We start from the raw sequence: 57,671 nt of genomic DNA on the forward strand, positions 1-57,671 counted from the left end.
GCTCTAGCATCTTTGTCCTTACTGCTTTTTCTATACTCTCAAAGCTTGTCAACTCTTCTGTTGGCGTATTCCGATAAAGAATTTCTGCTGCTTCCTGCAAACAGGTTTCCAAACGTTTGAAGTCTTCAGGGTTCATAGTAATTGCACTTGCCGCTCTTGTTGCCAGTGTAACTTTTTTCCCAAAATTATACCTGTATTTGCAAAGGTGAGATGCTCCCCAAACTATCGGGTCTATTGTTGCTTTCATGCCTATATCTCGAACATGAAGTGAGTCTGGAAAAAGATCGCTCAATCGGGTGGGTAATTTAGGGGATAAGTTTTCATCAAACAGTAATTTCATGCTGATAATGGAGAAATCATAAGCCGACGTTCACGGTCAGCCGCATAAGCAATACAAGCTTTTAAATCTTCTCGCGTTAGATCGGGAAAATCATCAAGAATTTCTGCTTCGGTCATCTCGGAAGCTAGGTATTCAAGCACCTCATAAACTGTAATTCGCAAGCCACGCACACAAGGCTTACCACCGCGTTTATTCGCTTCAATTGTGATATAGTTTCTGTAATTCATTATGTGGCTAGTGCATTTTTGCCAATTCGTCTGATCGTACCATGTATTTCTGCTAAAAACTCAATAATTTCACCATTAAACATCTTTGAGAAAAGCGATCGCTCAATATCCAAACAAATCAATACTTATATACATAAGCTGACCTGTAATTGTTTAAACTCAGATATTACTATTTACGTATTTATATTGAGAAAAATCCCGCTTTATACTTCAATATAAAGAAAATAATTATACTTAACTACTTGCCTTGGACTTCCTTAATTGCGATCGCTAATCTAGGGTTAGGGAAAAATTAGGTAATACCTGAGAAAAGCAAATAACTTTTAGCAGAGAAAAATAAATGGATTTACTGCTTGCTATCTTTGCTTATGGTGTAGCTGACCGTGGGTTTATCGCCTAATTTAAGGAAAAACCAGGGAATCATTACACATATCCTAGCAAATCCTTACTATATAAGCAATTCCCCAACTTCTTTCCATATAACTGCTGTGGGGCCATTGTCCGCCCAATAGTGCATAAATTTCTACGGGTTTAGCGGAAATTGTTATGCCGAGTTCGTAAGATTTGCCAGTGAAAGCGGCAAAGCGTCTAACAGCTTCGTCATAATAGCGACTATTGCGGTATTTTTTATTGGTTAAGTCAATGGCAAACAAACCATAAAAATAGCGGGGGATGCTTTGAATTGTCTCGACAATTTGACCAAGATTTCTAGCTAAAATTGCATTGCGGGGAACTTCTGTTTCCCAAGCTGTATCCAATGCCCAAGATGCAGATGTCAGGTGAGAACCGCCGCAAATTCCGCAAATGCGAGGCGTGACAATTAATCCGGCTTGGGGGTCTTTACCGCGTAGGATAACTTCAAATCCTCGGAAAAGTTCGGCATGTGTCCAGGCGTTGACTACCCGTCCATGTTCAATATCGACTCGAACATCTAAATCGCCTTCAACTCTACCGACGGGCGAAATGTCTAATGATTGAATTGTCATTTGTCATTTGTCCTTTGTCATTTGTTATTTGTCATTTGTCCTTTGTCATTGGGAATTATTCACTCGCCCCCCCTGTTAAATAGTCGAAATACTTGATTTATCCTAGAGGAAAGTATCAAAAGTTATAGTCATTGGTCAAATTACAAAGGACAAATGACCAATGACTAATGACCAATGACTAAACTGTAAAAAAGTCTTCTTCTGCCCAAGGTGGTGCTGCATCTTTAGCCACCATTGTGAGTAAGGCATAGTCTTTTTTGTTCACCCCTGGCGGTAATTCTTTGGGAACTCCCATTACTGTTTGGGTTTTAAATACGGTTCCTGGTTTGAGGTCAAAGAAGGGAAATTCTGGTTCTGTGCAACCTAAACAAGGCATCCCAGCGCGAGTTTTAGATGAGACGCGGTTCCATAAGATTCGGTTGCAGGAAGAATGAGTCATGGGGCCGCGACAACCCAAGTCATAAAATAGACAGCCTTTACGCTGACCAAATTCGGCGGTTGATGCTTTGTAGGCGAAGTGGATGTTGCGGGTACAACCTGTTTGAGTATAGGTGTTGAAGAAGGTTTGGGGACGATTTAGTTCATCGAAAGCAATGTCTGCTATGCGTCCAGTAGCGATCGCAACTAATATCTGCGTAATCCAGTCGGGATGGGCGGGACATCCAGGTATATTAATTACAGGTAATCCGGCTTGCGATACAAAATCTTTCCCTAAAAAGCCGCCTTCTTGACGTTTGAGAAATTGCAAACCTTCCGATTCGCTGGGATTGGGTGACATGGCGGGAATTCCTCCCCAGGTTGCACAGTCTCCCACAGCAACGATAAATTTAGCAACTTTGGCAAGGTCTGCTAACCAATCTTTCATGGCGCGATCGGCAAACCGATTCCATTCGCCAGTACCGTTGGGGGCATTAACAACACTGCCTTCAAATACCAAGATATCTAAAGGAATTGTGCCAGAAATACAATTCCGTAGCAGTGTTTGTAAATCGTTGCCTAATTCCAGCCCCAAGGAAGGATGCCAAAGTATATTGATACCAAAGTCGGCAATTAAATCGCAGACTGTCGGTTCTTCAGCGTTGAGAAATGACATGGTGTTGCCTGAACAAGCACCACCTTGTAGCCATAGTACGTTAGTCATGGGCTAGGTGTTTTTGTATTGTTTACCATGCATGATTTAGGTGATAATGCTTGTAAAGTCTCACCTGGTTATCAATATTTATTTTTTCATCTTAAGATATTTTTTTATTTAATTCACTTGCATTAAAAAAGAATTAATCATTAACAATAAATTAGATCCTCTCAATATGAGTTTACATGGTTATGTCTGTGATATTTGTAACATCTCTAAAAAATTAAAATAAAAAAAATAAAGTTAACTTTTAGAATGCAACGACAGTTAAGACAGTTAAGACAGTTAAGACAGTTAACAAAATCTTTAATAAATATTTCATAATGCTTTAATTGCTTTATAGGTAAGAGAATCAAGACTCTGACTTTTCCCGTTGAGTCTCTCTAGCAAGATTCCAACCTTCCCTAGGAGACGCTACGCGAACACAGAGGTCGTATAATTTTAACCAGCCTCGCCATAGGATACCAATGAGTGTTTTGCTTTGATGTTCTAGGTAGCCGCCAAGACGAGCGATGCCTAGCCTACGGTGGGCTTTTTACGAGACGCTGCGCGAACGCCAACGCTTCCACAGCCCAACTAACTGTTAGCACCTTGGGGGAATGGCACTAAGAAAAGCTCTAAGCTATGTGGAATAAGGACTAAGGCTTTTAAAGCTATTGAACAGTGTCAGGATGGGTCAGGCAAGTGTCTTTGATGCAGTTTCATGGAAGCGATTGCCGATAAAATTCATTACAAAGAGTGATCGCTGTGCAGAGAGAGTGGAATGAAATCTACGGGAAATATTATATATGTCAACAATTCAATAAAGAATATTGGGATTGTGTCAGGTGATGATACAAAAAGTATTTTAAAAATATTAGGTGTTTAAAGCTGACATTAATATTAGCAATTTCCCCCTAGAATTTTGGAAATAGGGTGTTTTATATTTTAGGGATTGGGAATTGGGTACTGGGCGTTTAGAAAACTTTTCTCCAGTCCCCAGTTACTAATCCCTAGTCTCAGACAAAAAGGGGAATTCCGCCTAAAGGACTCGAAGCCTGCGTAAATCAGTATGGCCCGTGATGAGATGCGTAAATGTGTCTCGTTCATTCATGGGTGTTGGACTCAATTCCCAATTGGCTAGAGTACGGCAGAGTTATGACCCCCAGCATTACAGATTCAGCAGTGAAGGCTGCGATCGCAGCTGTTGCTTCAGAGTCAGCCTCAGCAGAAGAAAAAATCCAGATGCTGATTGAGATAGCACAGGGTTTTCAAAAAAAGCCCAAAGCTGCCCAAGACTTGCGGAATGCAGTTGGCTTATATTACCGGGCCTACGAGATGTGTGGTGAGGAGTATCCCCTACTGAAAGCCAGGGCCAAAGTGGGTATGGCGGGGACGTTACAGGCAATACCGGATGCTGATTACCAACTGTTGATGCAAGCTAAAGTCGGTTATGAAGAGGCGTTACCGATTTTACAACAATTAGCAACGCCAGAGGAAGTGGCAGAAACGCAGATGAATTTTGGGCTGGTGTTGCAGTCGCTAGTGCCATTCAATTTGGCGCGGATAACTGACAGCATCCAGGCTTATCATGAGGCGTTGCGAGTCTTTACTTGGGAGGATTACCCCCAAGAATACGCGATTTTGTATAACAATATTGCGATCGCTTACCTTTCTATGCCCTTAGCATCAGAACGAGAATACTTGCGTCAAGGGTTAGCTGTGCAATCATTTGAGGTGGCGTTAAAGCACATTACTTTGATTGACCATCCTAGAGAATATGCGATGTTGCAAAACAACTTAGGCAACGCTTTGCAATATTTAGTCAGTTCCCATCCTGTAGAGAATAACTTGCGTGCGATCGCAGCTTATAACGAAGCGCTAAAAGTGCGTAATCCCAAAGATACACCTTTAGAGTACGCTAACACAATTTCCAACAAAGCCAACGCCCTATTCAACTTACCAGACGACCCTGAAAAACCAGAAGCTGGTAATCCTCAAAATCTTTTGCAAGCCCGTATCTACTATCAAAGTGCTTTAGAAATATTTACGGAATACCAACAAGTTGCACAAGCAGAGGTAGTAGTCCAAGCATTACAAGATGTAGAAGCAGAAATGAAAGGTTAGGAGTTATGGATCTAAATTGATTCTTAACTCTTTACTTAAACAATGAGGAAAAAACAGCATGAGAGAGATTTTAACAACGCCAAATCTGATAAATTTTCTCACAAGTTTAGCAGATGGCGATCTTAACATAGCAACAGAATTGGTCTGGCTAATTATAGCAACCGCCTTAGCTATGGTTGGCGGTGCAATTGGTGGAATGCTATTAGCTGGTAAAGATATAGGATATCAACTTTCAGCAATGCTTGGTGCATTATTTGCCCCTGCGGGTGTAATTCCTGCCATCTTCTTAGGGCTTGTTGCTTTAAATTTCTTGACAAATTATTAGGAGAAAATATGTTAGAGCTAGGATGGTTATCTGCCAAGTTATTTTTTAAAGGAAAGCTAATACGCAATCCAATATTTTTTGTCAAGCAAACTACTATTGGTATTGCCGTAGGTTTCTTACTGCTAGTGTTACTTGCACAAGCCCCCATTCCCTTCTACCTACCAATCATCTTATCTAGCTTAGTGACGGGCATGATTATGCCGTTTCTCTTCAAAGATTTTAAAATGAAGTGAATTGTCATTGATAAACAACCAATACCCACTTGCCCTGAGTGTTCGCGCAGCGTCTCGTAGAGAAGCCGAAGGGATACCCAATGCCCCATGCCCAATGACAAATGACAAATGACAAATCTTGAAGAATTAATTCAGGAAATTAATCGTTTTGAGGCAATTATATCCGATTGGGATGAAAGCCAACGGTGTGTAGCAGTAGGTCTAAAAAGAGCAATTGAAGCTTTGCATAAAGCTGCATTGACTAATTTGATTAAAAGCCTAAAACAAGAATCAATGCCAGCTTTGCGTCATGCTGTTGCAGATGAATTAGTGTATGCAGTGCTACTGTATCACGAGTTAGTCAAACCACCAAAACCACCATTAGCACAGCGAATTGAAACAGCCCTTGAAGAAGTTCGCCCAGGTTTAAAAAGCCATAATGGGGATGTAGAATTAGTGGCAATTAAGTCACCAGATACAGTAGAAGTTAGATTAATCGGAACTTGCAGCAGTTGTCCGGCTTCTACTTTGACTTTATCTCAGGGAGTAGAACAGGCAATAAAAAACCATTGTCCTGAAATTACTAAAGTTGTCGCAGTCAATAATAGCCCTACTGTTAACAACGCAAATTCTAGTTTAATTAGTCCGTTTTCTTCAAAAATAACTTGTACTTGGATGAAAGTAGCGACCCTTGATGAAGTTCCTGAATTTAGTGTAGTCGCAGTACAACTTGCTGGTACTTCACTAATTTTACATCGTCAAGGCGTTACAGTTAAATGTTACCGTAATGCTTGTACCCATCTAGGATCTCCCTTAGAAAAGGGTAAAGTTGAAAATGGTATTATTACCTGTCCTGCCCACGGATTCCAGTACAAACTAGAGACAGGTAAATGCTTAACCGTGCCTGATGTTTCGCTTCAGTCGTATCTAGTTAAGGTTAAAGAAGATAAGGTTTTTGTGAAACTACAAAAATGATTATGCAAAGGTAAGATTTCAGCAAATCTACTTGGCGACTAGTCAATCACGGCTAATTTGCTTTTTCATTTCAGTAGTTCGCGCATTCATTTTAGCTTTTTGTGCAAGCAAAATGCCCGAATGCTTTCTCAATATCTTTAAATTCATTCTCATTTGTGTAATTCAGGTATTGATTTTAGTGTTTTGAGAAAGTAAAAAAGCATATTACTTTCTCAAAAGCAGCTTTTACTTATTCAAACCCCAGTTTGCTTACTCATTTTGGTGTTTTCCGCAAGCAAAATGAGCTTTTACTTTCTCAAAAGCAGCTTTTACTTATTCATTTTGGTGTTTTCCGCAAGTAAAAGCAGCTTTTACTTACTCATTTTAGTGTTTTCCGCAAGCAAAATAAACTTTTACTTTCTCAAACCCCAGTTTGCTTTCTCATTTCAGTAAATCGCGCACTTATGGCAAAGATTCGCTATGTAGTAAAAGTTACTAAGGATAAGCTGGAGTTTTTTAAGCTTGATTAATATCGAAGGTGATTAAAGGTTTTAATTGAATTTAAAAAAAGCATAATGCAAAACCGTTACTGTTGTTACATGCTAATCAACATTAATGTTTTTAAATAATTATCAGCCTCTATCTGCGGTTCATGGATATCCCAATCATAATTAATCCCATATCACAATTACCGCTAGAAGCAACAGAAATTTCTCAATATTTACCTCTATCACCTCAAGGTGCGGAGGTAATTTTAGGTAACATTATTGAACCAGAACAATTAGTTATACCTGTAGCACCCAATGCCACAACAATGTTTGGCCCTCGTGGTGCTTGTTTGTTATCAGAAACCGGCCCATTATGGGTATCAGATACAGGACATCATCGATTATTAGGATGGAAGAATTTACCCACAAGAGATAGTCAACCGGCTGATTGGGTAATTGGACAGCCTGACTTTTATCATGAAGGACAAAATGCTAAAACTACACCGGGAAAGGCAACCTTAAGTGTACCAACAGGCATTTGTGCTTGCGGCGAAGGGTTAGCTGTCGCAGATGCTTGGAATCATCGAGTTTTAATTTGGAAAAACTTACCAGAAGATAACAATGTTCCAGCAGATTTGGTGTTAGGGCAAGTTAATTTTACTGATAATGAGCCAAATCGAGGTAATCAACAAGCATCTGCTAGTACAATGCACTGGCCTTATGGTGTTTTCTATCATCAAGGACGGCTATTTATTGCTGACACTGGTAATCGAAGACTATTAATTTGGCATCAGTTACCAACAGAAAATGGTCAACCTGCTGATTTAGTTTTAGGACAACCAGATATGATATCTCGCAATGAAAACGGTGGTGATTCTCCAACCGCAGCGAGTATGCGTTGGTGTCACGACATCGCTTTTTGGGGAGAAAATTTGGTTGTCAGCGATGCAGGTAATCACCGAGTGATGATTTGGCAGGGAATGCCAACAGAAAATAATGCTCCTTGTGCTGTGGTTTTAGGGCAAAAAAGCTTTGATTTTGTGGAAATGAATCAAGGAGTTTATTTGCCAAGTGCCAGTAGTTTAAGTATGCCTTATGGTGTGGCGGTGGCTGGAGATTGGTTAGTAGTTGCAGATACTGCTAATTCTCGTTTGGTAGGATGGAGAAAGCCGGAATCAATTTTATCACTGCAAGGGGTAATGGCAGATGGGTTGGCAGGACAAATAAATTTTCAAAGTAAAGGTGAAAATCGTAATTTTGGACTGCCTAAGCGAGATAGTTTAAATTGGTGTTATGGGATAAAAATTTGTGGCAATACGGCGGTGATAGCTGATTCTGGGAATAATCGAATATTGGTGTGGCAGTTTAATAATTTTTAATATGATAAACGAACCGCAAAGTACGCAAAGTACGCAAAGAAAGAAATAAGAAGCTAAGGAAATTTTGCGTAGTCTCATTTCGTAATTTTTGAAAGTCAGATTTATATGGCGACTGAAGAAATTAGAGTTCGCGGTACTGTTCAGGGAGTAGGATTTCGACCTACTGTATATCGTCTTGCTAAAGCTTACGGTTTGTATGGAGATGTTTGTAATGATGGGCAAGGTGTATTAATTCGGGTATCTGGTAGTGAAGAAGCATTAGCAGAATTTGTTGCCAGATTGCAAACAGAATGTCCACCATTAGCAAAAATTAATCAGCTAACTAGAATTCCTTACGAAGGTAAATTTAACTTTAACAATTTTGTGATTTCTAGTAGCGTCAATAATGCCATTAAAACAGAAATTGTCCCTGACGCAGCTACTTGTCCACAATGTCGACAAGAAATATTCGACCCCTTTAGCCGCTTTTATCGCTACCCCTTTACCAATTGCACTCATTGCGGCCCTCGCCTGAGTATTATTCGTGCGATTCCTTATGACAGATGCAATACCAGTATGTCTGCGTTTGTTATATGTCCCGAATGTGCAAAGGAATACCACGATGTTGAAAATCGCCGTTTTCACGCCCAACCTGTAGCTTGTCATGTTTGCGGCCCCACAGCTTGGTTAGAACGCGCTGATGGTAAATCGGTTACTGCGTCCATGTTTTCCATGCTGGATGATGTGGATGCCGTTTGTACCTTGTTGCAAAAGGGTGAGATTGTCGCAATTAAAGGCTTAAGTGGTATTCATTTAGCTTGCGATGCAACTCAGGAAACCGTTGTACAAAAACTGCGGCAGCGTAAAAGGCGCTATCACAAACCATTTGCTTTAATGGCGCGAGATATTGAAATAATTGAACAATATTGTACTGTCAATGCCAAAGAAAAAGAATTATTGACAAGTCCTGCCGCACCAATTGTTTTATTACAAGTAACAGGTAAAAAACTAGTAGCATCATCGGTAGCATCGGGGCAAAATACTCTTGGTTTCATGCTACCTTATACGCCCTTACATCATTTAATTCTGCGGCGGATGAATCGCCCAATTATTTTAACAAGTGGTAATCTTGCCGATGAACCACAATGTATTGATAATGACGAAGCAAGAGAAAAATTAGGGACAATCGCCGATTATTTTCTCTTTCACAATAGAGAGATTATTAATCGGGTAGATGATTCTGTTGTGCGTATTATCGGTGATAAAGTCCAAACAATTCGCCGTGCCAGAGGATATGCACCAGCATCGATTAGTTTACCGCCAGGATTTGACAATGTGCCGCAAATTTTAGCAATGGGTAGTGAGTTAAAAAATACCTTTTGCTTATTACGTGAAGGAGAAGCGATTCTATCTCAACATCTGGGAGATTTAGAAAATGCTGCGGCTTTCAATGCTTACCAAGAGACTTTAAACTTATACTTAAATTTATTTGAACATACACCAGAAGTAATCGCCATTGATAAACATCCTGAATATCTTGCCAGCAAACTTGGTAAAGAACTAGCAGATACAAATCAAATTCCAATTCATCAAATCCAACATCATCACGCCCATATTGCTGCTTGTATGGCAGAAAATGGGATTCCTTTAAATTCACCTCCAGTATTAGGTATTGCTTTAGATGGTTTAGGTTACGGTGATGACGGTACACTCTGGGGCGGAGAATTTCTTTTAGCAGATTATCAGAAATTTCAGCGACTAGCAACATTTAAACCAGTAGCAATGATTGGTGGTGAACAAGCAATTTATCAGCCTTGGCGTAATACCTACGCCCAATTAATAGCTGCTAACCTTTGGGATGATTACCAACAACAGTATGCTGATTTAGAAATCGTAAAATTACTGAATAAAAAACCACTAAAGCTACTAAATCAACTTATAGAGAAAAAAATTAACTCTCCTCCAGCTTCTTCAGTGGGGCGGTTGTTCGATGCAGTAGCGGCGGCTATCGGTATTTGCCCTGAAGAATGTAGCTATGAAGGACAAGCTGCGATCGCAATGGAAGCTATAGTAGATGTTAGCAGCTTAAATAATGATAAAGAAGCGCTAATATATCCTTTTAGTTTTAGCTTTTCAGATAGTATTTACTGTATAGACCCGCGCCCAATGTGGCAAGCCTTACTCTATGACTTGCAACAGCAGATTCCCCAACCAGTTATAGCTGCCAAATTTCACAAAGGTTTAGCTAATGCGATTGTGGAAATGGTTAAGCATCTTTGTGAAGAAAATCTGATTAATCAGGTAGCTTTAACAGGAGGAGTCTTTCAAAATTGTATATTGTTACAGCAAGTTAGCAAACGATTAGAAACATTAGGGATAAAAGTACTAACTCATAGCTTAGTTCCAGCTAATGACGGCGGATTATCTCTAGGACAAGCAGTGATTGCAGCCGCAAAATTAATACACAAGTATTGATATTTAACAACCCTTCTCTGACAAAAAATTCTCTCTGTGTTCTCCGCGCCTCTGCGGTTAGTTTATCTTCAAAATAAAAAAATGTGTTTAGGAATCCCCGGACAAATTATAGAAATTACCAACGTTAACCATAAACTAGCCCTAGTTAACATTGGTGGTGTGAAGCGCGAAGTAAATATTGCCTGCATCGTAGATCAACAACATTCACCCGAAGCTTGTATTGGCGATTGGGTATTAGTCCATGTTGGCTTTGCTATGAATCGAATTAATGAACAAGAAGCAGCAGAAACATTACAACTCCTTCAAGAATTAGCAGCAGCACAAGCAGGAATTAATACTTAAATAATATTTTTTCTCACGCAGAAAACAGTTTCAAACATCTTTCTTCCTTCCTTTGTCTCTCTCTTCCTTCTCTACGAGACGCTGCGCGAACGCGCCCTTCGCGTCCTTTGCGGTTCGTTAAAAAAACTCTCTACCACAAAAACGAAATTAACAGATACATAAAACTCACTACTCCTCACTTCCTATGAAATATGTTGACGAATTCCGCGAACCGGAAAAAGCAGAAGCCATACTCCGCGAAATCACCAAATTAAGCCACCAGCTAGAAAAACCTATCAAAATCATGGAAGTATGCGGGGGACATACTCACTCCATATTTAAATACGGTATCGAAGAAATATTACCCCAAACCATCGAACTGATTCATGGCCCTGGTTGTCCAGTATGCGTTATGCCAAAAGGGAGATTAGATGATGCGATCGCAATCTCTCAAAATCATAACGTCATTTTTGCCACCTTTGGCGACGCAATGCGAGTTCCCGGTTCCAAAACCACTTTACTGCAAGCTAGGGCACAAGGTGCAGACATCCGTATGGTGTACTCTCCCCTAGATAGCCTACAAATTGCCAGAGATAACCCCAACAAAGAAGTAGTTTTCTTCGCATTAGGCTTTGAAACCACAGCCCCCAGCACCGCCTTCACCATTCTGCAAGCAGCAGCCGAAGAAATTCATAACTTTAGTATGTTTAGCAATCACGTCCTCGTGATTCCCGCGCTCAAAGCACTATTAGATAATCCCGACTTACAACTAGATGGATTTGTTGGGCCTGGCCATGTCAGTATGGTAATAGGCAGTGACCCATATCAATTTATTTCCCAACAATATAATAAGCCAATAGTCGTCTCAGGATTTGAACCCTTAGATATTCTCCAATCAATTTGGATGGTGTTGCAACAGCTAATAGAAAATCGTTGTGAAGTTGAAAATCAATATAATCGAATTGTCCAAAAAAGCGGAAACACAGTAGCCCTACAAGCCATAAATAAAGTTTTCACCGTGCGAGATAGTTTTGATTGGCGTGGCTTGGGTGACATCCCCTATTCAGGATTAAAAATTAAACCTGAATATGCTCAATTTGATGCCGAACTTAAATTTCCCATTCCTAATCTCAAAGTAGCCGACCATAAAGCTTGTAAATGTGGAGAAATTCTTAAAGGAGTCTTAAAACCTTGGGAGTGTAAAGTATTCGGTACAGCTTGCACACCAGAAACACCAATCGGTACTTGTATGGTATCTTCCGAAGGTGCTTGTGCAGCCTATTACAAATACGGACGACTCTCCACAATTGCCAAAAGAACAATCGCCCCAAAACCAAAAATAACTCAAGAACCCCTCCCCGCCTGCGGCTTCTCCTCAGACTAATCCTCAGCGTACCTCTGCGCTTCCCTCTGCGTCCCTTTGCGTTTAAAAAAAATTTAATATGAATATTTCCCCCACAAACCCAATACAAAATCCCCTATTCCAAAAAATAGAAAAAGTCCGCCGTCGCCAAAATAAAGTGCAAGACACTCATATAACTCTCGCACATGGTAGCGGTGGTAAAGCCATGCGCGATTTAATAGATGATATCTTTGTCAGCAATTTTGATAATCCAATTCTCTCCCAACTAGAAGACCAAGCCAGCTTCAACTTAGCCAGTCTCATGCAACAAGGAGACAGACTTGCATTTACAACAGATTCTTATGTTGTAGACCCCTTATTTTTTCCTGGTAGTGATATAGGAGAATTAGCCGTAAACGGTACAGTTAATGATTTAGCTGTCAGTGGTGCTAAACCTTTATACCTAACTTGCAGCGTAATTTTAGAAGAAGGATTACCTGTAGAAATCTTACGCCGTGTCGCAACCAGTATGAAAGCAGCCGCAGAAAAAGCTGGTATTCAAATTGTCACTGGTGACACAAAAGTTGTACATCGTGGTGCAGCCGATAAACTCTTTATTAATACTGCTGGTATTGGTATTATCCCACGAGGAGTTAACATTTCTGCCCACAATATTAAACCTGGAGATGCCGTAATAATTAATGGTGAAATAGGCAATCATGGGACAGCAATTCTAATTGCCCGTGGGGAATTAGCCTTAGATACTAATATTGGAAGTGATTGTCAGCCGTTGCATAGTTTAGTAGAAAATATTCTCCATGTATGTCCACAAGTTCATGCTATGCGAGATGCTACACGCGGTGGTTTAGCTACAGTACTAAATGAATTTGCCCTCAGTTCCAACGTAGGAATCCGTCTCTTTGAAGAAACTATTCCGGTGCGCGAAGAAGTCAACGGAGTTTGCGAAATTCTCGGTTTAGACCCACTATATTTAGCTAATGAAGGTAAGTTAGTTGTAGTGGCTCCAAAAGAGAATGCTGACAATATTTTAGCAGCTATGAAATTACACCCAGCAGGTAAAGATGCTTGTATTATTGGCGAAGTTATTACCTCACCCCCAGGTATCGTATTGTTAAAAACAGTTTTTGGTGCTGAAAGGATTGTTGATATGCTGGTAGGCGACCAATTGCCACGAATTTGTTAATATTTAATAGATTTTATAGTATGCACGAACTTGGAATTACCCAAAATATTGTGGCAATTGTGACTGAAAACGCCAAAGGCGCAAAAGTGCAGCGAGTTTTATTAGAAATTGGCAAACTTTCAGCCATTATGCCCGACGCTATCCGATTTTGTTTTGATATTTGCACTCAAGGCACAGTTTTAGAAGGGGCGATATTAGAAATTTTAGAAATTCCCGGCTTAGGTCGATGTCGCCAATGTGGTGCAGAAATTGATTTAGATAAACCATTTGGCATCTGTAACTGCGGTAGCGTGCAATTAGATTTAATTACTGGTGAAGAACTGAAAATTAAAGAAATAGAAATCGAGGAATTATGTGTGTAACCTGCGGTTGTTCTGATGATGGCGAAATAAAAATTACAAATTTAGAAACAGATGAAGCTGAACATAATCATACTCACACTTTACCAGATGGAACTGTCATCACTCATTCCCACAGCCATGATACTCATATAGAAGCGTCTCAAATTCATGCCAAAATACACAATACAACGATATCCTTAGAACAGGATATATTGGCAAAGAATAACCTGCTAGCTGCCCAAAATCGCGGATGGTTTAAAGGTCGAAATATTCTCGCCTTAAATTTAATGAGTTCTCCCGGTGCAGGGAAAACAACTCTTTTAACGCGAACCATCAATGATTTAAAGCATCAATTATCTATTAGTGTCATTGAAGGCGACCAAGAAACTGCTAACGATGCCAAAAAAATTAAAGAAACAGGTTCTAAAGTCATCCAAATCAATACCGGAACAGGCTGTCATTTAGATGCATCAATGATAGATAGGGGTTTACAACAATTGAATCCGCCACTAAATTCAGTTGTGATGATTGAAAATGTAGGAAATTTAGTTTGTCCAGCTTTATTTGATTTGGGAGAACAGGCAAAAGTCGTGATTCTCTCCGTCACGGAGGGAGAAGATAAACCGATAAAATACCCGCATATGTTCCGTGCTAGTGACATCATGATTCTGACTAAAATTGATTTGCTACCTTATGTGGATTTTGATGTTAAAAACTGCATAGAATATGCTAAAGAAGTAAATCCCCAAGTTCAGATTTTTCAGGTTTCTGCAACTACTGGTGCTGGGTTAGAGAATTGGTATGCGTGGCTAACTGAAAAGGTAACAAACTTGTCAGTACTACTTCCTTCTCAATCTTAAAAACCTGTCATCACAAATTTAAGTCACTGTATTACTAAATCCCTCTATGGGTTCATGAAAACTTGAAGTATTTTTGCAATATAGGAGATGCATACTGCCATTTTCCTATCTGTGCGTAAATCCTCATGGCTAAAGTTGAAGAATTGACACCCCAGCAACTCTCTGAAACAAACCTGAAACCACGAGGGAGAGTTTATCCGAGTCCTATCAGTTGGCGCGACCAGTTTTTGTACCAATTGCTATTAGATAGGTTCAGTGATGATAATGAAAATCAAAGGGAACTCTTTGACCGCAATAACCTTTTAAAATTCCAGGTTAAAGATAAAGCTGGCTGGATGGCAGCAGGTACAAACTTTGTTGGTGGTACTCTTAGGGGAATTAAGAGTAAGTTAGACTATTTGCAACGATTGGGAGTAACAACGCTGTGGATTAATCCACCTTGGCGACAACGTTCTGAATTAGAAGCTTACCACAGCGATCGCATCCAAGACTTCTTAAATATTGACCCCCACTTTGGCACTCCTCAAGATTTAAGAGATTTAATTGATGCTGCCCACGATCGCAGGATGTATGTAATCCTAGATGTAATTTACAACCAGACTGCTGATAACTGGTTCAACAGAAATGACGTAATTGCAGCTTTAGCCAGAGTTTATCAATATTGGATTGCTCTTTCTGACTGTGATGGCTTGCGGATAGATTCCCTTAAGCACGTTTCCCCTGAAGATTCCCGCAAATTCTGCACTGCAATTCGTGAGTACGCTGAATCTATCGGTAAAGACAACTTTTTACTGACTGGGGAAATAACCTCCGGTAGTATGGCTGGTGCTTACATAGACATTATTGCTCGCAACCTTAGTGCTGTATTAGACATCGCACAGACCCCTAATGAATTGGCTGCATTCGCAAAAGGGTTAGTACACCCCAAGCAATTTTTCGATTTGTATAGCGAAAACAATCTCGCTGGAGAATACCGCCAAATTGGCACATATCATGTTTCTATCTTGGATGACGATGAAATGTCATCCCGGACTCATAAGCAGCGATTTGCCGCATACAGTAATGTGCCTAATCTCTATGAGCAAGTTGCTCATGCTGTCGGTGTCCAATTAACTATGCCAGGAATTCCTGCTATTTATTATGGAACAGAACAGGCTTTTGATGGGAATGAAGGTTATCACGATTACAGCATAGAAGGTGGCAGGTTTGCCGAAGATAGATATATCAAAGAAGCAATGTTTGGCGGTGCTTTTGGCGCATTTCAAACAGCAGACTGTCATTTCTTCGATATCGACCATCCTACTTATTTGCGGATAGCTGCGATCGCGCGGATTCGCAACAGTCACGATAAAATTGGTAAAGCATTGCGCCGTGGACATCATTACCTGCGCGAAACATCCTTTTGTAACTCCCCCTTCTCAATTCCCGGACAAGGCGAATTAGTTGCTTGGTCACAGACTTTATTTGACACAGAAGTGTTGATGGTGCTGAATACCAACGGCTTAGAAAATCGCGGTGCAGAAGTGACAGTAGATACTTACATGCATCCTCAAGACTCGACCATGACCTTTTTATACAAAAGCGATTGGAGCGATTCATATTTACGCCACCCACCCCGCGACCAAACTGTAGCTGTACAACATCATAATGACCGTCGAGCAACTGTGCGAATTGATTTGCCTCCTTCGGGAATGGTGATTTTGGCGTAAGCAAACACCAACATTTGGGCAAAGCTCTGGTTTTATCAAAATGCTTTGCCCTGCAATTACGAAATATCTACATTCTAATTTTCATCGAAATCTTCTTAATGGTTTATGTCCTTCTTGTAGACAATTTGTTGGCAAATCGTTGCCACTCACTTTAAAGTCAAAACATGACAAAAATAGATAGTTATGACTACCAACAAAATATCCGATATAGCCAATAATTAAAAGTATCACAATCAATTTTATAATCAGCTTTTTAGACAGATGAATAATGTCTTCATTAATAATCGCAAAAACCATATAAAGGGTATAAGGTAGGCAAATCAGATAAACAACAATTCCTAAGCCGAGACTAACTATCTTTCGCAAAGCACCCGTCGTAGAAACTTCATGGAAAGGCACAAAAGGCAGGATAAACCACAATGTAGGGATACTCATCACCAGTAATCCTGGCCATGTAATTGGTGAACGGTTGCGTGGAAGTAAAAGGCACGCTAGGAGAGTTGCTGATGAAGCTACCCAAATTAAGAAGATTTTCTCAAAGAAAATAACTTTAAAGGCTCCCAAGTTAAAGCTGAGATCCCACATACTTAGAGATAGTGTAATGGCAGCTAACAGGAAACTCTTGATTTTTAGATTAATGTGCTGCTCCATTTCTTGATCATTCATCTCTTCTCTGAGATAGTGTTTTTACTTAAACATATTTCTAGCAAAAACTTTCGCTAAATACCTCTGAAGAATCATGAAAAACGGGATAAATATATTCCAAAATTGAAGACTCGGATTTAAATTAGCCACATTATATCTCCAAGTAAATAATCACTATGGACAATATAATTACTTACAACAACGATAAAGGACTTCTTGCTTACATTCAATTTCTGGCATCTAGTGCCCACAAAATCGGAGATGGTAATACTAATAGAGTATTTGACTTCGAGGACGCACTCGACCAAATAGAAATGGCACAGCTAGCTGTTGATGAACTAAAAAAAATCCCTGAAGTGAACGCTTTATTTGCAGAACGCTGGCTACCGGCCCCTTTCAATTTAGATGATTTAGGCAAACTCCCAGAAGGAACACTAGGTCATGTTTATGCGAGAGAAATGAAAGCTAGAGGATTCGATCCCTACTTTTATAAAAAAGTTCCTGTTGTTGATGACATTTCCTATCTTAAAATGCTTTGGAGATCCACCCATGACATATATCATGTAGTTGCTGGATTTGACACAAATGTAGTTGGTGAAATTGGTCTACAAGCTTTTTTCTTAGCTCAGACTCCAATTCCCATCAACGTGATGCTTTTGAGTTTTGGTATGGCGATGATTAGCCTTTATCAACCTACTAATTTGAAAGCTTTAATGACAGAAATATCTCGTGGCTACAAGTTGGGTTCTCATACTCCAGGTAAATTTATCGCGCAAAAATGGGATCAACTTTGGGATGTGCCAGTCAGCGAAATTCGTGAGCATCTGGGAGTATATTCTACACCGTAAAACTGCTATTTAAGAGTAGCTTTGATAACAATTGCAACACCCTGCACTTTAGGAGTACAGGGTGGAAGACAGCTATATTTTGTGTGATTCCCAGTTTCTATTTACCTCAAAGCCAATCTCGATAAGCAGATATTTCATTTACGCTGATTTCAAATGGCATCCCCTTACCAAATGGCGGATAAACGCGGATTTTGCCATTGCTAGCAAACCGCTCTAACCTATTACCTAACTGGGCAATATTGCTAACAATATGCCAGTAAGATACTAAATCAGGGCAGTCAACAATTAATGTGAGGATGCTAGCATTTGTTGTGATATACCACTGACAATTAGATAATAGGACTCGCGTAATGCGATCGCAGGCTAAATAAAAGCATCTGCCAGTAGACTGTTCTAGCTCCATTTGCAGCATTCCATCCTGTTTCGTTACCTCAGTGGGAGGTAAATCATCGGGAGGAAGCAGGTATAGTTTAGAAGACATAATTTCGCACCTCTTGGTTGTAGCGCGTCAAACTGTCCAGGTTTTTTTGCAGATCCGCAGACGAGGGTTTGAGTGCTAGGGTACCTAAATTTAATTCGTCCTGAAATTTCTTGATTTTGTCTCGACAAGTCTCCACATCACCAATAATTGAATTTTCAATCAAATAATCTTCATCGAAACAAATGTTTGTGCGATCAAATGGTTTTTGGTTGGTATTTGCACTATTCTGCAATACTTGAGCCGTATTAGCTTTCATTTTCTGGCTAAATTGGCGAACGAAAGGCAATGCCTCACTCACTGCCTCATCAAATGTTTTGCCAACATAAAAAAAGCGTGCCAGCACGAAGTTTTCTGCACCACTAGAATTTAAGGCTCGATATTTAGCAACAGTATCCTTCAATCTCTGTAGGGAGAATGGCGGCCCACCCATCAAGCTGAAGGAATGTTTAGCAGCAAACTCGATACCATCATCACCGCCAGTGGCAACATATACTGGTATTTGTTGCTGCAATGGTTTTGGGTAAATTGTCAAGCGATCGCATTGATAATACTTGCCATTAAATGATACATCAGTTGCATATAACAGCTTTTGAATCAATGCGATCGCCTCTAGCATCTTAGGACGGGCTTCACTGGGGAGTGTCGCAAAATGCTTGTTTTGTTGGGGAAAGGGGCCGCCTTTAGCAACTCCAAATAATAATCGTCCATTGCACAGGTTATCCAAGGTGGCGATATCTTCCGCTACCCGAATCGGGTTATGAAATGGCAGTAACACCGCCGCAGTGCCTAATTGGATAGTTGAAGTCAGCCCCGCCAAGTGCGCCACTAACAGCAACATGGAGGGGCTGAGATTGGATTCACTAAAATGATGCTCACTCACCCAGGCTGACTCAAAACCTAAACTTTCCGCCTGTTTTACCAGCGCGACTTGCTCAAAGATGGCACGACGAGCATCTTGGTGATGATTATCGTAATTGCAGAAAATTCCAGTTTTCATTACTTGCGTTGATACTTTGTGCTGGCTATTCTAGTGGTCAATATGTTCGTAGTAAGCACTTTAGTGCTTATATATTTGAGGACTAATGTCCTCTCTACAAACACATTTACTCCTCTCCATTAATGCGATAAATGACTAATTTGCAACCCACTGCAACTCCAACCATAGGCGTGGGTTATTGTGTTTAACCTTCGACATCGGATCGCGCAACAATCGCTTGGCATTCATGCAGACTACCTGCACTAGACCCATATTGTCTGCTACTTCTCTGAGAATTTCTTTGTGGGCTTGCACACAGGAAATCATTTCGGCAGAGCAATAAATTCCTATATATTGCAAGCGTCTAGCAGGTCGTCCCCAAAAACAGGTGATGACTTTCACATAACACCCGTCTAGTAATTCCCCAACTTTTGGGTAGTAGTGGTTGAGGACTCTTGTGAATTCTTTGGCTAAGATATCTTCAGCAATCATTGGAACTGATATTTCTGTAGCGTCCATCACGCTATTTAATATAACATAATTTTGTCATTTAAATATGACACAATAGCTTATTAGGCTTTAATAAAATATTAAATATTGCAAAAAAAGGAGGCGTACCTTATTTAGTATCGCCTCCGATTTGCGTAAAGCATCTTTATATTAAAAATTCGTAATTCGTAATGACGCTCGTGGACTCGCTACCGCTGCGCTAACGTAATTCGTAATTAAATCAAGGATCAAAGTAAGCGACCTCCACAGGTTTTACTATTCATTATGGGTAGGGTCTAAATCCCAATCTATAAGCGCAGCGGTAGTGAGTCCGCAAACGTCAACGAATTACGAACTATTGTTGAATTCTAAATTTTGAATTTTTAATTATTATCGAGCATTGCGTTCACAAACCAAGACCTCTGCTACAATATCCGGCACATTTATAAAGTCCGTAAATCCTTCAGAACCACGGATTGGTGATATAAATGTATAGTTTGGATCACACACTCCATTGTCATATACTTGAATAAACCACCTATCTGGAAATCCTTCTACACCTAGTTCCACAGTGTACCAACTCTCGCCAATCAGACGAGAGTTAAAGATTGTAAACCACTCTCGATTCTCTTCTGAAATATTCCAATCTGCCATGAGTAGCTCTAAAGCTATTTGTCCCGCATCCGTTGAAGTCAACAGCATTTTTACTCCTTATTGGCAGCTTCAGGATTTACAACTTCAGTATTGGGAACTTCCGGATATAAACCTAGTTCTTTAGCTAGCTCACGCGCCACAAAAAATAAAAATTTGGCACCATCTTGATTGCCTTCATGGGCAAACATAGTTGCCACTTGTAACATTGTTTCTACGAAACCAGAGTCAATTAATTCTGGCTTAGATTCTAAAATTTCTGGTTCTTGACCATTAGGACATTTGAGCAATTCATCAATCAGATTAAAATACAGTTGCTGGCGTTGTTCTGACATGATATTTTTGTTGATTTTAGTGAGTTAATTGGGAATTGGTCACTGTTCGATACTTTGTTGCCACAGTCTTTCCAACATTTCAACTTGTTCTTTTAAAACAGCAGCACGATGAACAAGATATCTGTCGTAAAAGAGAATCCCTAAACCAACACAAATAGGGATTAACAAGAAGAACCATTGCAGGATAGTGGCAAATTTATATTGTTCAGCAACAGTCAGCATTTGATGAATCAAATTACGGTCAGAGGATTGGATGCTAGCCTGAGGGGAATATGTACCCTCTGTTCGGGGAGCCAACGCAGGAGCATCTGTACTAGTCTTGTTAACTTCGCAGGCTAAATTCTGGGATTTTACTAACTCTAAATGTCGCTCCCAAACTATGCCAAATACTACTACTCCTGGAGAAAGCACTGCTAAGGTAACTACGCAAACTGTAAGAACATTTAAAAGTTTGGCTTTCATCTTGGCTCTCCCTTGCTAGGTAGTATGCACCCAGTAAGAAAATATCTTTTGCTGTTTATCTAAAGTAGCTATATATCTCTACCTCTCAAACAGTTTTGATATTAAAATATGTGTAAACGGTAATTTTCTGAATCGTTAGTTGTCAGTTGTTTTTTTAATTACCACTGACTACTGGCTACTGAAAAGTTACCAACATTTTCACAAAAAGGAGGATTATTCAGTCAGAAATAACGCACTCAGATTCAAAGAATCCGATTTCATCCAACTCTCAAAAGAGAGATTAAGAAGTCCCCCCTAGTTCACTAAGCTTTCGCTCAGGAATGTTGGGGGGTAGAGGGGAATCTCTGCGTAAATCCTATACGATTTATATCAGCCGCTCTCCACAAAACAGTTTACCCCAGCCACGTTAAAATTATTAAATTCATTAGAATAGTACTCAAAGGCTGCAATCCTCACCTGATAAGACTTTAAAAAAATCATTGGGGTATGGGTGCTAGTGTTTTTGAGACGGGGTACTAGTGTTTTCGAGGTGGGGTTCTGGTGTTTTTGCACTCAACCTAAAAGCAATGTAGGCAATGGTTAAGGACTGTTATTGATGCAATTTCGGGTTGATAAAATCTGCACTCAAAAGAAAATATCAATGTCTGGTGATAAAGATAGACTAATAATTCAAGAAAAGCAATTAAATGTTTTGAAAGTAAATTATATTTCCATAACAAATAGAAGATATTGCAATATGATGCCTCCGCCTGCGGTGACCTCCTGAAAAAGAGGATAATAAGAAGCAAGAGCAAGCCTTTTTAAGGGGAGTCGGAGGTATCTTCGAGGAATAAACACGTTAACCGAACCGGATTAGTAGATATTCAAAATAATGGTAAAAATTATTTATAGATACAGAATTACAAAAATTGAATCTCAGCCCAAAAAACAATAGTCAATAACTGTAAATGGTAAAATAAAAGCATGGCAAGCTAGCCGTCTGCTGAAGTGAGAATCAATGGTAACATCTGATAAAAGTTCTTCCTAAACTTTCATATTTTGTGGTTTAGTTAGAATACATAGTATATGCACTCATTGTAACTAAACTGCAAATTAAATACACAAAAGCTTATTGTTATAAGTAAATACTCTGTACTAAGATTTAGGATTTTAGGAGTTAAATAATGCGGATTGCTCAAGACATAACAGAACTGATTGGACGGACTCCTTTAGTTCAACTGAACAAGATTCCTCAAGCTGAGGGAGTAGTAGCAAGGATAGTTGTCAAATTAGAAGGTATGAACCCAGCGGCTTCGGTGAAAGACCGCATTGGTTTAAGTATGGTACTCTCAGCAGAAGCGGCTGGCTCAATTTCCCCTGGAAAGACCATTTTAGTTGAGCCTACCTCTGGTAACACAGGAATTGCTTTAGCGATGGTAGCTGCGGCGCGTGGCTACCGTTTGATTTTGACAATGCCAGAGACAATGAGCCAAGAACGACGGGCTATGCTGAGAGCTTATGGTGCATCTTTGGAGTTGACACCAGGCGCTGAGGGAATGCGGGGAGCGATTCGCAAAGCCGAAGAAATTGTTGCTAATACTCCCGATGCTTTTATGCTGCAACAGTTCCGCAACCCTGCCAATCCCAAAGTTCACCAGGAAACCACCGCCGAAGAAATTTGGGCAGATACAGACGGGGAAGTGGATATGGTCATTGCTGGGGTAGGTACTGGTGGAACGATTACTGGGATTGCAGAAGTCCTCAAACAGCGCAAACCGACATTTAAAGCGATCGCAGTTGAACCCAGCAACAGCCCAGTCCTCTCAGGTGGTGAAGCCGGGCCACACAGAATTCAAGGTATTGGTGCCGGATTTATCCCCGATGTTCTCCGCCTAGAATTGGTTGATGAAGTAATTAGAGTCAGCGATGAACAAGCGATCGCATTTGGACGACGTTTGGCAAAAGAAGAAGGCTTATTGTCTGGGATATCCTCTGGCGCAGCTTTGTGTGCCGCAATTCAAGTAGGTAAACGCCCAGAAAATGCCGGACGTTTAATTGTAATGATTCAGCCTTCCTTCGGCGAACGTTACCTCAGCACCCCCATGTTTCAGGATTTGTCCTTAGAAACTGCTGGCGTGCGTTAAAGAGAGTAGGAAAGAAGACAATGGTCTGGGGAAAGGGGAAAAAGGTAAATCCCTTTTTCCCCTTTAACCGAACCGTATTGAGAGTGCCCCTACGCGTACGCTTCATTTAGCTGAAATACGCTGTATTTCAGTCTCTAGACACTAACCACAAGGTTCTTGCTGACTTCCTGGCAAATTGGAATGCGGATTTGAAACTCCACTCCCTTGCCGGGTTCTGAGGTGCAAGAGAGTGAACCACCATGTTTTTCGGTGACAATTTGGTAGCTAATCGACAAACCCATACCTGTTCCTTTACCCACAGGTTTTGTGGTGAAGAAAGGATCAAACAGGCGGCGGCGAACAGGCTCTGGTATACTCATACCATTGTCTGCAATCCGAATTTCGACTTGATGAGCATCAATTTGTTCAGTGTAAATAGTAATAGTTGGAGTTGTTATTTGTTCTTGATTTTCCACTAATGACTCTTCCAAAGCATCGATCGCATTACTCAACACGTTCATGAACACTTGATTGAGTTGTCCTGCATAGCATTCCACTTGGGGCAGCAAGGCATAGTGTTTAACAAGTTGAATAGCGGGACAATCTGACTTTGCCTTGAGGCGATGTTGCAGAATCATTATGGTACTGTCAATCCCTTCATGAATATTAACGGCTTTAATCTCGGCTTCATCCATGCGTGAGAAAGTTCGCAGGGAAGCAACAATTTGCCGAATTCGGTCTGCTCCAACCCGCATAGAAGAAAGTAGCTTAGGCAAGTCTTCTAGCAGGAATTCTAGATCGATAGCCTCCGCTTCTTCCTGAATCTCTGGATGGGGAGATGGGTAATGTTTCTGGTAAAGTTCCAGCAGTCTCAGCACCTCTTGGGTGTAGCCGTTGGCATGAGTCAGGTTGCCAAAGATAAAATTGACTGGATTGTTGATTTCGTGAGCAACGCCAGCTACCAGTTGCCCTAAGCTCGACATTTTCTCGGTTTGCACAAGATGAGCCTGGGTTTGTTGCAGTTTGTGCAGCGATTTTTCGAGTTGTTCGGCTTTTTCTCGCTCTCGCATTTCGGATGCTTGCAAAGCTTCATTTTTAACTTCGAGTTCTTGTGATTTGGCTTCCAGTTGTTGCGAGTAAGCTTGTAGGTTGGTGTAGAGACGGGCGTTCTCGATCGCGATCGAAATTTGTGCTATCAACAGACTCAGAACATTTACCCGTTCTGGGGTAAAAGCGCCAGGAATAAGATTATTTTCCAGGTAAAGAAGACCAGTAAACTTGCCAGAGTGAATCAACGGTAGACACAAAATTGACTTAGATTGGTAAGTGGCGATATAAGCATCAGCGGCAAAACGGGAGTCTTTAACAGCATCGTCTAAAACTAGGTTGTTTCTGGTTCTTTCCACATAGTTGAATAAGGCAACCGGAAGTAAGGGTAAATTAGTTTCATCCTGCCCATTAACAACAACGCTAACTTCCTTACCTGCAATTGTTCCTGCTGCTTCTAGTATCCATTGATTCTCGTGCTTGGCAATAAAGTAACCTTGGATAGCGCCAGCATTTTGGATGACATTTTTCATCAATTTTTCGAGCAGGCGACTCAGCACTATTTCTTCTGACAAGACCTGTGAAGCTTTCATCACTGTCATCAAGTCGAGAATTTGAGCGCTGCCGCTAGTCGTGGAGTTGTCTAGTGTAAATTCTTTATAATTCGTTTCTAGCTTTTGTGTGTTTGACCGCACAATCAATTGCGGATAGCGTGCTTCTAATTCTTTGACTTTAGCGATCGCTCCCCAATGGCTATAGGCGTAGTAAGCATTTGTCATGTAGGTGCTAGCGATCGCTTGTTTACCCCATGACAAATAGAATTTGGCAGCGAGTTCATGGGCGAGGGCTTCTTCGTTGATGTACTCGTTTTGTTTAGCAAGTGCGATCGCCCGATCATACATCTCGATCGCTTCGATTTTTTCGCCTAAAACCCGATGCCGTTCTGCTTCTACCAAATAAAATTTGTGTAAATGATTCATTGGGGCATGATGCGCCCATTTTTGCATTTTTTCTTGATTATCTCGGACGCGATCAAGGATGGCATTTCGCTCTGACTCTTGGCGATTGGGATATATTGCTAGCCGTGCTAAAGAATCGTAAAAATGGAATAGAGGAACAATGGGCAATCCTATCACTATGTCCAAATACTTCTGTGCTATAACACTATTTTCAATAGCTTCTGAGTAATTTTCAAACCAATAACTAAGTAAAAGTTTGTTCCAATATATGTAGGCAATTCCCAATATGTCATTCGCTTGCTTGTGCAATGGTAACTTTATCTGCTCATCGCAAGCTTCACCCTTGAGTCCGCAAATATTTTCACTTTTTCCGAGCAGATTTAAGATAGCCTGCCAATAGGTTTCTATGTAATGAAGTGCTGTTTCTTGCTTAATTTTATAAATAGCATTTCTGTTGATTGCTATCTCTCTTTCTAGAAAAGTCAGTTCTTTGCCGCTAAAGTAAGCTAAATAGGAATACATTAGTAAACCATAGGCAGCATATTGTAAATCTCCTGTCTCCAGCCCACTAGAGTAAACTGACACAAAAGGTTCTAAGGTTTCTCTCAGATGATCTTTCCAAGGTCGGATAAATGTATTTACTATCAGGAGTGTCTTAGCTTTGATTTCTTGAGCATTTAACTTTGACACCAGAGTTAAAGCCAATTGACCGAACCGATAACCTGAATCAATATCTCCCACTACTCCGCAAAGAAGAAGACCATAATTGGCATAAGCAAAGGGAGATACAGAAGCATTACCATATTGGACGGATAGATTTACTTGTTTGCATACCGTCAAAGGCAACAATTCTGGCGTAGCAATGTATGCAGCAGCAAAAATGCTTGACAAAAGTTTCATAGCTGCTAATTTATAGCGATCGCTCATTTGAGGTAAATCAACTAAATCCTCAATTTGCGTTCCATTTAAAATTGCCGCAGTTTCAAAGAGTGCTTGTCCAATATCTGACGGGTTCGGCTTTTGGGGAAACTCTACTCCTAATAGCTTTAAAACTTGTAGTCCCGTACTAACCGCTTCTAGCAGCCTGTTTTGCCCTACGTAAGCTTGTATCTGGACTTCATACACTTTAATTTTGTCCAGCAGCGTTTTAGCGTGGTTTTGTACTATCTCAACAAATCTCTGCATTCCTTCAAAATCACCGCTTAAAAAAGCTGCCTCTGTCGCTTCCTCATGCAGTGCTAATGTCAGGTTGTACTGACTTTCCCAGCTATCTTCTGCTAACAAATCTAAACCGACTTGCAAATATTTGATGGCAGAATCGTGCGCTGTAGCTGCTTTCGCTCTTTGGCCTGCGATCAGATTAAGTTCAGCAAATTCATATTTTTCTGTTTCAAATATCAGTAAATCAGCACCGTAATTGAGTTGATTAACTAAAGCAAATATATTTTCTTTGCGTTCTTCTGATGTAGTATTTAGCAGCAGTAATTGACCAATTTTGAGATGCGTTGCTTTCTTCTGCTCATCGGGAATTAGAGAATACGCTGCTTGCTGTACTCGGTCATGTAAAAACTTGTAATCAACTTTGACATCTGTTAAGGTAACGCCGCCTGAATCCTCCTGACTAAATGCCAAGGGAATTTTGTAGTCCTGATTTAACGGCAAAATTAACCCAGCTTGAAGCGCAGACCACAATTGCGCCGCAGTCGTTAGAGAAGATGCCTCGTTAACGATCGCTAATACATCCAGATTAAATGTGTTGCCAATACAAGCAGCAAGTTTGAGTACTTGCTGCGTCTCTAGAGACAGTTTACGAATATTTCTCGCCGTCAGTTCAACCACATTCAGGTCAGTAAGACCAATCGCTTGAATATGTTGGATATCCCACTGCCAAACTCCAGACTGGAAGTCATACGTTAACAAGTCTTCCTGGTATAAGGTTTTGAGCAGTTGCGTTAAGAAGAAAGGGTTTCCTCCAGTTTTGTGGAACAGTAATTCTGCTAATGGCTTGCTGTGTTGTGTGTCATTCAACGTATCGCTAACTAAGTCTTCCACATCTGTTAACTGCAACGGTGACAAGACAATGTTATTCAGCGCTGCACCTGCTTTTTGAATCTTGTCCAAACTGAGCATGAGCAAATGGGTGGGCGACACTTCATTATCCCGATATGCGCCGATTAACAATAAATATTTGCGATCGCTATCCGTCATCAATAGCTCAATTAAGTTCAGCGATGCCGAATCTGCCCACTGCAAATCATCGAGAAACACAACCAAAGGATGGTCTTGGGTTGTGAATACGCCAATGAATTGCCCAAAAACACGATTGAAACGATTTTGAGATTCAGCCGCACCAAGTTGTGTTACGGGTAGTACAGTTCCAATAATTAGTTCGACTTCGGGAATCACATCGATAATGACTTGCCCATTCTCACCCAATGCAGTTAGGAGTTTCTCTTTCCACACTTGGATTTGGGCTTCGCTTTCAGTGAGTAATTGCCCAATTAAAGATTGGAACGCCTGAATCAAAGATGCATAAGGAATATTGCGCTTGAACTGGTCAAACTTGCCTGCAATGAAATAACCTCTTGCTCCTACAATCGGTTTATGAACTTCATTGACGACACTTGTCTTTCCAATCCCCGAATAACCAGAAACGAGCATGAGTTCGCTGCTACCACCTGCCACACGCTTAAATGCAGCCATCAATGTTGCTACTTCTGCTTCGCGTCCGTATAGTGTTTGCGGAATCAAAAAATGCCCAGATTTGTCTTGTCTTCCCGGTACAAAGTTTTCAATTTTTCCAGTCGTATGAAGTTGAAACAAGCATTCCTCTAAATCCGCTTTCAGTCCCCAGGCGCTTTGATACCGCTCCTCTGCTGTTTTCGCTAATAATTTTAAAATAACTGCACTAATTGCCTCCGGCACATCTTCCAAAACACGACACACGGTTTCGCTACAAGGTGCGGCTGGTGTTTTGGCAATGTGACAGTGGATCAACTCCATCGGGTCAACAGCTTGAAAGGGCAAAATACCCGTCAGCATTTCATATAAAGTGACACCCAGCGAATAAAAGTCGGTGCGATAGTCAACCGCCCGATTCATTCTGCCGGTCTGCTCAGGCGACATATAGGCAAGCGTACCTTCGAGCAAATTAGGATTGCTCAAGGTGGGATTTTCTTTATCAAGGCGCGAGGAGATACTAAAGTCAATTAGTTTGGCTTCGCCAGAATCGGGGTCAATTATAATATTGTGCGGCTTAATATCTTTGTGAATAATTTGTTGGGCGTGCAGTTCTCCTAAAATATGTGCTAAATTAATCCCCACCTTGAGGAAAGTAATCAAGGTGGTTGTTTGAGTTGCAATCAGTTCTTGGAGCAAGCAACCTGGAATATCTTCCAAAACCAAAGCCAGTCCATGCTGATAATTCTTTAACTCGTAGGCTTTAACAATGCCAGGAATTTGCAGAGGCTCAATGATTTGATATTCGTGGCGCAGTCGCGCAATGTCTTCTAAGAGTGGATGTTCGCACAGGAGAGTTTTAACAATGACAGAGACGTTATCGATTTCTCGCCGTCCCCGATAAATGACGGTTTTACTACCAGAGTGAAGGGTTTCGAGGAGTTGATAACCAGATAAAGTAGCTGTCATTGTTTTTTCTTGCAATATAAGCATTCTTACTATGCCCATGCAAGTTTAGCTTTGTAACATTTGTGACGAAAATCAGCATAATTTCACGAGATGTTACAAAGACTAATTCACTCCAAAGTTGTATGTTGGGACTTGAGAGCATTGCTGCATCTCAAGTCCCAATAATTCAGGTTTTAACAGATTGCATCACTGCAAAAATCCTGTACTAATGCTTACAGCCACCTTCCTTATGGTGTTTATGCCCATGATCGTGACCGTGAGAACAGCCTTGCAAATTCTCCTTCATAAGCTTGTCGCTGATTTCTTGCAAGGATTCATCCACAGCTTGTAAGCCAATCCAAGCATCAATCTTTTGTACATCAAATCCTACCTCGCGCTGTTCGCCTACTTCTAACAAAGGACGGCGAATCAACAGTGGTTCTTTCAGCATCAGCGCCAAAGCGGTTTGTTCATCCACTTTTTCAGGAACCACCTCACCAGATTTTACCTTGGGGGCGGAAAGATTAAACCATTCGGCTACGGGGCGATCGCCAAAAAATGAGCGCAACCGTTCAACTGTCCAAGGTTCTGTTAGCAGGTTGTATGGTATCACCTCATGACCAGCAGCTGTGAGCAAAACTTTTTGCTTAGTGCCACCTTTACAGCCTGGTTTGCTATAGAAACTTACTCTTGCCATACAATTATCTCCTAATTACTCAATTGTTTGTAGTTGGCGCTTTAGCGCTAAAGCGTCTAACTATAAACCCTGACGATGCCTAATTAAAAATTCCTAGCCTGATGAGTACCTAAGTCAAACTCAAATCTCTCATCTGGATCAGTTTCGCCGTAGATATTAAAAGTCACAGTTGGTTCATCACCCATTGCTTCTACACTGTGAATTGCATCAGGAGTGAAGCTAATAATATCCCCTGGCAATAGAGTTATCTCTCCCGTCTGTTCAATTTTGTCCTGAAATTCTGGGCTATGAGTGCGTCGCCAAAAAGTATTTTTTTCCTCACCTTTTAACACCGCTACTATTCCCCATGTCCCATGATTATGAATGGTTGATCGGGTTCCTGGTGCAAATGTTACTGTTTGCACCGTCAACGGAAAACCCAATTCATCATATAGGAGTAAAACAGAGTTTCCCGTTTTGGGTGAAGGCTCTAAATGTTGACTTTGCACCCAGTAGGAATTTACTATCAAGCGCCTTACGAGCATCCGAATTTCTGGCAGACAATTGGCCTCATTATCACCACTATTGAGAACATCTTCCACCTCAGTTAAAAACCGATAAAGGCGGTAATTTTCTCTCAATAAATCCCATGCTCTCACAGATTTACAGGCTTGATACTGACCGTCCCCCGTTAGCAGCCAATCCCTACCTTTCATAACTTTTAAATTGATAACGGCGAAGATTGGATGATCAGGATCGGAGAGACATTAGGAATATTGCCTACAGGAAGTTTAGTAGGTATGGTAATAGGAGGAAAGATAGAGTTACTATCAGTAGCCGCTCCTAACAGGGAGTAAGAGGAATATGATGTAGTAGATAACCAATTGTTCATGATTGTTCACCTTGATTTTTGATTGCTGACTAATTAATCATCTTCTTCTGCTGGACGTGTCAAAATATCCAGGAGAATTCCGGCTCCAAAGTCATGCTTTTCGTCTATCTCTTTGACTTTAGTGCTGATCTCTTTTGCTTCCTCGATTGCTCCCAACTTTGCTAGTACTAATCCAGAAGCAGCATAAGCATTTAAGTACAATCGAATTTGTGGGTCTTCTTTGCGATTGACTAATATAAGCTTAAGTTGCTCCCAGTCTTCAGGTAATTTTTCTAGTTCTTTAATTTTATCTAATAATTTGATTGTTGTTTGTAATGCAAGAGAATAATTATTCTTATAATAAAAAAATCTATATGCTGCTACTAAGACATCTGTATTTTCACCAGTCTTATCTAAAGCTTGTTGAATATACTTTTCCGACTCTGATGTGTTCTCCCAGTTTTGTGCAGCTAAAACTAATAGATTTTTGATGTCTTCTGGAACCTCGAACCACGAGAATTTGTTTGCATCAAGTTGCATAATAATCTTTTTGAGAGTTAGGAGTTAGGAGTGAGGAGTTAGAAGTTAAGACTTAATAATCTCTAACTCCTAACTTTTGTTAAAACAAAGTAAGAACGTACACCAAGGTGAATAAAACAATCCAGATAATGTCTACGAAGTGCCAGTAAATTTCTGTCATTTCGATGAAAGTATGATTGGTTGCAGAATATTCACCGGGAAGACGCGATCGCCACAATACTCGTAATATCAATAACAGTCCCACAAAAACGTGCAAACCGTGGAACCCTGTCATGATATAAAAGCAGTTGGCGAAGACGTTGGTAGTCAGTCCGTATCCTAATGTTGAGTACTCATAAACTTGACCACCCAAGAATATTGCGCCCATGATTGCAGTAATTGCATACCATAGTTGCATTCCCTTGACATTATTCTTTTTAATCGCCTTATCACCGAAGTGAATGACGAAACTACTAGATACCAGAATAATGGTGTTAATCGTCGGTACAAGTAGTTCTACTTCGCTTCCTTCTGGAGGCCAAACTGCTGTAGTACCTCGAAAAAATAAATAAGTGGCAAAAAATCCCCCAAACATCAGGGATTCAGAGGCTAGGAATGTCAACAATCCCCAGACTCTTAAATCTGGATGTTCTTCGTGTCCTGCACTGTGATCTTGACTCGTGGTTGTAGCTATGGTCATAGATTTTTTGACAATATTATCCACTGTGTCTGTTGTGGAAGCTTGAATGAAGAATGAAGTGTGAAGCGGCAAAATTTTCATTCTTCATCCAAAATCCCTGTTTAACTTATACCAATTCACAAAAATCCTGATACATATAGATTTCTCGTAGGGGCATGGCATTACCATGCCCTTACCAGCGTATTTGTATCATTATTAAAGTGAAATAGTATTAACCCTTCACTTGTTCAGGAATTCTCAAAAATCCGAGTTTCGAGTTTTGAAGCTCAAGTTCCGAGTTCCGAAGCTCAAGTTCCGAGTTCTGAAGCTCAAGTTTCGAGTTCCAAGCTCGGAGTTCCGAGTTCTGAAGCTCAAGTTCCGAGTTCCAAGCTCGGAGTTTCGAGTTTTGAAGCTCAAGTTTCGAGTTCCAAGCTTGAAGTTCCGAGTTCTGAAGCTCAAGTTCCGAGTTCTAAGCTTGGAGTTTCGAGTTCTCAAATTAAATGACTAGAAATTACAGTCACCTTAACAGCGATCGCAGTACTTAATCTATTAACTAAGCACTAGCTTCCGGTGTTGCAGATGGCTGTACTTCATTACTGTGACCATGACCGTAGTCATAAGGGCCATGAGTGACAACCGGCAACACTTCCCAGTTTTCAATTGCAGGTGGTGAGCTAGTTGTCCATTCTAAAGTCAAAGCTTGCCAAGGATTATCACCAGCCAAAGGCCCTTTCAGCCAACTGTAGATCATGTTGATGGCGAAAGGAATTACCGATATCCCCAAAACAAATGAACCAAAGGTACAAATTTGATTGAGGTCGATAAATTGGGGGTCATACATTGCCACTCGTCGAGGCATTCCTTTTAAACCCAACTCGTGCATGGGTAAAAAGGTCAGATTAGTGCCGATGAAAGTAAGGGCGAAATGAATGCGTCCCAAGCTTTCATTCAGCATTCGTCCGGTCATTTTTGGGAACCAGTGATAAATACCGGCGTAGATGCCAAACACGGAACCGCCAAACAGAACGTAATGGAAATGTCCGACAACATAATATGTGTCGTGGACGTGAACATCAAAGGGAGCTGTTCCCATCGTCACACCACTTAAGCCGCCCATGACAAACATGGACAACAAGCCAATGGCAAAAAGCATCGCACCTGTGAAGCGGATTTTACCACCCCAGAGGGTAGCAACCCAGGCAAAAATCTTTACGCCAGTGGGAACTGCAACTATAAGAGTGGAGATAGTGAAGAACATCCGCATCCAACCGGGTGTGCCACTGGTAAACATGTGGTGTACCCAGACGAACAAACCCACAACGCAGATAGCTACACTAGAATAAGCGATCGCTTTATAACCAAAGATTGGCTTACGGGCGTGAACTGGAATTACCTCCGACATGATGCCGAAGATGGGCAGAATCATTAAATATACTGCCGGGTGAGAATAAAACCAGAATAAGTGTTGATAAATTACAACGTTACCACCTGCATCTGGTTTAAAGAAGGAGGTGCCAAAGTTGAGGTCAAACAACAGCAGAACTAAACCTGCTGCTAATACAGGTGTGGAAAGCAGTGCCAGAATGGAGGTTGCCAAGATTGCCCAGCAAAATAGGGGCACTTGATCCCATTTCATGCTAGGAACTTTCATCATCAAAATGGTGATCACAAAGTTCAGTGAACCCAAAATTGAGGAAGTTCCCACCAAAACGATCGCAAGTATCCACATAGTTTGAGCGATTGGCGCTGTCACCAAACTCAAAGGTGGATAAGCTGTCCAACCAGATTGGGAACCGCCAAAAATGAAACTACCTAAAATCAGCGCACCGGCTGGCGGGTTTAACCAAAAGGCGATCGCGTTCAGCTTCGGGAAAGCCATATCCCTAGCACCGACCATCAACGGCACCAAATAGTTACCAAATCCCCCAATGGCGCTAGGGACAATCCACAGGAAGATCATGATCGTCCCGTGATTGGTCATGAAAGCGTTATATAGATTGGGGTCGAGTACGTCTGCATCTGGTGTTGCTAATTCGACACGCAGAGCGATCGCCATCAGTCCGCCGATGAGATAGAACACAAACGCCGTCACTAGATATTGGATACCAATAACCTTGTGATCAACATTAAATGTAAAATAATCCTGCCATTTCCACGCCTTCGGATGGGAGGTGTGGCCAGCCACCATTTCCGGTTTATTTTCTTCTGGTGGAGTATTCCGTGGGAATTCTACCTGCGTCATATTTTTTTACCACTATGGGGAGTCTAGGGTCAAACGTCCAAAGCTCTTGTACAGACGCGATTAATCGCGTCTCTCCTGACCAATGACCATTGACTCTAGAGTTGCTGCACTAATTCCCATATCATGGGTGTGGGGCGCGAGAAACTCTGATGTTGATAAGTCGGCTGGATTAACAGCAACGACTTGATTGAGGTTTTGCTGTTGAGCAATCTGGTTTTCTGTCCGCCAGCTTTCATATTCTTCCGGTGTGTGGACAATTACCTGTGTCCGCATTGAACCGTGATAACCACCGCACAACTCAGCACAAACTACGGGATATGTACCTGGTTTGGTGGCAACAAATCGTAGTTCAGTAGGGATACCGGGAAGTGCATCTTGCTTCAAGCGGAAGTTTGGCACCCAGAATGAGTGAATTACATCTTGTGCTGAAAGGTTGAGTTGCACATCAGCACCGACGGGAATGTGTAATTCCCCAGAGGTAATGCCACTATCAGGGTAATTAAATAACCAGGCATACTGTATGCCTTTGACATCAACAACTAAGTCGGCTGGTTTGTTAAGGGTTTGAGGAGACGCGCCAATACCAATTGTGGGGGCAGTTGTTGCTTCAGTATCGCTTAATGTAGCTGCAATAGCACTTCCGGGCATATGAGCAACATGAGCTGCTGAATGAGGATGACCCGCAGGCTCAAAGCCGCCCATTTGGTTAAAAACATCTACGCTGTAGATACCCAAACCAAGGACGATCACTGTTGGAATTGCTGTCCAGAAGATTTCTAAGGGAACGTTACCTTCTATTGGTAAACCATCAGTATCATCACCGCGACGGCGACGAAACTTCACCAAAAAAATCAGAATAGTTCCTTCTACCACCAAGAAGAGTGCGATCGCAATGGTAAACATGACGTTAAAAAAACCGTCTACCAAAGGCGCTTGTAGCGATGCTTGCACCGGCATCAGAGTGTGGTTTTGACCAATCCAAATGCTGATTGCTGTAACTACTATCCCAGCAACCAGAGTCCATAACGAAACAGGAACTTGTTGCATACATGCTACCTGCTCTGTAAACAGTCTTTAAAGGTGTGATTTTCTGGGTTTTGAGCATTGGGCATTGACTATTGTTATCTATTGCCTATTGCCTATTCCCCATTCCCTTTTACAGGGCAGCGTTTTTTGTTTTCACTTATTAACTTTCTAACGTGCAGCCATAAAAAATGGGGGAAACTTCCAGATTTTTTCCATATCTTTCCCCCAGAAACTTACAAATTATATTTCAACTCCTATGAAAAAGGTAGCCCCCTGCTCCCAGAAAAGCTTGTTGTTCCAAGAGGGCACTGTTAGACCTAATATTGATTAGGCTAGATTAGCAGCAAGTTTAAATTTGTTAATAGCTAACACTTTACGATTTACGGATTTGTTTACTGTGAACTTTTTATGAGTTCCGGTAAATATTTATTATTCCCCTCAAGTTACCTTGCCTAGCGCATTTACGCTTTATCCAAACAGTGCCTCCTTGAATGAACAACAATTTTGACTAACTCCAAAAATCTTAATTGTTTAATGCAACATGGGTGTAGCAATTCTTGGGGCAAATCCGTGAACATGCTTCACAACCAATACAGTTTTCTGGAGAAGTAACTGCCATTACTTTCCGTTCAATTTCTTCGTCATCTTCATCTTCCACAAATTCACCTTCTTCATTAAGCGCCTTTAAACCGAGCACATTGTACCCGCATACTTTAACGCATCTGCCACAGCCGATACATTTATCTTTGTCGATTTCTTGAGCAAATTTTGGTGTCCAAGCCTTACCGCCAAATGTCAAACCTGTTAGTTGTGCCATGAATAATTCCTCGGCAATTTCGCCTGTCAATATGTTTGTGCATTAATCATCATATTATCCTAATAGTTTATCTTTTTGCTATTTAAAAATTACTTTTTTATCATCAAGTTTCGATGACTTTGAACACAATTACATATTGTTTTTTATTTCAATTAATAGATGAAACTTATTGCCAATAATTATTATGCATATTTGGTTAGCATCCTAATCTCACAAACCCCAATCCTTACAGGGTATAGGAAAAATTGAAACCCTCTATCCTTGTAAAAAGGAGGTTTCTAGATAAGAATGATGATACTATTTTTCAAATATATTTAGGTTTAGGCAAGTAAATTTAGATAAACTGTATATACTTATACAAATCAATATGTTCATTAATTACAATTTTATATATGCAATATGTATTTCATAAAGCAACAATTCCCCAGTCACTTTTGATTCAATTATTTAAATAAATGATGACAAAAAATACTTTTATTTCATATGAAGAAACCTAATTGATTTATGAAGGAACTGTAAATTTGATGGCAGAATATTATCATGCATTAAATATTAAAATTATTAATAAATCAGATAAAGTCCAATTGTGACGGGATTAAATATGTCCTAAAAAGACTTTATGGTCAAAGCTAAAATGTTCATCAGATACGTAATTAAATAAATGTTAAGATTTTTTTCTAAGCTCGGTACGAACAAACTAATCATTTTTTTCATGAAATGTATAGTTAATAAGAAGTTTTATTAGGCTCGGTGAAAAAGCCTTAAATAGCTTCCAATTGGATGCAAAGCCAAAATATGGATGTGGGGAATAAATGTGGTGAGAAATTATTATTCTCGCCAGAAAGATTATGTGGTAGCGAGTCATGAATAGACAGGACTCATCCAGGGGAGACCTGAGCCAGACATCTCAACGATTAGAGTGGGAAAAGAGCCAAATGCCTTATACAATTCCTAACAACAGTTGCGTTGGATGTGACAACTGCCGCCCCCAATGTCCTACGGGTGCAATCAGAATAGAGGACAATGAATACTGGGTTGATCCTGGTCTTTGTAATAATTGTGAGGGCTATTATTCAGAACCGCAATGTGTAATAGCTTGTCCAACTAAATCTCCCATTCCCTGGCAGGCGAAAAAGGGTAGATGCAAAGTAGAACCAAGAGATGCTACCAGCTTAGACTTGTTTTCTAATGGTAAGAATAACCCATTTGCTTCAGCGATCGCAATTTGGGAAGCTTGTAATGTCCTAGCGCAACGCACATCCCTACATTGGGAAAATGATGAAGAGGGTTACTTGTGTTACAGCCGACAAGTCAATCAAGGTCGAGGTGCGATCGCCTTTCACATCCAAGATCCATTCCAAGTTAACGACAAAGCCACAGATTTAGCAGCAATTGAAGGGCTTGACATCAGAGCCGCTTGCATACATCTGATTTTTGCAGCTTACGCCACAGCTTTAGATCAACCTTGGGAGCAAGAATTTGCGATCGATGAGCGACAAATTGAGAAATATTTGGGGATGGAGAAACGCAAAGACTTGAGCAAAGCTGCCAAGCTAGCTTTAATGAAAAATATCGTTCAGCAAGCTTGCTCCCTGATTATCTCCATTGACTGGCCCCAACAAGGTCGAATTAACGGATTCTCTATTACAAATAGTCGCTTGTGGCACTTAGTAGATATTCAGCACCACTTTCAAGAAGACAATCTTGGATGCAAATATCTGATTGGGCTAACTTTTAAAGTAAAAGCAGGCTTATGGGCACAATATTTTTTAAACAAACAAGCATGTAAAGAGCGAACCGCATTCTATCAATACGGTAGTCTCCCTAAAACGCTGCTAACCACAGTCATGAGCATTTGGCAGCAACATGAAGGCGCAGTCCGACTAATGCTGTGGTTGCTGTTTAAAACCAAAATGGGCAAAGAACAACGCATTACTATTCCTACATTGCTGCGTATTGCTTATGGTGAAGAAAAAGTCGCCCTTGCATCCAGACAACGGGAAGAACGCAAACGTCTGCTGCGAACTTTTGAAAGTGATTTGGAAATTCTCAATCACTATGGAATGAAACCACTTTTCGACCCAATTACTTACCCACCAGAAATTCAACCTTTGTGGGCGAAGTTAGTTAATCTTCCTGAAGACCCAGATGAAGCGTTAGAATTTTGGACTAATGATGGTGGCGCTGAAACTCGCCTCACAGACACAGGCCCCCGTGGTAAGTGGAATCTGTTAATGAATGCGCGGATTTTGGCTTTTGAACTCCCACCAGAATGGGAACAGCAAATTTCAGAATCGGAAAAAAAGAAAACAAGAACTGCTAAAGCTAAAAAGAAGCCCAAAACTACCAACGATTTGCTAGGTGAACAGATTTTGCAAGCGCGAAAAAATTTGAATCTCTCCCAAAGAGAGTTAGCAAAACTCACAGGTAAAAGCCAAAGCTGGATTCGAGATATCGAAAATGGTCGTTTAAAAGCCAAGTTAGAAGACCAAGTACTTTTACGAAAAGTGCTAAATATGGCTCAATCTTAATTTTGGATTTTGGATTTGGGTTCAGATACAAGCCTGGAAACCCAGATAAAATCTGACTGACTTTCTTAATTACGTAACTTACTTCCCGCCGGAGGCGAGTATTACGAATTACGTTAGCGTAGCGGGGCGTAGCCCATTACGAATTACGAATTACGAATTAGGTAGATGCATACCCCAGCTTTTTATGCGCTATAACTCATCACCTTATTAGAAGTAAGCCAGAGACTAGCTACAGCATATTTAGTAACTACCAATTCTTGTGTAGCATTGCATGAACTCTTCAGTTGTTGAGTTTTGGTTTCATCCTTTACAAGTTTAGCTTGGTAAGTGTAGAAAGAACCAGAAGGTTGTTCAAAACTTAGCTCACCCAGAATAGTACTATTATCTAAACTTTGCTCCAAAATTTTGCCTGCAACTTTGTAGTTAAACCAATCCCATCCATTGCGAAGGATTAGTTCTCTTTCCAAAATCTGAAGTGCAGCAGGCAGAATTCCCCAGCCTCTATAGACTTTTTTTAAGCATTCAATATCGCCAGTACGAGTCAAAATCGATCTAAATGAAGCTTGATCGAGACGACCATAGTATCTTCCTTCTGGCAAGTCTATGACTGTTGGTGCAAACCGATGTCCACCAAAGTGCGATGATTTCCAAATTCGTACATTATCCAAGCACAAATCAGCCTTACTCGCTGTAACATTGAAGTAAAAGGGAGCACCATATCTGGCACAGCACTTATCATGGCTACCGTGGGTACAAACTAAAATATCTTTAGTTACACTGGTTTCTATCTCAGAATTAGAACTGATACCCCATAACCATTTTTGGACAACTGCTGCTACTTGCTCAATATTTGCTAGCTTAAACTCTTGCTTGTGATATCCATTACTTAGACCCTCTTCTTTTTGATAAATCAAAAGCGTAGTGTGGTTTACTTTGTGGGATACATCATTAGCAATCAAGAGGAATCTAATTGGTAATTTAGCACGCTTCACTTCATCTACCAAAATCCTCAAATTCTGGGGCACCCATTTGGAATTCAAGGCTTCTGATGTCCAAGGTAAAGGACACTCAACTAAAATATAAGTTTGATAATTGGTGGCGCTACCAATAACATCTTCTCCTATTTGCTGTGAATCGTCAGAACAAAAAAAAGTATTCATCTCGCTGTACTCATTAGCGTATTTTATGGACAAAAGGTATTACAAAATACAATTGTGTTCTTAGCTACAATATCCTTGGCTAAAGGAGATAAAAAAGAACAATATTCATTTCCCAGTTAAAACTAGGTAGCCACTTTATAACATCATTATTGAGCAAGGTCTTTCCGGTTAATAAATTCTCCACAATAGATATAAACAGTGTCAAGATAGATTTTTCCGTATGAGCGACGTTAATTTTGTATCTAGTTTTATTGTTATTTGGTATCTCATAAATTTTAACTTGCGGAAACTCGGCTTTTCTGAACTTGCTTTCTTTCCCAAAATCAAATATATTCAATCTTGTGCGATCACTTAGTGAGTAACAGGCAATTAACTTGCTTACTATATCGATGTAGCTGATACTACAATCAAATATATTGCTTGCAGCAACATAATTATTTAAAGTTTTGCTGAAATTATCTACATAGCTAGTTACAGTTCCTGTTTTTACACATAAAGATATAACTTTGTGTTTTTTTGTGGGCAACATATTTCTAAAGGTAGATGCGAAAACACTTGATAAACAAACAATCCTTTGATAAGGCAATCCTGTTTTAAAACTTTTTCCCCACTATCTGCTTTGAATGTGTTAATCCATGTATTCATATTGCGAATAATTATCAATTAGATCGGAAAAATAAAAACAACTAAATTAGGGGTAAATGCTTTAATGCCCCGTACTTCATGTGCGATCAGTTAACGATCAAAACTAGTGACTAATTATTAGCAGCGTCACTGATATCAACATTAACAAACCTAGTATTTATCCTTTTATCTAGTCTAACTCGCTGAAGCTCATGTCAGGGTTTGATTATATGTATCTGCCTTGACTGTAACTGAACTCAATAATAAATGCAAGTATTTGAGAATCTTTATAATTACTTTACCGTTTGTTGCTTCTAGAAGATTGGTTAAATCAAGGTTAACGGGCATTTTATAGTGGAGATAGGTCCGTTGAGCGAGCATTGATTCTTTTAATACAATAGATAAAGTTTTGCAATTGTGACAAATTGTTGCCAGTAAGGGTACACAGATGTGCCCTCATAGTAATCCCAAGATTTTTAACTATGGCGATCGCATATTTCTACTTTCATGGAGAATTGAATCATTTTTTACCACGGCATCATAAGCAAGTGAAAATCTCCCATTTTTTTGAGGAGAGAGCCTCAATTAAGGACATGATTGAGTCGTTGGGTGTGCCTCATCCCGAAGTTGATTTTATAAATGTTAATGGTGAATATGTAAATTTTTCTTACATAGTTTCGGATGGAGATACTATCAATGTTTATCCAATTTCAGCTAGGAGTGTTATTATACCAAGCGTTTCTGTTCTGCCAAAACCGCTCAGTATTATCCGCTTTGTTTTAGATATTCACTTGGGGAAGCTTGCGACATCTTTACGACTTTTAGGTTTTGATACTTTATATCGCAATGACTACGAAGATGAGAAATTAGCAGAAATATCTTACAGCCAAGCGCGGATTCTGTTGACTCGTGATAAGGGTTTATTGATGCGTAGTTTGGTAACGCATGGGTATTACGTTAGAAATACTAACCCTCAACAACAAATCATAGAAGTACTGCAACGCTTCGACTTGTTTAAATTAATTTCACCATTTAAACGGTGTTTGCGTTGCAATGGATTATTAGAATCTGTAGATAAGCAATCCATCGTTGACAAGCTACCAGAAACAGTGCGATCGCAGATTGATCAATTCCAGCGTTGTCAAGACTGCGATCGCATTTATTGGAAAGGTTCCCATTATGAACGATTGCAACAATTTATTGACGAAGTGCTTGACTTCAGAACAGGTAAATATAAGGAGCATAAAAAACTATGATAATTTTAGCTCTTGATTTTGGCGGAACTAAACTAGCAGCAGCATTAGTAAATATCGGTTCTAGAAAGTGGTTGCGTTATGAACGTCGTCTCTCGCCAGCGAATGCTAATGCTAGCACTGACTTAGAAATTATGCGATCGCTAATTTACTCGCTGCTACAAGACGCAAAACCTACTGCGATCGGTGTCAGCTTTGGCGGCCCAGTTGACGCTTCCACAGGGATGGTGCGACTATCTCATCATGTGGCTGGATGGGAAAACATTCCCCTCAAAGGTTTGTTAGAAGATGAGTTTGGGGTTTCTGTTGGTGTAGACAATGATGCTAACGTTGCTGCTTTGGGAGAACATCGCTTTGGGGCAGGACAGGGATACGATAGCCTGTTTTACATCACTGTCAGCACTGGCGTGGGTGGTGGTTGGATACTGAACGGCCAGCCTTGGCGGGGTGTGAGTGGAATGGCTGGTGAAATTGGGCATATGGTTGTAGATCCTGCTGGGCCAGTGTGTTTGTGTGGGAAGCGGGGATGTGTGGAACGTTTCGCGTCGGGGCCTTATATGGCGCAAAATGCTAGGGAAATTTTGGAAACTATAGACGCGCCAGGGGCTTCCCAGAGGGTACCGCAGAGGCGCGGAGGACTCGGAGATGGAGAGGTTTTGAGGAGTTTGGTGGGGAATAATTTAACGTTGCTGACGGGGCAGTTGGTAAGTGAAGCGGCAACGGCTGGAGATGATTTGGCTAAGGAAGTTTTGCACAAGGCTGCTTGGGCGCTGGGTGTGGGTATTGGCAATGTGGCTAATTTAATGAATCCGCAGCGCTTTGTGTTGGGAGGCGGTGTGACGAAGGCGGGGGAGGATTTTTGGCAGGTGATGCAGCAGGTGGCGCGGGAGACGGCTTTGCCAGAGGTTGATTTTGCTATTGTGCCGGCGGAGTTGGGGGATGATGCGCCGTTGTGGGGGGCTGTGGCGATCGCTTCTATGTTACTCACCACTGTGTAAAATAAGTCCCAAGATAGTGTGTCTCTCACCACAAAAGAGTTTAAGCTGGGCGTATAAGTTTGGGGAAATTAGTGATGAATAAGGAAACAGTTCCTAGTCAAGCTGAAAAGTCGAATCCAGAAGGCGAGCCATCACAATTAAGTCCAGAGGTACTTGACAAAATCAAACACCCTGCGAGGATAGATGATGTTATTCGGGAGCAGTCACCAGAAGAACGTAAAAGTAATCCAGCTTTAGTACCGGAAATGATTGATGATCCAACTGATCAGTGATTGGGTTTGTGAAAGAGTAATCACAAAGCTCAGATTCCCAACTTCTTGAAGAAGTTAGGAATCTTTTTAGTAATTTATTAATACCATCCCCAATTATGCAGTTGTTCCTGATATATTTCTGGCGTGTTGATATCTAATAGCACAGCCGGATTATCAAATTTAACTTGGTGAATTACTGGATAAAATTCTTTGATAATTTGGCGTAAACCTAAGCTTTCTTCACGGATATTTTGTAAGTGCGATCGCATCCCATTACTAAATAACAATGGATGCCCCATTTTACTTTGATATGTGGGTGCAGTAATCATTGCTGAATTGTCTTGGTGTGCTAACAGCAATCTTTGGTAAATCTCTATTTTTCTGGGTTGATCAACTGCGGAAATCGCTAATATTTCAAAGTTTGGGGGAATACGTTGCAACCCTGTAAGGAGGGAAGTTGTTTTCCCGGTATTGGCATGAGGATTAATTACAGTCAAACTACCCTCAGGACAAACTTTTTGTTTCTCGCTGTTGTGTGAACCTAACACTACCACAGGGGTAAAACCTACACTCAACCACTGTTCTAGTTGATAAGTTAATAATGTTTTACCTTCACCCCAAGGAAGTGAAGTTTTACAAGTACCCATACGAGTAGATGCACCTGCTGCCAGAACAATAGCAAAGTGTGACATTACCCTATTTTTGGGATAAAAACTTAAAATACCATAAGCAGTCACCATAGTAAAGTCATCTGTATTAGGTAAGATTCTACAGAGTTGATTTTTCTAACCAGGGTTGTATATACAGGATTTTTCAAGTAAGCATTATAGAATTTAACTACTGAAATTTTGGATAAATAATATTATTTAAACAAATAAACTCTATCTAAAGATATCAATTATTCTGACAAAAGATAGTCGTCAACAAGACATATAGCGTGAGAAAAGACTTATAATCACGTGGGTTGCCCAATTATAAAGGAGGCAAGTTTTATCAAATAACTATTGGGATGGCTAGAGAATTTTAAAAGTTGAATCAGAGAATAGATGCAATTATTGCTGAGATTGAGGAAGTGCTAATCAATAGCATACTCTAAACGAAATTTATCAATTAAAAGACAATAAAAACTCATGTCGGCTGACAAATTATGAAGTCATAGCTTTTGACTGGCTGATACAATTGCAACTAGCCTGTCTCTGGCCTGACTCCAGAAAAAAGTACTGGTACTAGTAAAAATAATGACGCGATCTCCAAATTCAGGAAACAATCAGGAACCATCTAATCGTCGTCTATGGCTCCTGCTTTTAGGACGTACCAGTTTGGCTCTAGGTGGGGTTTTGCTGGTTGGAATTGCAGTTGGTGCTTGGTGGGCTAGAAGTTATGTATATAAAGATTTAGCGCCATTAGTGGAGCAAAATCTTGAGCAATTGCTTGGACGTTCGGTAAAAGTTGGGAACGTTGAACGTTTTTCGCTTTCTAGTCTGAGATTTAGCTCTCTATCAATACCAGCAACTCCCACCGACCCAGATCAGGTGGTAGCAAAAGCTTTGGAGGTGCAGTTCTCGCCGTTGCAACTTATCCTCACCCGAAAACTAGTATTAAATGTCACATTAATTCAACCGAATGTCTACATTCAACAGGATAAGGATGGTCGTTGGGTGACAGCCCAAGTTAAGGCTGGCGAGGGAGAAGGTTTTATTCAAACTGAGTTGCAGACACTTCAAATTCAAGATGGCGATGTAGAGTTGATGCCATTTGCTGCGCCAACTAGACCGAAAGGCTCAGTCATATTAGATCAATTTGGTGGTGTTGCGCGATTTTCAGATCAAAATCAAAGGATTGGTTATGACCTCAATGGTCAACTCACTAGGGGAGGCGCTGTTAAAATTGTTGGCGAAACACAACTCAAAGCTCAACAAACTAGCCTTAAGCTCTCAGCACAAAATTTACAAGCATCTGATATTAGTAGATTAATTGAGTTGCCAATTGCCTTGCAAGCAGGGTATTTAAATGCTGACTTAGGGGTTCAGATTCCACCCAAACTCTCAGACATAGCCGTAACGGGAACGGCTACTGCTAATCAAGTAACTGCCAAAATTCCAAATATTCCGCAGCCGATTTCTAATTTTAATGGGAGATTTATCTTTCAAGGTCAGACGGTTGCTTTAGAGAATTTGAATACGAATTTTGGTCAAGTTCCCATTCTGGCAAATGGCACAATTAATACCCAAACAGGTTTTAATGTTTTAGCTCAGATAAAACCAGTTAATGCAAAAAATATCTTAAACACGCTGAATGTAAATTCGCCAGTCGCAGCTAATGGCGAAATTCAAGCAAATATTCAGGTACTAGGCCCACTTCAGAAACCAGTCCTTAGCGGTACAGTCAGCAACACAAAACCTATTCAAGTTGACCGCCTTCAATTTAAAACTATTAACACTGATTTCCGCTTGAATGTATCTGAAACTGCATCTCAACTTACCGTATCCAATCTGAATTTAGTCCCCGCAGCAGGTGGTCAAATTACAGGCGGCGGTCAAGTTAATGTGGGAGCCAAAGACAACGTTATATTTAATGCTCAAGTCGATGGTGTATCAGGGGATATACTAGCACGTGACTACGGTGTTACTCTTCCGATCGCAGTTGGAAATGTTTCGGCAAAAGCACAAATTACTGGTTCACTTAGCAAACAGCCCTTGAACCTTGATATTACTAGTGTTCAAGTAACGCCGCCAGCCGGAGGGCAAATCACAGCCAATGGTCAAATTCAACTGGCTCCCCAAGGTCAGGTAGGTGTAAATATTCAAGCTCAAGGTTTACCAGGAAATGCGATCGCTCAAGGTTACGGTATCTCAACTCCAATTAATATTGGTGGTATATCTGCGAACGCTAAAGTTTCTGGTTCTCTGGGCAAACCCTTAAATGTCAATATTGCTCGCGTTCAAGCAAGTCCAGAGGTTGGAGGGCAAGTAACAGCTAGCGGTCAACTTCAGCTTGCACCTCAAGGTAGGGTGGCGTTGAATGTTCAAGCACAAAATTTACCAGGAGATGCGATCGCCAGAGCATACAATTCTTCGCCCGGCATCACCATTGGCAATGTATCCGCAAATACCAATATTTCCGGCACTTTGAACAATCTGCAAGCAGTAGCGCGGGTGCAAGCGCCTACCGCTACCTATCCCACTACCGGACGAGTTGTTGTTGCTCAACAGGGAGAAAATATTCTTTTGCCAGATGCGGTTTTGAATGTCGCAGGCGGGACAGTCAGAGCTAGAGGTCAACTGGCACAACAACGCTGGCAAGGGGTTGTCAACACTTCTCAAATTCAACTCAACCGTTTCTCACCACAACTGCGAGGACGGCTTAATAGTAATATTCAGTTAGCAGGCACAACAGAATCTTTCCAGCTTGCAGATATTCGCGCCGCCGGACAAATCCGTCTTTCCCAAGGGGTAGCGCTGCTGGCAAAACCGCTCACTGCTCAATTTCAGTGGAATGGACAGCAGATTATAGTTGAAAACGCAAGTACCTCAGGATTGAGTGCTAATGGTGCGATCGCAATTCAGACTCCACCAACTGGCGCACCGGAAATTGCGGGATTTAATTTAAATGTACTGGCGCAGAATTTCAACTTACAAAATACTGGTTTTCAAGTTCCTGGTGATGTAGCGCTAGTGGGGCTACTAGATTTTAAGGGACAAGTTATAGGTACTCCAGATGTTCCGCAAGCTAATGGTAATATCCGGCTGCGGAATTTCCAGGTTAGTAACTTGGCGTTTGACCCACTTTTAACCGGAAACGTAAACTTTCAAGGGGGGCAAGGGGCAAATCTGCGATTAGCTGGGAAGCAAGATAGGATTGCACTTAACTTAGGCGCAGATTATCGTCCGACTTCATTTTTAGTCAAGCGGGATGAGGCAGTTACCACAGGTAGAACTGAGGGAGATAACTTGCTCATCAACGCTCAACAGTTTCCTATAGCTTTAGTTGGGGGCTTTTTACCAAACAATCAATTGCAACCACTGGCGGGGCAACTATCAGGAAATTTAGTTGTTAATCTAAATAATTATGCCATTGCCGGAGACGTTGCGATCGCACAGCCTCGTGTTGCCAGAGTAGCAGCAGATGAATTTCGCGGCAGCATCAATTATGCTGATGGTACTGCTAGCTTGGCTAATGGTCAATTGCGGATTGGAGATAGCAACATCGCCCTGAGTGGAAATGTGCAACCAGGGAATGACCCGCAATTTCAATTCCAGGCTAATTTTGGTGAAACCAGAATCGAGAGACTTTTACAAGCGTTTAATATCTTCGACCTTCAAGACCTTGGTAGCGGGTTGCAGTCTCCGACGTTAGCTGGAGCAGAAGTACTTCAAACTGAGTCTGTTAGTTTACCCGATGCAGATTTGCTCACACAGTTAGCATATTTCTCAAAAATTGCAACATTGATAGCACAACAACAGCAAGAAGAGAGAAAAGAAACTCCATCTTTGCCCACCCTTGCAGAATTAACGGGTGCTTTGAGCGGAGCAATTACAGCCAATGGCTCGTTAAAATCCGGGTTGAACGTCGGCTTTAATTTTCAAGGTGCGAACTGGCAATGGGGTGAATATTCTATCAATCAAGTAGTTGCTCAAGGCACTTTTGCCGATGGTATTGTCACACTTTCGCCCTTGAGTGTTGGAATCAATCAAGGACTAGTGGCGTTTTCAGGACAGTTAGGAACTGAGCAACTATCTGGAAACCTGAATGTAACAAGTTTACCTCTATCACTTTTAGAGCCTTTCATCGAACAATACCCCATAGATATCACTGGTAATGTAAATGCTGATGCCACATTAGGAGGTAGTTTACAAGACCCTAGTGTTAAAGGCGAAGTGACATTAGCGAATGCGACTCTTAACCAGCAACCTGTACAAACAGGACAAGTGAACTTTGATTACAACAATGCTCGTTTGAATTTTGACAGTACCTTACTAGTGACAGGAACGCAGCCAGTTGCCATTACAGGTAGCATACCTGCTCCGTTGCCTTTTGCCGAAATGCAACCGGATAGTAATCAAATCAGCATCAACGCCAGCGTGAACAATGAAGGATTGGCACTGTTAAATCTGTTTACCAACAATCAAGTCGCTTGGGTAGACGGTCAAGGACAAGTAGATTTAAATGTTCAAGGTACTTTAGACGAACCAATTATTAACGGCAATGCCACACTTAATAATGCAACTTTTCGCGCTGAAGCCTTATCTGAACCCCTAACGAATGTCACAGGAACAGCGCAGTTTAATGGCAATACTGTGAATGTTGAAAGCATCCAAGGTACTTACAATGAAGGGCAAGTAGCTGTATCAGGCATCCTGCCGATTTTTGATTCTCAGCCAGCCGCAGCAAATCCCCTGACAGTATCAATAGCAGACAAACTCAATTTTGAAATTGCAGGACTGTATGAAGGCGGTGTCGGCGGCGATATCATAATTCGCGGAACAGCGTTAAAACCTGTAATTGGTGGAGAGATTCAACTGAGTGATGGTCAGGTGATTATTGGAAACTCGGCTACTGCTGATAAAAAAGCAGCAGCGACAGCAGAGGCGAATGCTAACGTCATAAATAGAGAAGAGATTAACGCTAACGTCAAACCGACACCAGAGAATAGCGCTGACCCAGTAGCTACACCAGAGAGTAGCACTAGCGCAGTAACTCCACCCAATTTACCTGTAGAGTTTGCAGATTTAAAGTTGATTTTAGACGATGATGTTCGTGTTACCAGTCAGTCCCTACTTGACTTTGTACCAGGAGGAGCCGCCTTTAGTCAGCCCATATTAAGCTTTGATGCAACAGGTGATTTGACCATTAATGGTACATTAGCCAAGCCGCTTCCTGAAGGAGTGATTCGTTTGACAGGAGGACGACTGAGCTTATTTTCTACTGAGTTCACCTTAGCACGGGGCTACGAACACACTGCGCGGTTTATTCCTAGTCAAGGACTTGACCCAAATCTGGATGTTCGACTAATCGCAATTGTCCCTGAAGCATCGGCAAGGAACAGTCGAATTTTGGAATCACCATTATCTGCTGAAATCAGCGATGTTTCTGTAAACAGCTTTGGGACTTTACGTAGCGTTCGCGTTCAAGCCAGGGTGAACGGGCCAGCTAGTGAATTGGGCGACAATCTAGAACTGACGAGTGAACCCAACCGTAGTCGGGGAGAAATAGTTGCTCTGCTGGGTGGCTCAATTCTGAATTCTTTCGGTCAAACAGATGCCACCCAAGGGCTGACTAATTTCGCTAGTTCTAGCATTTTAGGTGGTTTACAAGGAACTATCACTGCGATCGGGCAAGCTGTTGGTTTCAGTGAGTTTCGGATATTTCCGACTCCATCTACCAATGAAGCATCGAGAGCTTCAATTCTTAATTTATCAGCAGAAGGTGTGTTTGATGTCAATAGAAACGTGTCTGTTTCTTTATCACGCGCTCTTTCTAGTAATGACTCTTTCCTTTACAACGTCCTCTATCGAGTCAATGACGAAATTCTCATGCGAGGCTCAAGTAATTTGGGGGATGAAAATCGATTTTTAGTTGAGTATGAAACCCGATTTTAGATCAATACAGTACACCCGTAGGGTCACGGCATGCCGTGCCCTTACACCTTGCTGAATAGGTATTCTAGCCTGCAAACTCAGTGATAGTTATGAGATAAACACTATTTTTTTATGTAAATTTCTGGTAACTGCCACCAAGGAACATGGGGATATTCGTGATGTTCTTCATGGTAGCCGAAATGATAGCACGTGATAAATGACCACCAAATTGGACGGCTAATTGTTTGCGAACAATGAGGCTGAACATAACCCCCTATTGGTTCACTATGAGGTAAAAAAGTCCCAAAATAAAATAATTGTAATGAACTTAAAAGCGAGGGGAACACCCAAAAGTAATTTAGATTATCACTTGGTATATGAAGTATGTAATTAGCAAAGTTATAAATAATAGTCAACGCAATTATTTGTCCCCAACTCCAGTAACCCTTCATAAAATGAAAATACCACGCAAAGAAATTTTTGTGTTTCCCATTATGAAAATCTGGGTCTATTTGACTTGCTGGATTGTGGTGATGTACCCAATGTTTTTTCAATAATTTTTTATAGGGCAAAAGACCATAAATAGATAGGGTTAATGTCCCAATAAGATGATTAATCTTAGTATTCTGGGGAAATACTACTCCATGCATAGCATCATGAGATGTAATAAATAATCCCGTATATAAAAATGTTTGCCATAGTAGAACAGGCAATAACACCCACAATTTTAACTGGGAGATGTCAAGGGAAAGTAATAAACTCAGGCTAATGGCCCATGCGCTAACAATGACAATAGCAATGAAAAGTCCCTTAAACTGAGATTTACTTTTCACTACTGGGGTCAGTTTTGTTTGATGACTGGGTGGTTGTTCTAACTCGATCACACTTTTACTCCGCCTAGCATTCAAATGAAAATTCCAAAAATATAGTGATTACAAAAACAACTAACTACTAGCCGGGAAACTGTGTTAGTGGTCAATCTTTTACACTGGACAATGCCAATGCTCAAAAATGTGTAGAAATATTAAGATACTTTAACTAGTATTACACACGCAGCTGCTATTCTAAAAACTGTTTTCGGTTGAAAGGTTGGGTGATACAAGTGAGGACACTGGTTAAATTGGTATTTAGTATAATCAGTGCCTTCTGTTTGATACTTGGGATACAATCTAAGGCTGCAAGAAAGATGCTCAATAATTAGCGGGGAGTTTAGGAAATGAGGTGAAGTACGTCCCGCACTACGCTGTAACCATTGAGATCCCAAAGTAAGTAAGCAAGAAAACCGATCATAGCCAAGCGACCGTTCCAAAGTTCAGACTGAGGAGTTAGCCCAAGTTCAGCAGCATTGCGGTCTTTGCCATTGTATGCAGTTTCAGTTTTATCACTAGGATAAAGTGCCATTGTTAAGTTTCCTTAAGAAGTTAAGTACATTGTTCATATTACTTAAAATACCCATTTAGCGCTATCTGTCTCTAGTTCCAAAGTAGAAGCAACTCTAAAGAATGAGATTTTAAGGTGGTTTAGGAAATACTTATCTAACAAAAGTTCAATAATAGCTAGCCTATAGAGGAGAGATATTTTTACCAAATCTCTGCGAATGAAAACCTGTAATATTACTAAAAAAGGATTTTGGATATGATAAAAAATCTAACGAAAGTTAGAAGGTTTCTGGAGTATTATTGTCCAAAATAAAAAAGAGCAAATAATATTTTCAAACTTATATATAGTATGGCTCCTACAGTACTTATTACAGGCGCTTCTGAAGGTATTGGTAAAGCGACAGCTATTTTATTTTCTCGGCAAGGATATGACCTTGTAATTGCAGCTCGTCATGCTAACCGCTTAGAAGCCTTAGCGCAGGAGTTGCAAAGCATTGGTTGTGCAGCACCATTAACGGTTACTTGCGATGTCACTGACCCATCTCAGGTAAACACATTAGTGCAAAAGGCATTAGAAAATTATGGTTATATCGATGTGCTAATAAACAATGCGGGCATCTTTGCATCGGGGCCCGTAGAGCAGTTTTCTCTGAGTGATTGGCATCAAATTATAGACACTAATTTATGGGGATATATCCACACAATTAATGCCCTTCTACCTCATTTCCTCCAGCGGGGAAGTGGAACTATAGTTAATTTAAGTTCCATCGGCGGTAAGGTGCCAACTGCTTACTTGGTTCCCTACTGTACTAGTAAGTTTGGCGTGACAGGTTTGACGGAAGCTCTACAAGCAGAACTACAACCAAAAGGGATTCATGTTTGTGGGATTTATCCGAATTTAATTAAGAGTACTTTAATGGAACGGGCAGTTTTTCGGGGCAAAGATGAGCAAGATGCTCAAGCTCGTCGTGGACAGCTTGAGAATGTGCTGAAAAATCCGGTGGTGGAGAAGCCTGAAGATGTGGCAAATGCTATCTGGGATGCAGTCAAGAATAAGAAGTCAGAAGTGATGGTTGGTTCGGCGAATTTCTCGCAAGCTTTGTATCGCTTGTTTCCTGGTTTGATAAAGTGGGTTTCGCGGCAAGGGTTGAAAAATCAGGATAGTTAATTTTTGCTCCCAGTACATTCTGCTATTGTGATTCACATTCTCGTTTCGTTACATAGTGGCGATACCGAAACATAGCCTCTAGTTGCGCTTGCACTAACCAACCACTGACAAATTCAACTGTTCCTCCGCCAGGCATGGAGAAGGAGATTGCATCAGTTAGCCTAGTTTTGCCAGCTTCCGGTTCAAATTCATGTCGATGTACCCAAGACTCAAAGGGGCCAGATATCTGTTCGTCGGTAAACAGGCGATATTTTTCACATTCAGTATGACGCGCTAACCAAGTTAAGGGTAATGGGCCGAGAAACAGGCGAAATTCTGTGATAGCGCCCACGTTCAGCCCTCCCTCACGACGAACCACTTGGACTGGCTGCCAAGGTGGATTCAGGAGTTGCAAAATATCTGGCCTTTCATGAAATTTCCAAACTACTTCTGGCGACGCATTTATTACTGAAGAATGTTTAAAGTGCAGCATGGAAAGAAAAACCTAAAATTCAACTTTCGGATTCGGTATCAATCTCGATATCTAGGGTATCTTCATCAACCCGCACATACAAAATATTTGGGTTACAGCAAACTTGACAATCTTCTACATAAGATTGCTGTCCTCCAGCACTCAAATCAATAAAAGTTAAGTTCGGTTCGCCGCAATAGGCGCAGTAATACTCAGCTGTGTTTTGCATCAAGTTTTCAGCTATGAATTCAATGGCTGTAATTCTTTTGGAGTTGGGTTGATATAACTCTGAGCATCAGCCAAATGCTTTAGTAGTGTAGACTGTGGCAGAGGCCCTTGCAAGTGGCTCCAAGGTAAAACTTGCTCTGTTGACCACTGGGCGTGGACGTAGAAATCTAAATCGGGAATTTGTCCTTTGAGTTGTTTGAAAGCACGTTTGTAGCTACCCAAGGAATCGCCAAAGTCACGAGTAAGTTGGAGGAGTTGGGAGAGCCTGCGATCGCCTCTCGACAATAAAGCTTGTATAATCGACCAGTTATAGCTTTCTGGGCGAAACTCTATCCCCTGTGGTTTTAGCTGTTTTTGCAAAAACTGCAACCGCTTTTCTGCTTGACGATTCACCCCAAACCATTGAAATGGTGTGTGTGCTTTCGGTACAAAGGTGCTGCATCCGTATGTTAACCGCAATCCCGGCGCAGCTTTTTTGATATTACGCATCATTGTCACGGTTTGCTCTAAATCTTCTGGTTCCTCACCGGGAATTCCTGCCATTCCGTAGAGTTTCAAGCTTTTTAATCCGCCAGCTTTGGCATTTACCGCCGCTTGGATAATTTCGTCGTTATGCAGCTTTTTGTTAATGATTTGGCGGATTTTTTCGGAACCACTCTCTACAGCAATGGTAAGCGATCGCGTGTCTCGTTTCGTCAAAGTTTCTGCTAACTGGACTGTTACGGTATTGGTTCGCACTGAGGCAATACTGAGACGGACATCATCGTATTTTGGCTGACTAATATAATCCAGTAAAGTCTCAAATTCTGGATGCTGAGTTACAGAAGCGCCCAATAATCCTAGGCGATTTGTAACTTCTAAACCTTTTTCAATGGCTGGAATTAATGAACTTTCAAGACTGGCTGTCCTAAAAGGCAGTGTGAGATAACTCGCCAAACAGAAGCGGCACATTTCTGGACAACTTCTCACCACTTCCACCATGTAAATATTTTCCCATGCAGCTTTTTCGGTGACTACAGTCGATGCTGATAGAGTATTTCCCCGATAAGTTTGCTTTTGTACCACTGCGGGAATTTCGGGGGAAATTGGTTCAATTGACTTTACTGCACCATCTATGCTGTGATATTCCACCTCATACAAACTAGGAATATAAATTCCTGGGACTTGTGCAAGTCTTTTTAGTTGAGTTTGTCTAGAAGCATTTCTTATTTCTTTGTACGCCTCAATGAAATTTCCCAGTAGGTTTTCGCCATCCCCCAGTAAAACGGCATCAAAAAAATCTGCAAAAGGTTCGGGGTTAGCAGTGAGAACTGGGCCACCACCAAAAATTATCGGATGAGAATCATCACGAGAGGTTGCCAGAATCGGAATATCCAAAGATTCCAGCAAATTTAGAATATTCACATAATCCAGTTCCCAGGAAATCGAAAATCCCACAATTTCCGGTGTTCTGGGGAGTTGTTCGTGAGTATCTGTAAACAGGCGACTCACCTGCACATCATCACGCATTGCCAAGGTTGCCCACACCACCTGATAGCCGAGGCTAGTGATACCTACACTATATTCATTAGGAAAGGCAAAAATGATGGGAATAGCGTCGGTGTTTGGGTTAGCGGGCGTGAAAAGGAGGCGTTCAGAGGTAAATACAGATGATGTCACAGGTGTTTTTTAGGGGTGTTTGAATAATACAGTTTCATAGAATTCGCGCCTACACAGGCAAAAACCAATTTTCTTTCTTTTCTCTACGAGAGGCTACGCCAACGTGGGTTTCATTTTAGCCCGCCCAGGCTGACGAGAGTTTGTGTAGCCGCGATTTCTAGTCACCAAGGCTTCTTTATCTATATTTAATTTTAAGCCATAGAATTATCAAGTTAAAAAACAATGTCACGCTATTAGCAAGAATAATTGGCAAGGCTTGGAGATAAATTCCGTAGATTAACCACAAAAAAAGACCGCTCATAAATGTAATCAGCATGACGAAAGAAACATCTTTTGCTGATTTAGTTTGCCAAGTTTGAAACATCTGTGGCAAGAAGGCGATTGTTGTAAGTGTAGCAGCAGCTAATCCTAGAATTGTCAGAAAATCCATTGCGATGCAACCATATCAATTCATTTGTAGTGTAACGCCTTAGTAAGACTTGCATTACATAAAAATAGGATTGACATATTATGTTTTAACGGCATTTTATTTTTTTAGGAAATCCTTGTTTTTTACTGCACGCAGTAAAAAACAAGGATCATGCTAATAACTTTTGTCCACTCTCACAAGTTACTATTAGGACTTACGCAATAACTCTCTCAAACTCTTATTCCTTTGTGTCCTTTGCGTCCTTTGCGGTTCGTGTTTTCATTATTTTGCGTAAGTCCTGACTATGTTTTGCTCTTTTCTAATTGTCGCCGTCGGCTTAAGTGGGATTAGTAAAAATAGTGATTTTAGAAGTAAATAGCCCTAGTATTAGTTATAATATATCTAGAATTTCTGCTACAAGTTTTCTGACATGAGGTTCTTTTAAAACCGTTTCATGTTCACCACTTACGCAACAAACGCATACTCGCTCTTTGGTTAATTGTCCCCAAGCCACAGTAGGGTCATCTGGAAAATTTTCTGATAATGATGAAGTATTGAATAGTGATATGCCAGCTTTAATGGGTTGTGGTTGATAACGCAGACTTGCCTGCAAATTAGCTTTGTAAACATTGAGTAAGCCGAAAATTATACTGCGTCCTGAATCAGGAGGAATGAGTTCGTGGTGGTGCAACAGTTGCAGCACATAATCAAATTGAGCCGCTTTATCTAGAGTCGAAAGTTCGTCATAATTAACACTTACAGTTGTATTAAAATGCAGTCCTATTTGCTCAACAATAAAGCAAAGAATAGCAGCCTCATCTTCAAGAGAAGCCTCAATTTCAGGAGTAGATAATGGTGGATGAGTATCGATAATTAACAGATGCTCAATCTGTTCTCCCCCAGATTCCAATTGGGAAGCCATTTCAAAAGCAATGAGTCCTCCCAAAGAGTGACCACCTAGCAAATAAGGCCCACAAGGCAGAATTTCTCGAATTGCCTTTAGGTAACTAGCAGCCATTGCTTCGATAGTATCTAAAGGTGGTTGTTTTCCATCTAAACCTTTTGCCTGAAGTGCATAAACTGGACGTTCTTGACCCAAAGCTTGAGCAAGTACAGAGTAGGAAAGAGCATAACCGCCTGCTTGATGTACAAAAAATAAAGGGGGTAAATCACCCTTAGTTTGTAAAGGAACTAGAACATCTAAATCACTGCTTGACCGGTCTTGTTCTAGCAAAGCTGCCATCTTCTCTATCGTACCTTCCCGGAATAAAGTAACAACAGGTAGATTGCATCCTAAACGTTGTTCAATTGTTACTATTAACCGAATAGCTAAGAGCGAATGACCACCCAAATCAAAGAAGTTTTCAGTAACACCAATAGGGCTAACTTGCAGTATTTCTTGCCAAATTTGGACTAATTTATGCTCTAACGCCGTCCGAGGGGGAATTTGTTGGCTGGAGTCGATATTCCTTTCAAAATTAAGTGCAGATAGTGCCTTTCTGTCAACTTTGCTATTAGGTGTTAAAGGTAGAGAATCTAATATGACAAAGTGTGCTGGCACCATGTATTCAGGCAGTTTTTCTTTTAGGAAAGTACGTAGCTGATTTACAGAGGTAAGTTGCTCAATTGAGGAGACAATGTATGCAACTAGGCATTGACTTCCTACTGAATCTGCACAAGTAATCACCACCGTATTGAGGACATCTGGATGCTGATTTAATACTGCTTCAATTTCTCCTAATTCGATGCGTAAGCCACGAATTTTTACCTGGTTATCAATACGCCCCAAAAATTCAATATTGCCATCAGGGAGATAACGAGCTAAGTCACCTGTTTTATAGAGACGTTCTGATTTTGAATTATTAAAAGGATTGGGAATAAATTTCTCGGCGGTTAACTCTAAACGGTTTAAATAACCCCGCGCCAGCCCAGCGCCGCCAATGTGCAGTTCACCAGGAACACCAATAGGAACGGGTTGTAAATTCTGATCAAGAATATAAATTTGATTGTTAGAAATTGGGCGACCAATTGGAACAATTTTTTGATTAATTCCAGGCTGACAAGTTGAGAAGGTTGTATTGATACAAACTTCAGTTGGGCCATAGAGATTGTGAAAATTCACATTTAGTTTACTAAACAAACCTTCTTGCAGAGAAACTGGTAAAGTTTCGCCCCCACAGAAGACGTTTTTTAGAGAATTACAAGTTTCAATTCCTCCTTGTTCTAAGATCATTTGTAGTAACGATGGAACAAATTGAACAAAAGTAATTTTCTGTTCGTTAATGATTTTAATTAGATAAGCACTATCCTGATGACCTCCTGGACGAGCTATAACCAACTGTGCGCCTACTAACAATGGTGCGTATAATTCCCAGACAGAAGGATCGAAACTTAAGGGAGTTTTCTGGAGCAGTTTGTCTGCTTCCGTCATGGGAAATGTTGTTTGTATCCAGAACATATGATTGCAAATAGCGCGGTGAGAGATCATTACTCCCTTGGGCTTACCTGTGGAACCAGATGTGTAAATGGTATAGGCTAAGTTTTCTGCTACTACTTCATTAACTGGGTTTTCTGCACTTTGTTGGGTAATGATTTCCCAGTCAGTATCTAAACAAATAAGCTGTATATTGTCTTGAACACCAACTTTTTCCAGTAGTTTTTGTTGAGTTAATAAGACTGGTGTCTGAGCATCTTCTAGGATGAAATTTATCCGCTCTTGGGGATAAGCTGAATCGATGGGGACATAAGCTCCACCAGCTTTAAGAATACCCAACAACGCAATTACCATTTCTAGCGATCGCTCAACGCAAATACCAACCAGTACATCTGATTTTACCCCTACTGAATGTAGATAATGCGCCAATTTATTCGCCCGTCTATTCAACTCCCCGTAAGTCATATTTTCGTTTTCAAACACCACAGCTATTGCATCTGGTGTCTTCTCTACCTGCAATTCAAATAATTGGTGAAGGCACTTATCTTGGGGATACTCAACTTGAGTCTGATTCCAATTTACCAATAATTGATTTTGCTCAGTTGCTGTTAGTAGAGATAACTCTGTAATTCGCTGTTTGGGATTAGCAACAATACTTTCTAGCAAGGTTTGAAAATGACCCACCATCCGGTTAATTGTTGTTACATCAAATAAAT

Annotated in this window: 48 protein-coding genes and 1 pseudogene (1 of these 49 running past the window's edge); 20 read left to right on the forward strand and 29 right to left on the reverse strand. The window is 40.8% G+C overall.

Annotated features, from left to right (window positions below):
• From F8R90_RS32665 to F8R90_RS05375, 4 genes and pseudogenes are all read right to left on the reverse strand, one after another.
• Nucleotides 1-340: DUF5615 family PIN-like protein (locus F8R90_RS32665; RefSeq protein WP_230966126.1), on the reverse strand; the 340-nt coding region annotated here is incomplete at its 3' end.
• A complete protein-coding gene (locus F8R90_RS05365) occupies nucleotides 337-567 on the reverse strand; it encodes a DUF433 domain-containing protein (RefSeq protein WP_114083639.1) in 231 nt (76 codons plus the stop codon). The genes F8R90_RS05365 and F8R90_RS32665, both read right to left, overlap by 4 nt.
• 476 nt (nucleotides 568-1,043) lie before the next feature.
• Nucleotides 1,044-1,553, reverse strand: a pseudogene (locus F8R90_RS05370) (nickel-dependent hydrogenase large subunit); the annotation flags it as partial.
• Between the two features lie 178 nt (nucleotides 1,554-1,731).
• Nucleotides 1,732-2,694, reverse strand: a complete 963-nt coding sequence (locus tag F8R90_RS05375) for a hydrogenase small subunit (protein WP_114083637.1) — start codon at nucleotides 2,692-2,694, stop codon at nucleotides 1,732-1,734.
• Nucleotides 2,695-3,822: 1,128 nt separating this feature from the next.
• On the opposite strand from F8R90_RS05375, the gene F8R90_RS05380 reads away from it, so the two are divergent.
• The 12 genes from F8R90_RS05380 (at nucleotide 3,823) to F8R90_RS05435 (ending at nucleotide 16,380) form a co-directional block, all read left to right on the forward strand.
• Nucleotides 3,823-4,791, forward strand: a complete 969-nt coding sequence (locus F8R90_RS05380) for a hypothetical protein (protein WP_196509933.1) — start codon at nucleotides 3,823-3,825, stop codon at nucleotides 4,789-4,791.
• A gap of 58 nt (nucleotides 4,792-4,849) precedes the next feature.
• Nucleotides 4,850-5,116 carry a hypothetical protein gene (locus tag F8R90_RS05385; RefSeq protein WP_185586131.1) on the forward strand — a complete coding sequence of 89 codons (267 nt, stop codon included), beginning with the start codon at nucleotides 4,850-4,852 and terminating at the stop codon, nucleotides 5,114-5,116.
• Between the two features lie 8 nt (nucleotides 5,117-5,124).
• Nucleotides 5,125-5,349: a hypothetical protein gene (locus F8R90_RS05390; RefSeq protein WP_196509895.1), complete on the forward strand. Its 225-nt coding sequence runs from the start codon at nucleotides 5,125-5,127 to the stop codon at nucleotides 5,347-5,349.
• Nucleotides 5,350-5,457: 108 nt separating this feature from the next.
• Nucleotides 5,458-6,303: a NifU family protein gene (locus F8R90_RS05395; RefSeq protein WP_196509896.1), complete on the forward strand. Its 846-nt coding sequence runs from the start codon at nucleotides 5,458-5,460 to the stop codon at nucleotides 6,301-6,303.
• Between the two features lie 631 nt (nucleotides 6,304-6,934).
• A complete protein-coding gene (locus F8R90_RS05400) occupies nucleotides 6,935-8,149 on the forward strand; it encodes a hypothetical protein (protein WP_196509897.1) in 1,215 nt (404 codons plus the stop codon).
• A gap of 105 nt (nucleotides 8,150-8,254) precedes the next feature.
• Nucleotides 8,255-10,603 carry a carbamoyltransferase HypF gene (hypF, locus tag F8R90_RS05405; protein WP_196509898.1) on the forward strand — a complete coding sequence of 783 codons (2,349 nt, stop codon included), beginning with the start codon at nucleotides 8,255-8,257 and terminating at the stop codon, nucleotides 10,601-10,603.
• 81 nt (nucleotides 10,604-10,684) lie between these two features.
• Nucleotides 10,685-10,945 (forward strand): HypC/HybG/HupF family hydrogenase formation chaperone, encoded by a 261-nt coding sequence (locus F8R90_RS05410; RefSeq protein ID WP_196509899.1) that lies wholly within the window; start codon nucleotides 10,685-10,687, stop codon nucleotides 10,943-10,945.
• Between the two features lie 184 nt (nucleotides 10,946-11,129).
• A complete protein-coding gene (gene hypD / locus F8R90_RS05415; RefSeq protein ID WP_196509900.1) occupies nucleotides 11,130-12,308 on the forward strand; it encodes a hydrogenase formation protein HypD in 1,179 nt (392 codons plus the stop codon).
• Between the two features lie 58 nt (nucleotides 12,309-12,366).
• Entirely contained in the window at nucleotides 12,367-13,470 is a 1,104-nt protein-coding gene (gene hypE, locus F8R90_RS05420; RefSeq protein WP_196509901.1) for a hydrogenase expression/formation protein HypE, read from the forward strand.
• A 20-nt stretch (nucleotides 13,471-13,490) separates the two neighbouring features.
• Nucleotides 13,491-13,832: a hydrogenase maturation nickel metallochaperone HypA gene (gene hypA / locus F8R90_RS05425; RefSeq protein ID WP_196509902.1), complete on the forward strand. Its 342-nt coding sequence runs from the start codon at nucleotides 13,491-13,493 to the stop codon at nucleotides 13,830-13,832.
• Nucleotides 13,823-14,671, forward strand: coding sequence for a hydrogenase nickel incorporation protein HypB (gene hypB / locus F8R90_RS05430; protein WP_196509903.1), 849 nt, complete (start codon nucleotides 13,823-13,825; stop codon nucleotides 14,669-14,671). The genes hypA and hypB overlap by 10 nt, the downstream gene beginning before the upstream one ends.
• 125 nt (nucleotides 14,672-14,796) lie before the next feature.
• Nucleotides 14,797-16,380 (forward strand): alpha-amylase family glycosyl hydrolase, encoded by a 1,584-nt coding sequence (locus tag F8R90_RS05435; RefSeq protein ID WP_196509904.1) that lies wholly within the window; start codon nucleotides 14,797-14,799, stop codon nucleotides 16,378-16,380.
• An 81-nt stretch (nucleotides 16,381-16,461) separates the two neighbouring features.
• Here F8R90_RS05435 and F8R90_RS05440 read toward each other — a convergent pair whose 3' ends face one another.
• A complete protein-coding gene (locus F8R90_RS05440) occupies nucleotides 16,462-17,046 on the reverse strand; it encodes a hypothetical protein (RefSeq protein ID WP_196509905.1) in 585 nt (194 codons plus the stop codon).
• 155 nt (nucleotides 17,047-17,201) lie between these two features.
• Between F8R90_RS05440 and F8R90_RS05445 the strand changes: the two genes are divergently transcribed.
• On the forward strand, nucleotides 17,202-17,873 hold the full coding sequence (locus F8R90_RS05445; RefSeq protein WP_190890021.1) for a Coq4 family protein: 672 nt from the start codon (nucleotides 17,202-17,204) through the stop codon (nucleotides 17,871-17,873).
• A gap of 106 nt (nucleotides 17,874-17,979) precedes the next feature.
• Here the strand turns inward: F8R90_RS05445 and F8R90_RS05450 are convergent, their stop codons facing one another.
• From F8R90_RS05450 to F8R90_RS05475, 6 genes are all read right to left on the reverse strand, one after another.
• Nucleotides 17,980-18,354, reverse strand: coding sequence for a hypothetical protein (locus F8R90_RS05450; protein ID WP_181930331.1), 375 nt, complete (start codon nucleotides 18,352-18,354; stop codon nucleotides 17,980-17,982).
• Entirely contained in the window at nucleotides 18,344-19,351 is a 1,008-nt protein-coding gene (locus F8R90_RS05455) for an LLM class flavin-dependent oxidoreductase (RefSeq protein WP_196509906.1), read from the reverse strand. The genes F8R90_RS05450 and F8R90_RS05455 overlap by 11 nt, the downstream gene beginning before the upstream one ends.
• A gap of 135 nt (nucleotides 19,352-19,486) precedes the next feature.
• Nucleotides 19,487-19,849, reverse strand: a complete 363-nt coding sequence (locus F8R90_RS05460; RefSeq protein WP_196509907.1) for a hypothetical protein — start codon at nucleotides 19,847-19,849, stop codon at nucleotides 19,487-19,489.
• A gap of 360 nt (nucleotides 19,850-20,209) precedes the next feature.
• Nucleotides 20,210-20,521: a hypothetical protein gene (locus F8R90_RS05465; protein ID WP_196509908.1), complete on the reverse strand. Its 312-nt coding sequence runs from the start codon at nucleotides 20,519-20,521 to the stop codon at nucleotides 20,210-20,212.
• 2 nt (nucleotides 20,522-20,523) lie between these two features.
• Nucleotides 20,524-20,805, reverse strand: coding sequence for a hypothetical protein (locus F8R90_RS05470; RefSeq protein ID WP_196509909.1), 282 nt, complete (start codon nucleotides 20,803-20,805; stop codon nucleotides 20,524-20,526).
• Between the two features lie 39 nt (nucleotides 20,806-20,844).
• Nucleotides 20,845-21,267 (reverse strand): hypothetical protein, encoded by a 423-nt coding sequence (locus F8R90_RS05475; RefSeq protein ID WP_196509910.1) that lies wholly within the window; start codon nucleotides 21,265-21,267, stop codon nucleotides 20,845-20,847.
• A gap of 1,163 nt (nucleotides 21,268-22,430) precedes the next feature.
• On the opposite strand from F8R90_RS05475, the gene cysK reads away from it, so the two are divergent.
• Nucleotides 22,431-23,390 carry a cysteine synthase A gene (gene cysK, locus F8R90_RS05480; protein WP_196509911.1) on the forward strand — a complete coding sequence of 320 codons (960 nt, stop codon included), beginning with the start codon at nucleotides 22,431-22,433 and terminating at the stop codon, nucleotides 23,388-23,390.
• 134 nt (nucleotides 23,391-23,524) lie between these two features.
• Here the strand turns inward: cysK and F8R90_RS05485 are convergent, their stop codons facing one another.
• The 8 genes from F8R90_RS05485 to fdxB all read right to left on the reverse strand — a co-directional run bounded on the left by F8R90_RS05485 (nucleotide 23,525) and on the right by fdxB (nucleotide 35,832).
• Nucleotides 23,525-29,023 (reverse strand): trifunctional serine/threonine-protein kinase/ATP-binding protein/sensor histidine kinase, encoded by a 5,499-nt coding sequence (locus F8R90_RS05485; protein WP_196509912.1) that lies wholly within the window; start codon nucleotides 29,021-29,023, stop codon nucleotides 23,525-23,527.
• Between the two features lie 205 nt (nucleotides 29,024-29,228).
• Nucleotides 29,229-29,699: an ArsC/Spx/MgsR family protein gene (locus tag F8R90_RS05490; RefSeq protein WP_196509913.1), complete on the reverse strand. Its 471-nt coding sequence runs from the start codon at nucleotides 29,697-29,699 to the stop codon at nucleotides 29,229-29,231.
• An 83-nt stretch (nucleotides 29,700-29,782) separates the two neighbouring features.
• Complete coding sequence (locus tag F8R90_RS05495) at nucleotides 29,783-30,394, reverse strand: cupin (protein WP_196509914.1); 612 nt, start codon at nucleotides 30,392-30,394, stop codon at nucleotides 29,783-29,785.
• 209 nt (nucleotides 30,395-30,603) lie between these two features.
• The gene (locus tag F8R90_RS05500; RefSeq protein ID WP_196509915.1) at nucleotides 30,604-31,089 is read right to left on the reverse strand and encodes a hypothetical protein; all 486 of its coding nucleotides are present in this window, start codon (nucleotides 31,087-31,089) and stop codon (nucleotides 30,604-30,606) included.
• A 79-nt stretch (nucleotides 31,090-31,168) separates the two neighbouring features.
• Nucleotides 31,169-31,768: a cytochrome c oxidase subunit 3 gene (locus F8R90_RS05505; protein ID WP_196509916.1), complete on the reverse strand. Its 600-nt coding sequence runs from the start codon at nucleotides 31,766-31,768 to the stop codon at nucleotides 31,169-31,171.
• Between the two features lie 532 nt (nucleotides 31,769-32,300).
• Nucleotides 32,301-33,989 carry a cytochrome c oxidase subunit I gene (gene ctaD / locus F8R90_RS05510; RefSeq protein WP_196509917.1) on the reverse strand — a complete coding sequence of 563 codons (1,689 nt, stop codon included), beginning with the start codon at nucleotides 33,987-33,989 and terminating at the stop codon, nucleotides 32,301-32,303.
• 60 nt (nucleotides 33,990-34,049) lie between these two features.
• On the reverse strand, nucleotides 34,050-35,036 hold the full coding sequence (locus F8R90_RS05515) for a cytochrome c oxidase subunit II (RefSeq protein WP_196509918.1): 987 nt from the start codon (nucleotides 35,034-35,036) through the stop codon (nucleotides 34,050-34,052).
• Nucleotides 35,037-35,538: 502 nt separating this feature from the next.
• On the reverse strand, nucleotides 35,539-35,832 hold the full coding sequence (gene fdxB / locus F8R90_RS05520) for a ferredoxin III, nif-specific (protein ID WP_190730863.1): 294 nt from the start codon (nucleotides 35,830-35,832) through the stop codon (nucleotides 35,539-35,541).
• 935 nt (nucleotides 35,833-36,767) lie between these two features.
• Between fdxB and F8R90_RS05525 the strand changes: the two genes are divergently transcribed.
• Nucleotides 36,768-38,363 carry a helix-turn-helix domain-containing protein gene (locus F8R90_RS05525; RefSeq protein WP_196509934.1) on the forward strand — a complete coding sequence of 532 codons (1,596 nt, stop codon included), beginning with the start codon at nucleotides 36,768-36,770 and terminating at the stop codon, nucleotides 38,361-38,363.
• A 182-nt stretch (nucleotides 38,364-38,545) separates the two neighbouring features.
• On the opposite strand, the gene F8R90_RS05530 is transcribed toward F8R90_RS05525, so the two are convergent.
• Together F8R90_RS05530 and F8R90_RS05535 are read right to left on the reverse strand one after the other, a co-directional pair.
• Nucleotides 38,546-39,523, reverse strand: coding sequence for a sucrase ferredoxin (locus F8R90_RS05530; RefSeq protein WP_196509919.1), 978 nt, complete (start codon nucleotides 39,521-39,523; stop codon nucleotides 38,546-38,548).
• A 79-nt stretch (nucleotides 39,524-39,602) separates the two neighbouring features.
• Nucleotides 39,603-40,052 carry a hypothetical protein gene (locus tag F8R90_RS05535; RefSeq protein ID WP_196509920.1) on the reverse strand — a complete coding sequence of 150 codons (450 nt, stop codon included), beginning with the start codon at nucleotides 40,050-40,052 and terminating at the stop codon, nucleotides 39,603-39,605.
• Nucleotides 40,053-40,629: 577 nt separating this feature from the next.
• On the opposite strand from F8R90_RS05535, the gene F8R90_RS05540 reads away from it, so the two are divergent.
• The 3 genes from F8R90_RS05540 to F8R90_RS05550 all read left to right on the forward strand — a co-directional run bounded on the left by F8R90_RS05540 (nucleotide 40,630) and on the right by F8R90_RS05550 (nucleotide 42,670).
• Nucleotides 40,630-41,403, forward strand: a complete 774-nt coding sequence (locus F8R90_RS05540) for a Mut7-C RNAse domain-containing protein (RefSeq protein WP_196509921.1) — start codon at nucleotides 40,630-40,632, stop codon at nucleotides 41,401-41,403.
• Nucleotides 41,400-42,398 (forward strand): ROK family protein, encoded by a 999-nt coding sequence (locus tag F8R90_RS05545; RefSeq protein WP_196509922.1) that lies wholly within the window; start codon nucleotides 41,400-41,402, stop codon nucleotides 42,396-42,398. Before F8R90_RS05540 ends, F8R90_RS05545 begins: the two co-directional genes overlap by 4 nt.
• Before the next feature lie 74 nt (nucleotides 42,399-42,472).
• Nucleotides 42,473-42,670, forward strand: a complete 198-nt coding sequence (locus F8R90_RS05550) for a hypothetical protein (RefSeq protein ID WP_190889987.1) — start codon at nucleotides 42,473-42,475, stop codon at nucleotides 42,668-42,670.
• Nucleotides 42,671-42,747: 77 nt separating this feature from the next.
• On the opposite strand, the gene F8R90_RS05555 is transcribed toward F8R90_RS05550, so the two are convergent.
• On the reverse strand, nucleotides 42,748-43,341 hold the full coding sequence (locus tag F8R90_RS05555) for a nucleotidyltransferase family protein (RefSeq protein WP_196509923.1): 594 nt from the start codon (nucleotides 43,339-43,341) through the stop codon (nucleotides 42,748-42,750).
• A 546-nt stretch (nucleotides 43,342-43,887) separates the two neighbouring features.
• On the opposite strand from F8R90_RS05555, the gene F8R90_RS05560 reads away from it, so the two are divergent.
• Nucleotides 43,888-49,248 carry a translocation/assembly module TamB domain-containing protein gene (locus F8R90_RS05560; protein WP_196509924.1) on the forward strand — a complete coding sequence of 1,787 codons (5,361 nt, stop codon included), beginning with the start codon at nucleotides 43,888-43,890 and terminating at the stop codon, nucleotides 49,246-49,248.
• 101 nt (nucleotides 49,249-49,349) lie between these two features.
• Here the strand turns inward: F8R90_RS05560 and crtW are convergent, their stop codons facing one another.
• The gene (gene crtW / locus F8R90_RS05565) at nucleotides 49,350-50,111 is read right to left on the reverse strand and encodes a beta-carotene ketolase CrtW (RefSeq protein WP_196509925.1); all 762 of its coding nucleotides are present in this window, start codon (nucleotides 50,109-50,111) and stop codon (nucleotides 49,350-49,352) included.
• A gap of 325 nt (nucleotides 50,112-50,436) precedes the next feature.
• Nucleotides 50,437-50,628: a chlorophyll a/b-binding protein gene (locus F8R90_RS05570; RefSeq protein WP_190889978.1), complete on the reverse strand. Its 192-nt coding sequence runs from the start codon at nucleotides 50,626-50,628 to the stop codon at nucleotides 50,437-50,439.
• A 327-nt stretch (nucleotides 50,629-50,955) separates the two neighbouring features.
• Between F8R90_RS05570 and F8R90_RS05575 the strand changes: the two genes are divergently transcribed.
• Nucleotides 50,956-51,774 carry an SDR family NAD(P)-dependent oxidoreductase gene (locus F8R90_RS05575; protein ID WP_196509926.1) on the forward strand — a complete coding sequence of 273 codons (819 nt, stop codon included), beginning with the start codon at nucleotides 50,956-50,958 and terminating at the stop codon, nucleotides 51,772-51,774.
• 22 nt (nucleotides 51,775-51,796) lie between these two features.
• On the opposite strand, the gene F8R90_RS05580 is transcribed toward F8R90_RS05575, so the two are convergent.
• The 5 genes from F8R90_RS05580 to F8R90_RS05600 all read right to left on the reverse strand — a co-directional run.
• Nucleotides 51,797-52,246: an SRPBCC family protein gene (locus F8R90_RS05580; protein WP_196509927.1), complete on the reverse strand. Its 450-nt coding sequence runs from the start codon at nucleotides 52,244-52,246 to the stop codon at nucleotides 51,797-51,799.
• A gap of 19 nt (nucleotides 52,247-52,265) precedes the next feature.
• Nucleotides 52,266-52,454 (reverse strand): CPXCG motif-containing cysteine-rich protein, encoded by a 189-nt coding sequence (locus F8R90_RS05585; RefSeq protein ID WP_012411100.1) that lies wholly within the window; start codon nucleotides 52,452-52,454, stop codon nucleotides 52,266-52,268.
• Between the two features lie 11 nt (nucleotides 52,455-52,465).
• A complete protein-coding gene (locus F8R90_RS05590) occupies nucleotides 52,466-54,112 on the reverse strand; it encodes a B12-binding domain-containing radical SAM protein (RefSeq protein WP_196509928.1) in 1,647 nt (548 codons plus the stop codon).
• Nucleotides 54,113-54,287: 175 nt separating this feature from the next.
• Nucleotides 54,288-54,542, reverse strand: coding sequence for a SemiSWEET transporter (locus F8R90_RS05595; RefSeq protein WP_190889967.1), 255 nt, complete (start codon nucleotides 54,540-54,542; stop codon nucleotides 54,288-54,290).
• A gap of 370 nt (nucleotides 54,543-54,912) precedes the next feature.
• A protein-coding gene (locus tag F8R90_RS05600) for a non-ribosomal peptide synthetase (protein WP_196509929.1) crosses the window boundary here: on the reverse strand, nucleotides 54,913-57,671 show its 3' portion. The gene runs 5,746 nt beyond the window's last position; the window shows 2,759 of its 8,505 coding nt (coding positions 5,747-8,505); its start codon lies off the right edge, out of view; its stop codon occupies nucleotides 54,913-54,915.

It is taken from the genome of Nostoc sp. NZL, assembly GCF_015714705.1.
Classification (GTDB): Bacteria; Cyanobacteriota; Cyanobacteriia; order Cyanobacteriales; family Nostocaceae; genus Nostoc; species Nostoc foliaceum_A.

Excerpts from the sequence above, each read along its gene's own strand:
- F8R90_RS05365 (WP_114083639.1), bottom strand. The coding sequence starts at position 567 with ATGAATTACAGAAACTATATCACAATTGAAGCGAATAAACGCGGTGGT.
- F8R90_RS05375 (WP_114083637.1), bottom strand. The coding sequence starts at position 2,694 with ATGACTAACGTACTATGGCTACAAGGTGGTGCTTGTTCAGGCAACACC.
- F8R90_RS05380 (WP_196509933.1), top strand. The coding sequence starts at position 3,823 with ATGACCCCCAGCATTACAGATTCAGCAGTGAAGGCTGCGATCGCAGCT.
- F8R90_RS05385 (WP_185586131.1), top strand. The coding sequence starts at position 4,850 with ATGAGAGAGATTTTAACAACGCCAAATCTGATAAATTTTCTCACAAGT.
- F8R90_RS05390 (WP_196509895.1), top strand. The coding sequence starts at position 5,125 with ATGTTAGAGCTAGGATGGTTATCTGCCAAGTTATTTTTTAAAGGAAAG.
- F8R90_RS05395 (WP_196509896.1), top strand. The coding sequence starts at position 5,458 with ATGACAAATCTTGAAGAATTAATTCAGGAAATTAATCGTTTTGAGGCA.
- F8R90_RS05400 (WP_196509897.1), top strand. The coding sequence starts at position 6,935 with ATGGATATCCCAATCATAATTAATCCCATATCACAATTACCGCTAGAA.
- hypF (WP_196509898.1), top strand. The coding sequence starts at position 8,255 with ATGGCGACTGAAGAAATTAGAGTTCGCGGTACTGTTCAGGGAGTAGGA.
- F8R90_RS05410 (WP_196509899.1), top strand. The coding sequence starts at position 10,685 with ATGTGTTTAGGAATCCCCGGACAAATTATAGAAATTACCAACGTTAAC.
- hypD (WP_196509900.1), top strand. The coding sequence starts at position 11,130 with ATGAAATATGTTGACGAATTCCGCGAACCGGAAAAAGCAGAAGCCATA.
- hypE (WP_196509901.1), top strand. The coding sequence starts at position 12,367 with ATGAATATTTCCCCCACAAACCCAATACAAAATCCCCTATTCCAAAAA.
- hypA (WP_196509902.1), top strand. The coding sequence starts at position 13,491 with ATGCACGAACTTGGAATTACCCAAAATATTGTGGCAATTGTGACTGAA.
- hypB (WP_196509903.1), top strand. The coding sequence starts at position 13,823 with ATGTGTGTAACCTGCGGTTGTTCTGATGATGGCGAAATAAAAATTACA.
- F8R90_RS05435 (WP_196509904.1), top strand. The coding sequence starts at position 14,797 with ATGGCTAAAGTTGAAGAATTGACACCCCAGCAACTCTCTGAAACAAAC.
- F8R90_RS05440 (WP_196509905.1), bottom strand. The coding sequence starts at position 17,046 with ATGAATGATCAAGAAATGGAGCAGCACATTAATCTAAAAATCAAGAGT.
- F8R90_RS05445 (WP_190890021.1), top strand. The coding sequence starts at position 17,202 with ATGGACAATATAATTACTTACAACAACGATAAAGGACTTCTTGCTTAC.
- F8R90_RS05450 (WP_181930331.1), bottom strand. The coding sequence starts at position 18,354 with ATGTCTTCTAAACTATACCTGCTTCCTCCCGATGATTTACCTCCCACT.
- F8R90_RS05455 (WP_196509906.1), bottom strand. The coding sequence starts at position 19,351 with ATGAAAACTGGAATTTTCTGCAATTACGATAATCATCACCAAGATGCT.
- F8R90_RS05460 (WP_196509907.1), bottom strand. The coding sequence starts at position 19,849 with ATGGACGCTACAGAAATATCAGTTCCAATGATTGCTGAAGATATCTTA.
- F8R90_RS05465 (WP_196509908.1), bottom strand. The coding sequence starts at position 20,521 with ATGCTGTTGACTTCAACGGATGCGGGACAAATAGCTTTAGAGCTACTC.
- F8R90_RS05470 (WP_196509909.1), bottom strand. The coding sequence starts at position 20,805 with ATGTCAGAACAACGCCAGCAACTGTATTTTAATCTGATTGATGAATTG.
- F8R90_RS05475 (WP_196509910.1), bottom strand. The coding sequence starts at position 21,267 with ATGAAAGCCAAACTTTTAAATGTTCTTACAGTTTGCGTAGTTACCTTA.
- cysK (WP_196509911.1), top strand. The coding sequence starts at position 22,431 with ATGCGGATTGCTCAAGACATAACAGAACTGATTGGACGGACTCCTTTA.
- F8R90_RS05485 (WP_196509912.1), bottom strand. The coding sequence starts at position 29,023 with ATGACAGCTACTTTATCTGGTTATCAACTCCTCGAAACCCTTCACTCT.
- F8R90_RS05490 (WP_196509913.1), bottom strand. The coding sequence starts at position 29,699 with ATGGCAAGAGTAAGTTTCTATAGCAAACCAGGCTGTAAAGGTGGCACT.
- F8R90_RS05495 (WP_196509914.1), bottom strand. The coding sequence starts at position 30,394 with ATGAAAGGTAGGGATTGGCTGCTAACGGGGGACGGTCAGTATCAAGCC.
- F8R90_RS05500 (WP_196509915.1), bottom strand. The coding sequence starts at position 31,089 with ATGCAACTTGATGCAAACAAATTCTCGTGGTTCGAGGTTCCAGAAGAC.
- F8R90_RS05505 (WP_196509916.1), bottom strand. The coding sequence starts at position 31,768 with ATGACCATAGCTACAACCACGAGTCAAGATCACAGTGCAGGACACGAA.
- ctaD (WP_196509917.1), bottom strand. The coding sequence starts at position 33,989 with ATGACGCAGGTAGAATTCCCACGGAATACTCCACCAGAAGAAAATAAA.
- F8R90_RS05515 (WP_196509918.1), bottom strand. The coding sequence starts at position 35,036 with ATGCAACAAGTTCCTGTTTCGTTATGGACTCTGGTTGCTGGGATAGTA.
- fdxB (WP_190730863.1), bottom strand. The coding sequence starts at position 35,832 with ATGGCACAACTAACAGGTTTGACATTTGGCGGTAAGGCTTGGACACCA.
- F8R90_RS05525 (WP_196509934.1), top strand. The coding sequence starts at position 36,768 with ATGCCTTATACAATTCCTAACAACAGTTGCGTTGGATGTGACAACTGC.
- F8R90_RS05530 (WP_196509919.1), bottom strand. The coding sequence starts at position 39,523 with ATGAATACTTTTTTTTGTTCTGACGATTCACAGCAAATAGGAGAAGAT.
- F8R90_RS05535 (WP_196509920.1), bottom strand. The coding sequence starts at position 40,052 with ATGTTGCCCACAAAAAAACACAAAGTTATATCTTTATGTGTAAAAACA.
- F8R90_RS05540 (WP_196509921.1), top strand. The coding sequence starts at position 40,630 with ATGGCGATCGCATATTTCTACTTTCATGGAGAATTGAATCATTTTTTA.
- F8R90_RS05545 (WP_196509922.1), top strand. The coding sequence starts at position 41,400 with ATGATAATTTTAGCTCTTGATTTTGGCGGAACTAAACTAGCAGCAGCA.
- F8R90_RS05550 (WP_190889987.1), top strand. The coding sequence starts at position 42,473 with ATGAATAAGGAAACAGTTCCTAGTCAAGCTGAAAAGTCGAATCCAGAA.
- F8R90_RS05555 (WP_196509923.1), bottom strand. The coding sequence starts at position 43,341 with ATGTCACACTTTGCTATTGTTCTGGCAGCAGGTGCATCTACTCGTATG.
- F8R90_RS05560 (WP_196509924.1), top strand. The coding sequence starts at position 43,888 with ATGACGCGATCTCCAAATTCAGGAAACAATCAGGAACCATCTAATCGT.
- F8R90_RS05570 (WP_190889978.1), bottom strand. The coding sequence starts at position 50,628 with ATGGCACTTTATCCTAGTGATAAAACTGAAACTGCATACAATGGCAAA.
- F8R90_RS05575 (WP_196509926.1), top strand. The coding sequence starts at position 50,956 with ATGGCTCCTACAGTACTTATTACAGGCGCTTCTGAAGGTATTGGTAAA.
- F8R90_RS05580 (WP_196509927.1), bottom strand. The coding sequence starts at position 52,246 with ATGCTGCACTTTAAACATTCTTCAGTAATAAATGCGTCGCCAGAAGTA.
- F8R90_RS05585 (WP_012411100.1), bottom strand. The coding sequence starts at position 52,454 with ATGCAAAACACAGCTGAGTATTACTGCGCCTATTGCGGCGAACCGAAC.
- F8R90_RS05595 (WP_190889967.1), bottom strand. The coding sequence starts at position 54,542 with ATGGATTTTCTGACAATTCTAGGATTAGCTGCTGCTACACTTACAACA.